Here is a 57,671-nt window from a genome sequence, read left to right as displayed (position 1 = left end):
CACTAGCATGAGGGCCCATTATATGAACTCCAATTATTTTATGGCTGTCTTTTTCTGCCATGACTTTTACAAATCCCTCACCTTCGCCCATTGCCAGAGCCTTACCATTAGCTCCAAACATTGACTTACCGATAACATATTCTATATTTGCTTCTTTTGCCTCGTCTTCTGTCATTCCAACTGAGGCAGCCTCAGGAAATGTAAAAACACATGAAGGAACTGCATTGTAGTTTAATTGTGGCAAAGTATGCTCGTATATGCCTTCAACACATGATTTTCCCTCTTCCGATGCAATGTGCGCAAGCATTGTGCCTCCAATTACATCACCTATTGCATATACTCCTTCCGCTGAAGTCATATATTTTTCGTCAACCTTTATTCCTTTTTTATCATATTTTATTCCTGCAGCTTCAAGGTTTAATCCATCTATATTAGGTTTCCTTCCGGCAGCTGACAGCAAGTAATCACACTGAACTTCAAAGATTCCCTTTCCGCTATCAACCGTCAACTTAAGTCCTTCTTCTGCTTTATGTACTTCTTTCAGTGCAGAGCCTGTCAAAATTTTTATGCCTTGTTTTTTCATATAAACAGCCAATTTTTTAGACAGTTCATCATCAAGTCTGTACAATATTTTAGGCAGGAATTCTATTATCGTTACTTGAGACCCCAGAGCAGCAAATATTCCGGCAAATTCGGCTCCTACAACGCCTCCGCCTAATATGGCCAAACTTTTAGGAACTTCTTCAAAGTTTAATATCTCATCACTTGTTATAACGCCTGGCAAATCAATTCCGGTGACAGGAACTGATGATGAAACCGAGCCTGTAGCTATAATAATATTTGATAATGTTATTTCTTCGACACTGTTTTCACTTATTACTTCTAATACATTTTTTCCTTTAAATGAAGCTCTTCCTTTTATTACTTCTATTGAGTTTGCTTTTAACAGTTTATCAATACCTGATACAAGTTTGCTGACAACTTCATCTTTTCTCTTTTTAGCTTTTGGCATATCAAATGAGTAATTTCCCATTGCTATTCCATACTCTTCAATACTCTTTAATGATTTAACTGTTTCTGCATTCTTATAAAAGGATTTTGTTGGTATACACCCACTGTTCAGGCATGTTCCACCAAGTCCGGTCTCTTCTATAACCGTCACCTTAGCTCCAAGCTGTGCGGCCTTTATAGCCGCTTCATAGCCTCCTGGGCCCGCACCGATAATAACCAAATCTCTATTCATTCTACACCTGCTTATTATAGCGAAGTACAGGCTTCCTTGCGGCTTGAGCTTCATTAAGCCTGGAAACTACTGTTGTATGCGGAGCATTTTTTACTACGTCCGGATCATTTTCTACTTCATCAGCAATCTGTATCATAGCCCCTATGAACTGATCCAATGTTTCCTTTGTTTCACATTCTGTTGGCTCTATCATCATTGCCTCAGAAACAATTAACGGAAAATAAACTGTAGGAGGATGGTATCCGAAATCCAGAAGCCTCTTAGCTATATCCAGAGTGGTTACACCGCGTTCTTTCTGTAAATCGCCTGACAACACACATTCATGCATACATTCTCTGTCAACAGGCAGGTAGTATCTTCCTTTGAGTTTTGATGCAATATAGTTTGCATTGAGCACTGCATTTTCAGCTACAGCCCTTAATCCTTCCGGACCTTGTCCCCTGATATAAGCATAGGCTTTCACATAAACTCCAAAATTTCCATAGAATGATCTTACCTTTCCTATAGACAGCGGTCTGTCATAATCGAAGACGTACTCATTTTCTTTCTTAGCAACAACTGGAACAGGCAGGAAAGCGCTAAGATGCTCCTTAACCCCTACCGGTCCAGATCCAGGTCCTCCTCCGCCATGAGGTGTACTGAATGTTTTGTGAATGTTGAAATGAACTACATCAAATCCCATATCTCCAGGTCTGGTAACGCCAAGAATTGCATTTGCATTCGCTCCGTCATAGTACATAAGCCCGCCTGCTTCATGCACTATCTCAGATATCTTCAATATATTTTCATCAAACAAACCAAGCGTATTAGGATTTGTCAGCATAAGCCCTGCCACTTTATCACTCATAACAGTTTTTAGGGATTCTAAATCAACTAAACCCTTATCATTTGACTTAACTTCAACTGTCTCAAACCCTGCAACTACTGCTGAAGCAGGATTTGTTCCATGGGCTGAATCAGGAATAATTATTATATTTCTTTTTTCGTCGCCTCTACTTCTGTGATATGCCTTTATTATCATAAGGCCCGTCAGCTCTCCGTGAGCTCCTGCCGCAGGCTGAAGAGTACATTTGTCCATTCCCGAAATTTCTGAAAGCATGCCATCAAGCTCGTATATCACCTGCATAGCTCCTTGTGAAATTTCTTCCGGCTGATATGGATGAATTTTTGAAAATCCGTCAAATCTTGCTACTACTTCGTCTACCTTTGGGTTATACTTCATTGTACAGCTTCCCAGAGGGTAGAACCCTGTATCTACACCGTGGTTTCTCTGCGAAAGTTGTGTGAAATGACGTACCGCATCAAGTTCACTTACCTCAGGCAGTTCAGGAGATTTTTCTCTTAAATATTCATTACCAATAAGTTCTTCCATTTCTAAAGAAGGAACATCACATTCAGGCAGAGAATATGCTTTTCGCCCTTCTCTGCTTAATTCAAATATCAAGGGTTGATGTTTTAGCATATTATTCTGCCGCCTTTCTAATAAAATTATCTATTTCACTTTTTGTACGTTTTTCTGTTACAGCCAAAAGCCAGCCGTCTTTTAGTTCTGGATAATCTTTTGCCAGTTCATAGCCTCCGATAATGTTGTATTTCAGTAGGTCTTTGTTAAGGCTTGCTACATCTTTCTCGCTCTTTACCGTAAATTCCTTAAAGAATGGCTTAGAAAATACGGAACTGAATTTTCCCGTTCCAATTAATTCATTATATGTATAATGCGCTTTCTGTACGCAAAGGTTGGCAACTTCCTTTAATCCTTCTTTTCCCATAAGCGTTAGGTAAATAGCGGCAGTCAAAGCATTTAATGATTGATTTGAGCAAATGTTAGAAGTCGCTTTTTCCCTTCTTATGTGCTGTTCTCTCGTCTGTAGTGTAAGAACGAAGCCTCTGTTCCCATCCTTATCAACAGTCTCTCCTACAATTCTGCCAGGCAATTTTCTCATAAGTTTTTTTGTAACTGCTATGAATCCTAGGTAAGGTCCGCCGAAGCTTAGTGGATTTCCCAGTGACTGTCCATCGCCTACAGCTATGTCAGCTCCCAATTCCCCAGGGCTTTTCAGCAATGCCAACGATATTGGATCAGCACTGGCTATTAGCAGGCTCTTATTTTCATGAGCTATATCTGCTATATCTTTTATATTTTCAATAATTCCAAAGAAGTTAGGGCTCTGAATAATTACAGCGGCCGTGTTTTCATTAATTTTATTTTTTAAATCATCCAAATCAATTTGTCCGTCTTTATATCCGACAGCAGTTACCGTAATATCTCTAAACTGCGCGTATGTCTTAAGCACTTTTATACTTTCAGGATGAGCATTTGATGCAATTATAACCTCGGATCTCTTCGTAGCTTCGCATGCCATGATTGCTGCCTCTGTCAATGCAGTAGCACCATCATACAACGAAGCATTTGCAACAGGAAGGCCTGTCAATTCGCTTATCAACGTCTGATATTCAAAAATGGCCTGCAGTGTCCCCTGACTTATTTCTGGCTGATATGGAGTATACGCTGTATAAAACTCCTGGCGTGAAATTAAGTGATCTATAACCGCCGGAATATAATGGTCGTAGGCACCTGCACCTAAAAAGCATGTATAGTCATCAAGATTACAGTTTTTATTTGCTAATAACTTCATCTTCTCTACAAGCTCCATTTCAGATACCGCCTCTGGAATATCCAAATTTGTTTTTAGCATTACCGACTGAGGAACTGACTTGAATAGAGACTCGATACTATCATATCCCATTTCTTTAAGCATCTGCTCTTGGTCATTATTAGTATTTCCTATATATCTTGTCATTCGTTCCTCCTTACTCGCATATTTTTTCGTAGTCTTCTGACGTAAGCAGAGATTGTGTTTCATCTGGATTGGACATTTCTATAACAGCAAACCATGCATCGTACGGTGATTCATTTATCTTTTCTGGGCTGTCTGCAAGCTCTTCATTGACTTCAACTATAGTGCCTGAAAGCGGAGCATAAACATCTGATGCAGCCTTTACTGATTCAAGAACTACAAATTGGTCTCCCTTTTCAACAGTTGCACCCACTTCAGGAAGTTCAGCGTACACCACTTCACCCAAATGATCCTGAGCATAATCTGTTATACCTATATAAGCCTTGCTTCCTTCTACTTTCACCCATTCATGTGATTCTACATATTTTAATTCCTTTAATAATTTCATAATGCCCTCCATTATTTTTATATTTTCATTATTTTTTATATTTTTTTGTATAAAATGGCTTTTTAATAACTTCAGCTTTTACATTTTTATTTCTTATGACAATCTCAATAGGTGTTTTTTCCTTTGCATATTCTGCATCTACTAATGCAAGACCTATATTTTTCTTCAAAGTAGGCGAATAGCTCCCTGTAGTTACATAGCCTATTTTTTTACCGTCTGAGTGCACTTCGTATCGATTCCTTGGAATTCCCCTTCCAAGCATTTCAAATCCCACAAGTTTCCTTTTTAATCCTGATGCCTTTTGCTCTGATAAGGTATTCCTTCCTATAAAATTATTCTTTGATAATTTTACGCAAAAACCCAGGCCAGCCTCCAGAGGCGTTACATCTTTATCTATTTCGTGACCGTATAAAGGAAGAGCCGCTTCAAATCTCAATGTATCTCTTGCTCCCAGTCCCACCGGAACTATTCCGTTTTCCTTTCCTGCCTCAAGAAGCATATCCCACATCTTAGGCCCTTCGGAAGAAGCGAAGTAAAGTTCAAACCCATCTTCTCCGGTATATCCTGTTCGTGATAACAAAGCACTTATTCCACCAACATTCACGTCGCTTTTAAAATGATAAAATTCTATTTCGTCTAAATTTTCATTTACAAGCTTCTGTAAAATCGCTTGTGCTTCAGGCCCTTGAAGAGCAAGCTGAGCATAATCAAGCGATACGTTTTTAATTTTTATATTCCCTAACGCATTATTATTCAACCACTCATAATCCTTTTCAGTGTTCGAAGCGTTAACAACAAGCAAATAATCAGTACTGCTGTATTTGTACACCAGCAAATCATCTACTACTCCACCATCTTCATAGCACATTGTTGTATATGCTATCTGATTATCCGCAAGAACAGAAATATCATTAGTAACAATCATTTGCAGATATTTTTCCGCATCTTCACCTTTGACTGTTATCTCTCCCATATGAGACACATCAAACAATCCCGCCTTACTTCTAACTGCCTCATGCTCCAAAATTATCCCCGAATATTCCACAGGAAGATTCCAACCGCCAAAGTCAATTATTTTACCCTTTAATTCTAAATGCTTTTCATATAATGGTGTCGTTTTCACTAAATCACTCCTTTTCAATTATTCATTTGACATATAATAATGCCTAAAATAAAAGACAGCGATAATAACCAATGTCATTACCTCTGTCTTAATCTTTGTTATTCAGAGAATTGTCCAAGCTTCATCCTTTTGCCTGAAAGTTTCATCGCACTCGACACGTGCGACTTGCTTCTTCGGCTCCCCCTTCGGGGTCTCTCCAAAGCTTTTCATACAATTATACTTGCGTATTTTTATTCTTACTGATAAACCTTTATTTGTTACTTTTAACCATATTATAAAACTTTAATTCCAAAGAGTCAACAGTTTTTGTATCGTGAAAAAAACTACTTTTAAGAGAGCTATTGTCCGCATATTTATGATAACTTTATATCAATATATACTTCTTGACTTTTATCTGCTAAACTATTATTATTTTATATATATCAATATATGGAGTGGAAAATGAATATTTTAATAACATATGCAGGCAATAACAGCACTACTTCAGAATGCGCGAAGTTACTGTCTGAAAAACTTCCTGGTTCTCATGTAGTAAATTTAACTAAAGAAAGCCCGGACATATCTGGCTATGATACCATTATAATAGGAAGTTGTATAAGATTTAACAACATACATTCTTCAGTAGTAAATTTTATCAGACATAACTTAGAAGTACTTATGAAAAAAAACACTGCCATATATTTGTGTTGCGGTTTCCCAGAAAAAGCTAATCAATACCTACTTCATAATTTCCCAAAGAAACTATTGAACAAATCCATATCAATCCAATGCTTCGGAGGAAAATTAAAAGTTAAGCCCCATAAATTGTTTGATCGATTAATTATTAAAACCGTTCAAAAAAATTTCAAATTAGAAAGCCGAAAATTTACAGAAATAGATTACGAAAGTATACAGACAATGGCAAGTGATATATTACAATCAAAAAAATAAGAATGGCATTTTTAAGTTGCCATTCTTATTTTTAGTGTTATCTAAAGTCATTATTGTTGTTATTGTTTCTGTTGTTATTGTTTCTGTTGTTATTGTTTTGATTATTATTATTTTGATTATTGTTTTGATTGTTATTTTCGCGGTTATCAAATCTATTGTTCTCACGATTGTTTAACCTGTTGTTGTTTTTGTTTTCAAATCTGTTGTTATTGTTTTTGTTATTATTTTTGTTTTCGAAATTATTGTTATTCTTGTTTTCAAATCTGTTGGTTTCATTCTTATTTTGGAAATTATTATTCATTCGCTTCATCTGCTCCCTTAAGTTTTGTTGGCTGTCTAATTTTGACTGTTCTTCCCAATTCAATAACAATGAATCGTTATTTGAATTTTTGCTATTATTGTTCGTAATGATCGATCACCTTCAATCAACATATTAAAGACAGTTATTACAATTTGCTGCCTCAAATATATTATTAACATTTGGCGATGAATTATTTATCCTTTTTATTGAATTCAAAGTATTTTTTTACAATAAATCTAACTGCAAAAATGATACATTGCAATTCCGGCAGCTATGGTTAAGTTTAGGGAGTCTATCCTGTCGGTATGCTTTATAAACACACTTGTACCTGCAGAAGAAAAGCTTGAATCCAGTCCTGTGGATTCATTTCCAAAAACAAGAGAAAACAGCTCGTTTTCATCATGCCTAACATCCTTTAGTGTCTTTGCTCCGTCCAACATAAATGTATAAATTCTTCTATTATTATACGCATCTTTATATTCATCAAAACTATCAAAATATTTAAAATTTATTCTGAACAGAGAACCCATCGAAGCTCTGACCACTTTTGGATCAAATATATCGACGCCGGGACTTATAACTGCCAGGTTGCTCAACCCAAAACCTGTCAGCGTTCGTATAATTGTTCCCATATTTCCCATATTTCCCGGATTAACCAGAACTAGATGCGAAGCTTCTGCATTCAACCGGCATTGGTATTTGGAAAACACACCAACAACAAAATTATTTTCCTTGTCACTTATTCGTCTTATCGCTTTATCGGCAACTTCTGTCTTCACGCCGTACCTTCTGCAAATTTCAAAAATATCGGCATCCGATTCCGATTTATAATTAGAGCTAACCAGCACCTTTACAACTGCTTCAGGCCGGAATTTTATCAGTTCAACGGTTGGAAACATACCAAATGTATATGAATGCTCAAAGCCCTTTTTATACGCTTTTATATCCATTTAATTCTCCTTAAATTAGAGCAAAAGTCTTCAATAAATATATAAACATGAATATAGTCAAAGGACATATCATAGTAGTAACAAATACAAGCTGTCCGGCCAATTCATAGTTACAATCATATTGCTGCGCCATTGTATAGCTTGAAACAGCACATGACGGAGCAGACATGCTTAGTAGCGCTCCAAGTTCAACATCCCTAAAGCCAAGCAATACTGCGGCAATAAGTATAATTGCCGGAAATAGTATAAGTCTGCCAAATGCGGCAAAATATATATGCCTTATATTTTTTGATAAATTTTTGATTTCAATCTCACCGCCAAGCACCATCAAAGCAAGCGGCGTAGCCATTCCTGCTACATCAGACACCACATTTTCCACAAAACCCGGAAGCCTTATGCCAAAAATAGAAAATACGATGCCAAGAACAGAACCTATTATTAACGGATTCTTAACTATATTTACGGCAGTATCTAATAAATTACTCTTTACTTCTGAATACCAGTCCAATATTACTACGGCCAGAAAATTAAACAACGGTATTATTACTGCAGTAAGGCTTGTAACAACTTCCAGGTTAGCATCTCCAAAAATATTCTTGCTGAGCGTAACACCGAAAAGCACAAAGTTGCTTCTATATATGGCCTGTATTATTACGCCGCGGTTTCTTTTTTCCTTTTCAAATTTGGGAACCACTATAAACATTATGCCTACCAGAATCAAAACTATACTTATAGCAAACAGAATCAAACGTATGTTAACCGAATCTGAAATATGACTCTTATATATATTATTAAATAAAAGCACCGGAAGAAGCGCTTTAAATGCAAAATTGTTTGCCTTCACAAGAAAATCTTTGTCAAATATTTTTATCTGTCTCAGAAAATATCCTATCATCATCAGAGAGAATATTGGCAATACAACATTGATTGAGAATAATAAATTTTCCACATCAAGTCCTTTCTATCTTATTGCTCTGTCAAATATGCATAAATTAGTTTAATAGTATTTTCTATACCTTCAATATGAGTTCTTTCCATTCCGTGCGAAGCGTGAACCCCCGGACCGATAAGAGCTCCTCTTATATCATTTCCGCCCTTTAAAGAAGCGGATACGTCCGAGCCATACATCGGGTATATATCTACTGCATAATTTAATTTATGCTTTTTAGCCATCCCCATTAATTTATTGGTAATATCATAATCATACGGACCTGAACTATCCTTGGCACAAATTGATACGTCATGCTCTGTACAAGATAAATCAAGACCTATACACCCCATATCAATTGCTACAAGCTCATCTACATCATCTGGTATGTTAGAGCATCCATGACCGACTTCTTCATAAGATGAAACTATAATTTTGACATTAGTATTCGGTTTTGTTCCAAGTCTTTTAAACATTTCCATCAAGCTTAATGCACACGCCGTTCCTGCCTTGTCATCAAGATATCTTGATTTAATAAAACCTGAAGGCGTTATTATAAACTTCGGATCTATGGAAATAAAATCACCCGAGCCTATTTCCAGCTTCTGTACATCTTCTTTATTTTTTACTTTTTCATCAAGCCTTATCATCATATTTTCTTCGGTTCTTTCTTTGCTTCTTGCATCAGTATATACATGTACCGAAGGAGACGTCGAAATCATAGTTCCAGTATATATTTTCCCAGTTCTTGTATGAATTTTGCAATATTCACCGTCAAGGGTTGTAAACATATTTCCGCCTATTGATGTAATTTTTAATGTACCGTCTGAATTTATTGATCTTACCATTGCGCCCAAAGTATCCACATGAACCGGAATTCCTATGCAATAGCTGTTGTCAATTCCTTCTATTTCAATTATTCTGTTACCTTTTTTATTTCTTGAAATGCTGTATTCACTTTCATCTGCTTTTTTTTCAATATATTGCATAACCTCCTTACAAAATCCGGTAGGACTAGGTATGCTAATTATTGCCTCCAACAATTCAAGAGTGTATTTAATGTTAGTTTCCAAGTACTTGTCCCTCCAAAAAATATTATGATAGAATTATACTACTAATCCTTTCACATTTACAATACTTTAATTGATAATTGCACGCATATGGTTTAAAATATATAATATCATTAGAATTATATACGCTAAAGGGAGGTTTATTATGGAAAACATAAAGCTTAGAGATTTCTTGGATTATAAGTTTTTATCGGGGATTGAGCTGTCACCGGATAAAAATCATGCAGCGTTTGTGGTTCACACCTCTGATTACGACGATAATAAATACGATTCAACTATTTGGACTTACAACTGCCTGACCGGAGAATCCAAAAAACTTACCAATATGAACAAGGAAAAGTCTTTTATATGGCTTGACAACACCACACTGATTTTTCAATCCATGCGTGATGAAAAATTAAAGAAAAAAACAGAAGACGGAGAACATTGGACTGTATTTTACGCAATTGACATTAACGGAGGAGAAGCTTATGAATACATGAGAATACCCCTCAAAGTCAATGAAATAAAAAAGATAGCCCATGAAAAGTTCCTCATTACAGCAGAATATGACCACTATGGCATAAATCTTCATTCACACAAGTCAGATGAAAAGGATAAAGCAATTGACAAAATAAAAGAAAACAAAGATTATGAAATTTTGGATGAAATACCGTTTTGGTCAAACGGAGAGGGATTTATAAACAAAAAACGAAACAGGCTGTACTTATTCGATAAAGGCACTAAAGATATAGTTCCGATTTCAGGACAGTTTGAAAATGTTACAGTAACAGGTATTAAAGATGGAAAAGTTCTTTATACGTCCCAAAATTACACCAACAAGCTTGAGCTGACAAACGAACTGTATTTGTACGATCTATACTCTGAAAAAGCAATGCTATTAATTGAGGAAGATGAATTTAATATAGATTTTGCGGAATTTGTAGGTAACGAAATTTTATTCGCAGCCTCTGCAATGGATAAGTACGGCTTGAACCAAAATCCTTACTTCTATAAATTGAGAAACGGCGAGGCGGAACTCATATGCGAACATGACTTCGGAATGCACAATTCGGTTGGGTCAGACTGCCGTTACGGAGGCGGTGCCGATTACAGAGTGTTTGATAACTGCCTGTACTTTGTATCAACCGAAAATAAAAGCTCCTTTATCAAAAAGCTCTCACTAGACGGAACCATTGAAAAAATAACATCCGATAACGGGTCAATAGACTGTTTTGACATATGTAGCGAGGGAATAGTCTTTATAGGCCTCCGGGGAAATAGACTTCAGGAAATATATACATATGCAAGCAACAGGTCAACTCAGAAAACAAAATTTAATGAAAAGATATCAGAAACTAAAAACATAATAAAACCTGAAAGAATGGAATTTATAAATGACGGAACAAAAATAGAAGGTTATATCTTGAAACCTGTCAACTATGATGAAAACAAGAGCTATCCTGCAATTCTCGACATACACGGCGGTCCAAAAACCGTATTCGGCGAAATTTTCTATCACGAAATGCAGGTTTGGGCAAACGAAGGATATTTTGTATTTTTCTGCAACCCGAGAGGCAGCGAAGGCAGAGGCGATGAATTTGCTGACATAAGAGGAAAATACGGAACCATAGATTACGAAGATTTAATGAAATTTACCGACTTGGTGCTTAAAAAATATCCACAGATAGACAGATCTAACATAGGAGTAACAGGAGGCTCTTACGGCGGATTTATGACAAACTGGATTATAGGCCACACAGACAGATTCAAATGTGCCGTATCACAAAGAAGTATCTCAAATTGGATTTCAAAATTTGGAACTACAGACATAGGATATTACTTCAATTCCGATCAGAACCAATCAACTCCTTGGGATAACCCGGAAAAAATGTGGTTTCATTCGCCGCTTAAATATGCCAATCAAGCTGTAACACCAACACTATTTATTCATTCGGAGAAGGATTATCGCTGCTGGCTGGCAGAAGGGCTTCAAATGTTTACCGCCTTAAAATATCACGGAGTTGATGCACGGCTGTGCATGTTCAGAGAGGAAAATCATGAACTGAGCAGAAGTGGAAAGCCACGACACAGAGTTAAAAGACTTGAGGAAATGACAAACTGGTTTGAAAAATATTTGAGGTAGAATTTATATATTTATAGTGTTAAAGGCTCTCTGTTTATTGAGAGCTTTTAACAATAAACAAAAATCTTCCCAAAATAATCGGGAAGACTTTTTAAAAATGTACTATGTTAAATGATTAGCAGCAATCTCCTGCTCCGCCTACTCTATCACAGTTGCAGAACAATACAACCAATAACAGGAAGAAGAATAATAAGCTGTCATTATCGCCTATTCCGCCTATTCCGCCCAGCAATCCGTCATCTCCGCACATGCATCCGATAACTACCAAAAGCAGGAAGAAGAATAATAAGCTGTTCCCATTGTCTCCTAATATATTGTTAAACATATAGAACCTCCTAAAATTAATTTTTATATATATTATTCATAAGACAATTAAAGTGTTACTTTATTGTTCATTATTTAATGATTTTAAAAACAAAATTATTTTATCACCCAAACTGCTCTGCCCTTTATAGTTGTACCCACTGTATCCACTACTGTGAATCTGAGTGTTGCCAGGATCGTAATCCTTATATCTATATCTGTCAAAATTACTTTTTACAGATTCCATATTGTTCAGCATACCTATAAGATACTGCTTTGAGCTGTCTTCCACATACGGCTTCTCTGATAATCTGTTTAAAATATATATCAGCTCTATTATGTCATACATTTTGCTGTACATATCTCTATCATAATTTCTTCTGCCCACCTTCATCACTCCTGCCGTTTTTATTTATTATATGAAACCAACTATACATATGCCATTAATTACATATTTTTTTCATTTTAATAACTAAATTTTATTAAAATGTTTATTTTTTTTATGATATATTATATAATGGTTTTATAAAACGACAAACGAGGTACTGTATGAAAATATTAAGCAATATTATTGTATTAGCCCTAATAGGTCTGTTTTCATCCACTTATTTATTTAATCTTTCTCCGATAGATTATAGAGGAACAATTGAAATAGAAACTCCACAGGAAGAAAGGACTTTGAGCCTGGAATCAGATGAAAAGGATTTACTGAATCCGGAATCAATTACTATAAGTCATGTTTCTTTAAATGACGAAATAATTAAAAGCGTTTCTGATAATATTTTTACCCTTGATATTTACAAAAATGATAAAATCGTTAAAAATGGTATAAGCGGACTCGAACTTGTTTCTCCTTCTGTAAACATGTCAATATCAGTCAATAAGGATAACCCTATACTGACGACATTAGATATCAATCAGAAAAAACTTGGACTCGAAGACGGGATTTATAAATTTGTTTTCAATTCAAATCTAATATCGGATTCTGACAAATCAACATTATCAATAAATGTTACCTATGATACCAGCGGAGCGTACTACCATGCAACTAGCCAGTCCCCCGTTAACACTAAAGGTCTAACATTATATTTTGTTGCCGAATATACCGATGAATTAATTCCAGTTACCCGTTTTGTTGTAGAGGACAAATCAATCACCAGAATGGCGATTGAACAGCTTCAAAACGGGCCCGTAAACAACGGTATGGAATCGGTTATAAAAAATGTTACAAACACAACATATAATAACGGCAACGTTGTAATTGACATTCCTAGTTCATACGCAGGATACAACGATGGAAGCAAAGATGCTTCCCTTGCATACAGCGCATTTGTAAAAACAATTTTTGATGTTGATAGATATTGGCCAATATACAGTGTAACCTTTACAGTTGACAGATTAAAAACAGATACTTATTTCAATGGACTTTCAAGCGAAAGTTTGAATTTACTACCCAATGCAGAAATGAACTACCTGCTTTACATGGCATACAAAATAGATGGCAGGTACTACCTATATGATTATGAAACTGATATGAGTAAAACCGGAATATCGGCAGAAGATTCCATTGAACTTAAAGCGCAAAAATTATTTGATGCATACAAAGATTCAGATGTACCATACGGAATAAGTCCGATTCCTGAAAGCATTACATTGCAAGAAGCAAAAACTGAGAATTCAACATTAGTTTTAGACTTTGGATCTGAATTTTTAAATGCTTACAAAGATAAACCCGATTTAAGACAAATGATGATTGAATCTATGGTATATACTTTTACAACAATACCTGGAATTGACAGCGTAAAAATAACAGTTAACGGTGAACCCCTGAAAAATTTCGTAGAGTTTGATGATGGTAGAGATATAGCTGCGGCTATGTATCCTCCTTATTTCATAAACCCAGAAATTGTTCAGGAAAATCAGTAAAAGTAAAGGAGAAATAAATGAACGGTTTTAGAAATTTTATGACAGGAAGATATGGCACAGACCAGCTCACTGTAGCACTTATTATATTAGGCATGGTTCTAACATTTACAGGTGATGTTTTTAGACTGGATCTTCTAACATTAATATCCTACGCAGCATTTTTAATGAGCATCTATAGAACACTGTCAAAAAACATTATTGCAAGACGAAAAGAAAACGCAAAATTCCTGCACTATTGGAATCCCGCAAAAGATTGGCTAAGTACAAAGTACAGCATTTTAAAGTCAAATAAATCATATAAATACTTTAAGTGCCCTAATTGTAAACAGGAACTGAGAGTTCCAAGGGGAAGAGGAAAAATAGCAGTTACATGCCAAAAATGTCATACAAAATTCATTCAAAAATCATAAAAAATGAACCTGATAAATTAACAGGTTCATTTTTTTAACCTAACATTCCAACATATCTCTGCCTATTGGTGTATGTTTAAACACCGCCATAAATAACGTAGCAGAAATAATTCCGGCTGCCGATTGGATAGAGTTGCCTGGAATTTCGCTTATTGTTGAAATAAAGCTTCCAACCATCACAGAACCTACAACATAGTAGGCAAATATCTGCCATACACTTCCCGCTAAAGCTCCTGCAACCCATTTATGCTTCATTCCTCCAGGCAGTTTTTCAGCAACTGTACCCATGATCAATGCCATTATTCCTTTAATTATAAATGTTGGTACTGCATAAAAACTATAGCCGCCGATAATATCTGCCAAAGAAGCTCCTATTGCTCCTGCCCACGCTCCATTTTTCTTGCCTAGCAACAGTACAGCAATAAATATGAATCCATCTCCTAAATGAGTATACCCATTTGTTACAGGCGAAGGTACCTTTATAATAAATGTTGCAACGCAAACCAATGCCGCAAGCAGAGATGTGTATACTAATTCTTTTATTTTCTTATCTTCCATACTTTACCTCCCTTTTTAATATTATTTATATCTTAATTATAATCTTATCTGTACCCTTGAAAAGATACAGTTTATTGTTTTATATAGTGTACAGATGTATTTTATTTTATATGTATAAAAATCTATCTACTTTACCTGCCCAATGGAAAATTAAAGCAAAAATGCTTCCAAATAAAAAAAGACTATTAAAATTTATAAATGTTTTTGACTTTTTATAGATAATGCTTTATAATAAGTGCTAATTATCAGACAAACTAAGGGGTGATACAATGAAAAATGTTTTAGATGAAGCTAAAACACTGCAGGAAGTAATAGTAAAGGACAGAAGGTATTTGCATCAGAATGCTGAACTGGGGCATGACTTGCCGATTACTTCCGAATATTTAGTAAACAGACTGAAAGAAATGGGCTATGAACCTCAGGTTATTACCGATTCAGCAATTGTAGCTCTAGCCGGCGGAAAAAAGAAAGGCCCCACTATTTTATTGAGAGCAGATATGGATGCTCTGCCCATACTTGAAGAAAATGGGCTTGAATATAAATCAACAACAAAAAATATGCATGCCTGCGGCCATGACGTCCACGCTTCAATGCTGCTTGGAGCTGCTCAAATTTTAAAGAGCCACGAAGATGAGCTTGAAGGAACAGTTAAGCTCATGTTTCAACCAGCTGAAGAACAGCTGTCTGGAGCAAAATCAATGATTGAAGCAGGTGTGCTTGAGAACCCAAAGGTGGATGCTGCAATTATGATCCATATCTTTTCCGGCATGCCGGTACCTGCTGGATCTCTGCTTGTACCTAATGGAGGATATGTAACTTCATCAGGAGACATGTTCCATATAGATATTAAAGGTAAGGGCGGTCATGGGGCAATGCCTAACAATTCTGTGGATCCACTGAATGTAGCTGCTCATATACATATTTCACTTCAGGAAATTATTTCAAGAGAAGTACCTCCTTCAAGCACAACTGTTATTACTATCGGACAGATGCACGGAGGAAATGCGTCAAATATAATTCCAGATACTGCATTTATTCAGGGAAGTATCAGGGCATTTGACGAAAAAGAAAGAGAACATATGAAAAATAGAGTTGTTGAAATTTCAAAAGGAACAGCCTCAACTTTCAGAGCAGAAGCAAATGTTGAATATAGAATGGAATGCCCTTCTGTTTATAACAACCCAGAGCTCTATGAACAAGTGCATAAAATCAATGTAGATTTATTGGGAAAAGAAGCTGTCAAAGCATTTGATACAGCATTCCCAGGAGGGAAAATGACCGGTTCCGAAGACTTCGGTTATATCAGCGAAAGAGTTCCTTCAGTTATGATGGCTTTAGGCGGAGGCTCTCCTGAGCAAGGATACCCGTACCCTCAACACCATCCAAAGGTAAATTTTGATGAGGATGTTTTCTACATAGGTTCTGCAGTCTATGCCAATACCGCTATTGAATGGCTGAGACTAAGCAAATAAATATCTAAAATAAATATCGCCGGAAAATATTATCCGGCGATATTTTGTATTAAATTTAATTTCAAGCTTTACTTTTCAACTTCATTAAGATAGTCAGTTGCATACTGTGTATACAGCGCAGATCCGTAATGCAGCATATCTTCATCAACATCAAAGTTAGGATGATGGTTTGCAAAGCATGTGTTTTTAGCTTCATTAGCTGTCCCAACCAGTACAAAAGTTCCCGGAACCTTTTCAAGATACTCTGAAAAATCCTCTGCGCCGGGCATCTTTTGCATCTCTATTACTGCATCCTCAGACATTATTTTTTTAATCGACTTTTCTACTCTTTCCGTAGACTTTTCATCATTTATAGTTGGTGCTGTTAATAGTTTATATTCCAGTTCAGCTTTAGCTCTGTAAGTTGCGGCAGTAGATTCTGCTATTCTTTTTATCATTTCCGGAAGCTTATCTCTAACTTCATAGCTGAAGCACCTTGTTGTTCCTTCCATAACGGCTTCATCGGCAATTATGTTAAACCTTGTACCAGAAATCAGTTTTCCAACACTTACAACAACAGTATCCATCGGCGATACTTCTCTGCTTGCTATTGACTGCAAGTTCATTACTATTGCAGAAGCTGCAAGCAGCGCATCAACTGCAAGGTTAGGCATAGACCCGTGACCACCAGTTCCCTTTACGGTAATTTTGAAAGAATCTGCGGATGCCATTCTTGCTCCTGCTCCTATAGCAATTTTTCCTGCAGGGAGATGGCCCATTACATGCATTCCGAATACTTCGTCGACTCCGTCTAAAGCCCCTTCTTCTATCATTTTTTTAGCTCCCTGAGCAACTTCTTCGCCAGGCTGGAACATCAATTTTACAGTTCCTTTTATTTCATCTTTAATCTCATTAAGTATGGCTGCCGCACCCAGAAGCATAGCCGCATGGCAGTCATGGCCGCATGCATGCATCACGCCGTCAGTTTGGGATTTATATTCGACATTGTTCTTTTCAGTAATTTCTAGAGCATCGATATCAGCTCTCAAAGCTATTGTTTTTCCTTCATGATTGCCCTTTATTATACCCAGCACACCTGTCCCTGCAATTGGTTTGCATGGTATGCCCATCTTTGTCAGCTCCTCTGCTATCCTTCGTGCTGTTCTTTCCTCATGCATGCTTATTTCAGGATTCATATGAAATTCTCTTCTCATATTAACTACATACTGCGCATATTTTTTTGAAAGTTCCTGTATATTCATTTCATACTCCTTTTATTCAAATGTTGTTTATATTAATTTTGACATTACTCCGGCAAGGCCAACAGAAGCTATAGATACTGTGACAAAGCCTGCAATTATCATTTTTGGAAGTATTTCCTCCAGAATAATATTCTTCTCTTCCTCATTTTTACCAACCACCGAAGCAACCTCATTAGGAATTATAAATGTTCCTGGGAATCCAAATAAAGCAGATGCCCCAATAGCAATAGACATATATATGTCCATGCCCAGTATCTTACCAACAACTCCTGCAAATATGCTGAATCCTATAACACCCAGCAACAGGCATCCAAGTATCGGACCAATCAATGACATCAGCATTTGCGGAGTTGCTGATGAAAGATTGTTAAATATGACAGTCAGCAGAGCTATCATAACAAATCCCTGTGAATTTGCCATGGTCATAGGATCCTTTTCAAGGAATCCAATTTCGCTTGCAATAACACCAAATATTAAGCAAACTATAAGTGCATTGATCGTACCGTTTGTCAACTCCGATACCTTTGTAGCCAAAAATGCTACTAAAGCAAGTTTTGCAAGCAGCAGTGAATTTGTGCGAAGTTCTTTTTTTAATTCAGGAATTAATTTCTTCTTTCCTTCTTCTATAGAGTCTTCTTTTTTTTCTGATTCCGCATTAACACTGTGGTTGTCAAGAACTATTCTCGCTTCTTTTTTTAAGCAATATGATGCAACCGGCGTTCCAAAGAAAGTTTGTGTAACTAGTAAAAGTGTAGCAAACACGGCAACACTTTCAAGTGCTTTAGCCTTTGCCACTTCACTTACAATCAATGCAGCTACAACACCGCCTGAAATTGGCGGAGCTGCTGCCGCTGCCATTTGCTTCCCAAAAACAATTCCGCCTACCATATATACAAAAACTCCAATTCCTACAACTGCTGATATTGCTATCAACACTGTTTTCCACTGTTTAGCCAATTCATTCAGACTTATTAATGTACCCATGTTAACAAGCAACAGTGACATAGTAAGTATTCCTACTGTTAAAAGACCAGAATCACTAAAAACTGTAGCCGGAAGTCCTAACCAAAACGCCACAAGAAAAATTATCGCTGTTGTAAACAGCATTGAAAATGTTGCTTTTGTCTTATATGATACAAAATCCCCAACAGCAAATGCAACAAAAACTACTAAAAGTGCTACTAAACCATTCATAATATTCCTCCTTTTGTGTTTCTTCTTGTATGTGCATCAATAAATATCACTTTATTTTGTTCGCATATATAATGCATAATATTACGAGCACCTTTAATAAAATTGTACTCAATTTTAGTGCAGATAACATTTCCATGACTTTATTAAGCGTACACAAGCATTGAAATCACATGATTTAATTTAAAATATATTGAGTCACATTATATCACCACTTGTATAAAAACATCAATAGAAAAATTATATTTTTTAAAGTTTTTGTATTGTTATTTGATTTTAACTCAACCATATGTACATATTACAATCACAAACCTACCCAATGTCGCTATAAAATAAAAAAACCATATGCATTTCTGCCTTATGGTCATAAAATTACTTATTTTATTAATAAAGTGCTGTGCACCCTCTTTCGACATTATATCACAAGCGTACTCTTACAGTTAACTCTAACCCGGCGCCCTCGCGTCACACGAGACGATCCGCTTACTGCTGCTTCCTTCCGGACCTGACAGGGTTCACGGGGTCTCATTGCACGAGACCGGGTTATCAACGCCACTTAAAAAAGTCAGCCCTCACAATATAAGCCTAGAGAGGGAATTCCACCTTGCTACAGCGGATTGCAAGTACAGGGCACCGCTACCTCCCCATGTAGCACAGCATAAGAATAATAACATAAATAAATTTTTATGTCAATGTAAATAATTTGTAAGTGAATAGTTTACCTTAAGATTCAAAAAACCTTTTTGTTTGTACAAAAACTAAAGCTTCGATGTTAAACATCGAAGCTTTAATAATGTCTATTTATTTTGCGTTGGCTGCAGATTTAGCAATTACTTCAAGAAATCCTTCAATTCCAATTGTTACTGATGATACCAAATCTGCATCAGTTGCGGTTCCCTCTTCATCCACTTCAGTCCCTGCCACTTCTTCAGCAGTTTTTCCTATGGTATATTCTGAAAAGGCCTCTGCCTGTTCAAACCATTCTTTTTTAATTTGAGATGCGCCTTTCATTCCGTATTCATCTCCCAACTCAACCTTAGTCTTTACAGGTGCAGTTATATCAGAAGTTATTTTTCCTTCAGAATCAAACTTAACAGTAGCCTGTGATGAATCAATAATTGAGCTTGTAATCTTTCCTTCTGCATCAAATGTAGTTGCAGCATATGTTGAATAAGCCTGAGTCTGTCCCTCAGCATCTGCAGCTGCATCTTTTGATTTTGCTACAGTTGTCAAAACACCTAATCCTAAGGTATCTTCATCCGTTGCTCCTAAATCTTGAGCACTAGCTATAGCCTTTTCAGCCGCTGCTTTGTAATCATTAATTTTAATCGTTACTGAAGAAACCAAATCAGCATCAGTTGTAACACCTGCATCATCAGTCGGTATCGCTTTTATTTCTTCTGTGGTCTTTCCGACAAAATAATCAGCAAGGGCATTTGCTTGCTCGTACCATTCCTTTTCTAAAGAAGACGCGCCTTTCATTCCGTATTCTTCTTTAAGTTCCTGTTTAGATTTATACACAGCAGTCAGGTCAGAAGTAATCTTTCCATCTGCTGAAAAATTTATCTTAGTTTGTGCAGTATCAATAGCAGCCTTAACAACTTTTCCATCTTTATCAACTGTAACAGCAACTACCACAGAGTCAGATTGTCCTAAGCCCTCTGCATCAGCTGTTGCATCTTTTGATTTTGCTACTGAAGTTACAACTGCTAAGCCGGTTTTAACAGCATTTTCCGCCAAAACCTCTTTGTCTCCTGATTCCTCGTTAGTCGGTTCCTCAATAATTGGATTTTCCTCTTTTGGTTCTTCTTTAGTGCATCCTGCAAATGCAAATAATGACATCAGCAGAACTAATAATATCGCTATTAATTTTTTCATTTTTCCCTCCATATATTAAAAAAGTTTCATATATAAACAGTTGTTTATATCTTTTTATTATGTACGATTTTAACAAAATGTTTTTATGTAGTCAACGGCTATTTATTTCCATTATTAGTTTGACCTAACTTCATATATACATAGCTTAAAATTTTCCTGTATTTCTAATAAATAAGCTATATGCAGAAATATAATATATAACCTTATAAAAATTATGGACATATTTTGTATGATAAGTTAAAATTAAATTTATATAATTAATAATTAAGGAGGAACTAAAATGATTACAAAAGAAGAAGCCTGGAAATTACTTAAGGAATATAATAAGGAAGAATTTCATTTACAGCATGCCGAAACCGTAGGTTTTGTAATGGAGTATTTTGCCAAGAATTTAGGTTATGAAGATGAAGCAGAATTTTGGGGAATAGTAGGACTTCTGCATGACTTGGACTTTGAAATGTATCCTGAGGAACATTGCGTAAAGGTTCAGGAAATAATGGCCGAAAAAGGAATTGATGAAAAAATCATACATGCCGTAGCAAGCCACGGTTACGGACTGACTGAAACAACCGCAAAACCTGAACACCAAATGGAAAAAGTTCTGTTTGCCATTGATGAACTTACAGGTTTAATAGGGGCTGTAGCATTAATGAGGCCTTCAAAAAGCGTATCAGATCTGGGATTAAAATCATTAAAGAAAAAATTCAAAACCTCAAGCTTTGCTGCCGGATGTTCAAGAGATGCAATTAAACAGGGAGCCGAAATGCTTGGATGGGAGCTGGATAATTTATTTCAGCAAACAATTTTAGCAATGAGAGAGTACGAAAAAGCCTCAAATAATTAAAAAAGAGCGTTGAAGTTTCAACACCCTTTCATGCTAGCTAAGCGGCTAATGCCGCTTTTTTGCTTTTCTTTATTTTGTTTTTTGCTGCGGTAAAAACCAGACAAAATATAATTGTTATTGGAATCACTGTCAGTGAATAGATAATAAGCCTTGATGTAATTGACAGTATTCCATGGCTATCGGCATACATTATTGCCATTGTAAGCACCAGCGGATGCATTAGATAAATATAGTACGAGCTTTGACCGAACAACTTGATAAAACTATATATTTTTGCCATGTATTTTTTCATAACAAGTCCTACAACATATACAAAGAAAACTGAAAATACTGAAAAAACAAACCACGCATAAATATATGTGGACATATCGTTGAACGAAACATATGTGTATACTGCAGAAGCAGCTACATATCCCGCTGTAATTATTAATTTGTACTTATTTATCCATGCCATGTACCTGTCATACTCCAATGTCACAAATATTCCAAGCATATAGAAAAACATATATTTCAAAAAGATTCTATCCGCATATTTAAATCTGATAAATTCAGCACAAAGCATCGTCACCAGTGCCGATACAATTAATATGACAACCTTTTTATCAGAATTTTTAAGCAATTTATAAAAAATCGGGCCAACAATGTACATCTGCGCTATTATTATTACAAAATAAAGGTGGTATGACATTGTTCCTAAAATCACGTTTTTCGAAAAAAACTTAATATCAAACGTGTAAAACCCTAACTTAATATACGCCAAATAATATACCACACACCAAAAAAAATATGCTACAAGAACCTTCTTCAGCCTTTTTTTTATAAACTGAAAAAGTTTAAATTCTTTTTTTCGATAACTGTAGAAGCTGGTAACACCGCTCAAAAAAATAAAGATAGGTGTTGTAAACTTTAAACTTCTATTTAGTATCAATACCATTATATGTGGAAAGCTTCCGTGAATGTATCCGGTCACTCCCGTTGCAGTTATATGAACAATAATTACCGCAAGACATGCAATAAACCTCATGTAATCAAGTTCATAAAGCTTGTCTTCTTTCATTTTACTAATTTCCGCCTTACTTAAGGACGATATCATTTAATCACATACTTTCTAATTCTTTTTTCGTTTAGTTTAACATGAGCCCGGTGCATTTGCAAATGGTAATATTTTTTTATGTAAACAATTGCCAAATTAAGCTATATCAATACTCCAACAAAATAACTTCATCCTTTAAATTAGCAAAAATAACGGCGCAAACAAAAAGTTTACACCTTTTTACACCTTTAAGTTTAATTAGCAGCTGATTCTTCGTTTTTTATCTGTCTCAACAAATAGATATATTTCTTTTCAGCTGCTTCTACATTATAAATAGCATAATCAACTAAATCAGGCTCTGATACGTTTTCAAAAATATTTTTTGCTTCTTCCCACTCTTTCCTTGCACTTTCTAAATTTGCATATAAGTCATTTTTATCATTGCTGCTTCTTACTTTAGAGTTGTAAAAAATATTTTTGATATTCATTAATTTTATTTTTTTATCATTTTTAGAAATACTGCTCATAGTAAAAACCTCCTATATTACATTATAAACAGGAGATTCCTTTTTATTCATAATATTCCATAATGTTAAAATATATTATTCATTGCTGTCTTTTTCTTCTTTAGACAACCTCTCATATCTTGTTATTAAGTCTTTGGATTCTTCATGATACGGCATAACCAGCCCTTTTTTATAATGCTTTCTGCACAAGGCTGTGTAGCTTTCATTTCCACCGACAAAAATTTGTTCTCCCTCATAAACAACCTTTCCGTCAATGAGGCGCGCATTGGCGATAGCCTTTTTGCCGCACCAACATACCGTTTTAATTTCTTCTATTTTATCAGACATTGCCAAAAGCCAGTATGATCCTTCAAACAATTCATTTTTAAAATCTGATTTCAAGCCATAACACATGACCGGTATATTTAAATCGTCGACAACGTCAGTAAGTTCCATTATATGATGTTTCTTTAAAAATTGACATTCGTCAATTATAACAGCATCCACTCTGAACAGGTCATTGTATTTCTTTACAATATCAAAAATATTCATTTCATCATTTACCGATATCGCTTTTCGTTGCAACCCTATGCGCGAAGCAACAATTCCTGATTCCGCATATCTGTCATCCAAACCAGATGTAAATATCAACGGATTTTGTCCCTTTTCTTCATAATTGAATGCAACTTTTTGAACCTCTATGCTTTTTCCCGCACCCATGGTACTATATCTATAGTAAAGCTGTGCCATATTGTCCTCCCTATCTTCCTAGTTCTGAATTTCCTTAGAACAGATGAACTTCTCAGTCATCTGATAATAAATTCCATCAATCAAAACAAGACATTATAACACAAATAGTCCATTTATACAATATTTTCAAATATATCCATTAACGGATAATAATAGATAACTATAATTTTATATTAATTTAATTCTTAATTTAATATTGCAATACCTGCTATATTTGTTTATAATATAGCAAACTTGTTTTTGAGGTTTAAAAATGATAGATCCAATTCAAAATATATTTATAGAAACTAAAAGACTTATAATAAAAAATCCCAGTATGGATGATTTCCCTGAAGTTATAAAGATGAAATGCAACAGAGATGTTATGAAATATACGGGAGGTATAACAAAGCAGTCATATGAAAATGAATTGAGCAGTTATTTTAAAAAAATCAATACTTTCGGAATTAATAGCAATTATGTATTTTCTGTAATAGAAAAAAACACAAATAAATATATTGGCTACTGCGGTTTTAAACATAGTGATGCGATCAGAGGTATTGAGATGGTCTTCGGATTCGCAAAGCCTTATTGGAAAAAAGGCTATGCTAAAGAAGCCACTAAAAAAATACTTTCATATGGATTTAATAATTTAGATTTTGATGAAATATCCGCGGCGGTTGATTCATTGAACACCGCGTCTGAACACATTCTGAATTATATCGGGCTAAGGTATAAAAACAAGGTTGATTGGCCTGATAATAGAACTATGAATCTCTACTCAATAAAGAGGGAAGAATTTCTGAAAGAATAATCCTTATAATTGCTAAACCGTTGACATTTGTAATCCCCTGTACCACATAAACATTTTGTCTGACACATTGTCCGTGCCTGCTTCGTTGTGAAATGACGCAGCATAATTTAATTTGCCTGATTTAAAATTGTACATTGGGTCGTAATATTTTTCCATAAGTTCTCTTGCTACATTGTCAAAGTTACCCTTTATTACTTCCTGCTTAAGCATTTCAATCTTTTCTCTTGCTATATATCTTTTTAGATAATCCATAGCCTTAATAGATTCACTAATCCACGAATCATCTAAAGTGTAATCTTTTTTAAGGCTTTTTATTCTGTGTTCCATGTCTGCATCAACAAACACTTGTATGCCTTGTTTCATTTTTTCTGATATGCATTTAGGTAGTGTAACTTTTCCTATCTTCTGGCTTTCAGCTTCAACAAATACATATTTGCCTTCAGCTTCAACCAACTGGTCGTAAATATTTGTTTCAAATTTCTTTTGCGTATTGCATTCACCTATACCTATGCTTCCAAAAATAGAGCCTCTGTGGTTTGCAGCTCCTTCCAAGTCAAGTATGGAGCATCCAAGCTTTTTTAATCCGTACAGTATATCGGTTTTACCCACTCCGGTATTTCCATTTAATACAATGTATGTTGTCTTCTCATTCAGTTTTGGAATAGAACTTATCACCTCTTTGCGGTAGCTTTTATATCCTCCTTCCAACTGAAACAGCGGAATTCCTACTGAACTGAATGAAGCACATATAAATGAGCTCCTATAGCCTCCCCTTGCACAGAATGCCGCTAAATTATTATGCTTAAACTTTAATTCCAGCACCTGCTCAAATATGTCAGGCAGTCTCGATGATATAAGTTTTACGCCAAGCCTTTTGGCTTCCGTTTTTCCTACCTGCACATATGTGGTACCAACCTCTTTTCTTTCTTCATCGTTCAGCAAAGGTATGTTTACAGAACCTGTTATGGTATCGGCTTTATATTCTGCTGGACTTCTTACATCAATAAAAAAATATTTATTTTTTGCATCTTTATAACTTACTGTGTTCAATTTAAGTTCCTTTCCTTAATGTATAATGTATGTCTAATTAAGATTATATTATAACATAATTTTATACTATTTAAAGAAATTTATCATATTTTTTATGCGAAGCCAAATATTCTTTATGGATTATTTACTTAAAGTGCAGTTGCTCTTTGCGCAAATATTCATAAAAAAAGGAGAAAATGCCTTTAAAAACCATTGTTCTCCTAACTTTTCATTATTCATTTAAAAATTTTTCTTCAATTAAATCTACCAGTTCCTTTATATCATCGTGTGAAAACCTTGGAATGTTACTTTTAACATAAAAATCCGTTACAACTGCAAACAGTTCTGTTTCTTTTGAAATTATCTTCTGAGAAAAGCACTTTCTCGCTACTTCAATTTTATGCTTATGACAGGTTTTATATCCTTCCGTTATAATAATATCAACGTTACTTATTCCGCTTATAATTTCATCCAGCTTATATTCTTCAGACCTGCGCTCTATTCGTGCTAATTTTACAGGCGAAGAAATAATAACCGTATCAGCGCCTGAATCATAATGTTTCCATGTATCCTTTTCAGGATAGTCTATATCAAAATCGCCTTTGTGATGCTTTATAGTTGCGACTTTATAATTTCTTAATTTAAGCTCCCTTATTATCTTGCAAATAACCGTTGTTTTTCCCACATTTGATTCAGCTCCCACAACAGAAATTACAGGTATCATACTACTACCTCTGGCTTACTTAGCAGTTCTACCTCTATTATGTCTCCCGATTTGTAAGGGCCTTCCCCTGCCTTTATTAAAAGCAAAGAATTTATACCAGACAATGATGATAAAACTCCGGAGCTGTGCTTATCAGGCAACAATGTAAAAAATCCTCCGTCTTTATAGTAAGTAACTGCCCTTACATACCGGCTGTGATTTCTAATTTTATTAAAATTACTCTTTAAAACAGACTTCACTTTAATAAGATCCACATTTTCTCTTCCCATTAAGCTTAGAACCGCTGGTCGGACAAACTGTTCAAATGTTATGCTGGCAGCAGCCGGATTTCCCGACAAACCAAAGAGAAATTTATTATTGTACTTGGCTACCGTAATAGGTGAACCTGGTTTTACTTGCACTTTCCAAAATAATATTTCTGCCCCTATCTTCTTAAAAGCTTCTTTTACCAAATCTGCATCTCCAACAGATACTCCACCTGTTGTTATAATCATGTCATATTTTTCTAAAGCACTTTTTAATTTTTCAGATATTTCGCCGATATCATCCTTGCATATTCCTAATATTTCAGGATCTCCACCGCTTCTAATTATTTGAGCCGCAAGAGTATATGAATTGCTGTTCCTTATTTTCCCTTCATCAAGTTTTTTATCAACTTCAACAAGTTCATCCCCAGTCGCAAGAATCCCAATTTTTAATTTTGCGTACACCTGCACTTTGCTCATTCCCAGCGTAGCTAATATCCCTATATCTGCCGGTTGAATAACCTTTCCTTTTGCCAATACAGTTTCTCCGCACTTTATATCTTCCCCTCTTCTTACAATATTGGCTCCGGATTTTGTATAACTAAATATTTTCACATCTTCTTTCGTAAATTCTGTATCTTCGTATTTTATTACTATATCTGCTCCTTCTGGAATTTTTGCCCCGGTCATAATCCTTATTGCCTGACCATTTTTTACCTTCTTTGAGCTTACATATCCTGCCGGAACATAATCTATTACATCTAATACCACCGGCCTTTCTATACTTGCATCTTTTGTATCTTCAGACATCAATGCGTATCCATCTAAAGGAGACCTGTCAAAAGGCGGCATATCCATGTGTGATTTCACATCATTTGCCAGCACATGCCCCAATGATTCCAAAATAGGGATTTCAATAATGTCCGTTTTTTCCCTACCGTCTAAAATAATTGATTTTGCTTGTTCCACAGATATATTCTGCTGCATATAAACCTCCATTTATGACTGCCGTCACCTATGTATTTCATACTTATCAATTTTTCTGTACAATGTTCTAAGTCCAATTTTTAATATTTTAGCTGCCTTTGGCTTATCCCAGTTTGTTGAATTCAGCACCTCTATAATATGCTGTTTTTCTATATCACCCAAAGTCATTTTATCGCCGGATTGCTGCTCTGGCATCAGCGCTTTCGTATATAAGTCACCAGAATGTATTTTATTATCCTTTGAAAGCAAGATCCCTCTGTCGATAAAATTAATCAGTTCTCTTACATTTCCAGGGAAGCTATAGCTAAGCAGAAAATCTTTTGCTTCTTCTGTCAGTTCTTTTAAATCCGGTGATTTTTTCAAATAATACTCCGCTAAAAGTAATACATCTCCACCTCTTTCCCTTAATGGTGGAACATGTATGGTAATAACACTTAACCTGTATAACAAGTCTTGTCTAAACTTGCCCTTTTCAATAGCTTCCTCCAAATTTTTATTTGTAGCCGTCACAACCCTTACAGAGGTTCTTTTAACCATTGTGCCCCCCACAGGTCTGAATTCACCTGTATCCAAAAATCTTAGAAGCTTTTTCTGCAGGCCAAGTTCCATATCACCTATTTCGTCCAAAAAAAGAGTTCCTTCGTCGGCTATTTCAACAAGACCTTTTTTATTTGTGTGTGCTCCTGTGAAAGCACCCTTAACATGTCCGAACAATTCAGACTCCAGAAGATCATTGGGGATAGCCCCAGCGTTTATTGGAATAAACGGCTTGTCCTTTCTCATGCTTTTACAGTGCAATTCATTTGCCACCAAATCTTTGCCAGTGCCACTTTCACCCAATATAAGCACCGGAAGATTGCTATCAGCAACTTTATCTATCATGTATCTAAGGTTTGCTATCAACCTAGATTCTCCTATTATCTCTCTTTTGTTATTAATAATTTTTATGTTTTCGACGAGATTATTATTGTATCCCTTGAGCTTCTTTTTTTCCGAAGCTCTTTCCAATACCAAATCAAGTTTGGTGGGGTTTATCGGTTTTGAAAGATAATCATAAGCTCCGTTCTTCATAGCTCTTATAGCGGTCTCCACAGTACCATAGCCCGTAAGCATAATTACTTCCATGTCAGGTTGAATTCTTTTAGCTTCTTCCAGAAGCCTAAGTCCGTCCATTTTATCCATCATAATATCAAACAGCCCAACATCAAATTCTTCCTGTTGTATCAGTTCTACCGCATCTATTCCGGATGTTGCTGCCTGAACATACAAGCCCTTCCTTCTCAATCTGTCTCTCAACAGCTCTACGAATTTCTCCTCATCATCTACTATCAGCAATCTGAAGCTGTTCATTTTAATCCACCTCTTTTGCAACAGGAAGCTTTATATATATTACCGTACCGATATTTTCTTCGCTGTGTATTTCTATAGTGCCCCTCATTCTTTCAATAATTACCTGGCTTATTGAAAGTCCCAATCCTGTTCCTTTTCCTACAGGCTTAGTTGTATAGAAAGGATCAAATATTTTATCTTTATCTTCATCCTTGATTCCATATCCCGTATCCCTTACTTTTATAAGCAAGGTATCATCATTATGAAAATTTTCTATGCTGATTCTTAGAGTTCCTTTTTTCTCCATTGCATCCAATGCATTTGTAATTATGTTCAAAAGCATTTGCTGTATTTGCGACTCATCTGACATAACAACAGGCCTTGGTGCATGCAAGTCAATCTTCACAGATATGTTTTGTTTCTTAATTCTGTGCTCCATGAGTTTCAATATATCCTTAATTGTTGCATATATATTTACTGGTTTGATATTGACAGCAGATTCCCTTGAAATTTTCAGCAAATTATGAGTAATTGAAGAACACCTTTCAATTTGTTCTTTCATTATTTCAAGATAGTTCTGTATAGTTTTACCTTCATATAATTCATTGATATCTTCCGTTTCAAGTCTTTCAAGCAAATCTGAAGTGTAAAATCCAAGGTTGTTCATGGGATTATTTATCTCATGGGCCACACCGGCAGCTAAAGTACCTATCGCCGCCCTTTTTTCAGCTGAAATAATAAGCTTTTCATTTTCTTTCTTTCTTTTTATCTCATCCGTCATATTGTTAAATGCATCAATTATTGCACCTATCTCATCATTGCTTTGCTTTGGAATTTTATAGTCAAAATTTCCACTTTTAACTGAATTAACTCCTTTTTCAATTTCATTTATGGATTTCATAAAAATATTAATTAAACACACCACTGCCATTCCGGTAAAAATCAACGTCAACAACAATGTTACCAATATCTTGGCAATCATTTGCCTTATTGTCATATAAACTTTATCCAACGGATGTTCCACAACAATTCCCCAATTAACTATGGGGATTAACCCATATACCCCCAGTACCTTTTGGCCTGAATAAGATTCATATACTTTGCTGTCAAAGTTAATATCTTTAATGCCACTTTTAAATTCTTTTTTATTTTCAAGAAGTTTCTTTACCCCTTCGCTTTTTGTAACATCCTGACCTCTCATTACCTGGTTATAATCTGAGTGCCCTATTAAAGCTCCGTTTTCATCTATTAGAAATATATAGCTTCCTTCTTCACCTTTTGTGGAATTAATTTTATTCATTATCTGGCGAAGGCTTATTTTAGCTGTAATAGCACCTGACAAATACTCGTCTCCTCCGCCTATGGGTACGCCAAGTTCAAAAACCACTTGTTTGTCCGCATCCATTTTTGGCTCGCCTATGTACAAACTGCCTTTTTCCAGCACTTTAAACTTGTCCTCATTAGAAATATCATTTAACTCATCTAGAGAAATAACATGCCTTTTTGAAATTTTTGCAAGTTCCAGTCCATTTTTAGAAATCATGGACATTTCCTCTAAATGTTCATATCTCTTAAACATTCTATATATAATATCTTCTCTGTTTACCCCGTTGTCAGGCTTGAACAATTCAGGATTAGTCAAAGCCACCGCTTGCATCGATTCTTGTGTGGTCTTCACCATCTCCACAATAGTCTGAGATATTCTTGATGCCGCCAGCTCGTGTCCCTTGTGTATAGATACCTTTACCTCATTTTTCAGAGTCTTAATATTGATGTATGATAAAAAAACTAAAGGAATTACAGATACCGACACAATCATTAACACAAGCTTTAACTTTATACTCACTAAAATTTTTTTATTCATAATCACCACTATCTGCTATCATCTGAATTTCGTACAAACTTATCAACAAACGTCATTCCTGAGTAATCAATATCTATTCCGAGGGCTTCTGCCGTATCAACATTTATGTGAAACTCCAAGTGCTCCGGTTTTTCAATAGGAATTATTTTTATATCATGACCGTCAAATACATTTGCAACCAGCCTTGCAGCCTGAATTCCTTCATTATAATTTGTACTTCCATAAAAAGCTAATATCCCCTTTTCCACCTGAACATTGTCGACTCCCATAACAGGTATTTTATATTTTAACGAAGTATCAGCAATATCCTTAATTGTAGATTCGTACAGCAAGCTGCACATAAGTATTACTCCGTCACACTTTTGGCTGTTTTCTATTATAGCCTCAACCATTTCGTCCCTGTTTTTAGCCGATATCATATCAAGCTGTATGTCAAGCTTATCAGCAGCTTCATGAAATAGCTTTGAACTTGGCCCGAAAGGTATGGCGTCCGGATTATACAATATAAGAACCCGTTTTGTATCAGGTACAATTCTTTTTAAAAATTCCAGTCTTTTCCCTGTCAGGCGAACATAGTCGCTATCGACACCGGTTATGTTACATCCCGGAGTTATTTTGTCATTTATAAGACCTAGTTCCACCGTACAGCTTACTCCGATAAAAATTATCGGGATATTTTTGCTCTCCGCAAATTTTTGCGCCGAAGAAGTTTCAAAAACACCTGTTGTTACTATAATATCAACATCTTCATCTACCAGCTCTCGTGCTAACTCATTCAATCTGCTTTTATCGCCTTCGGCGTTTTTTACTACAATATCCAGCGTATCTTTACTATATCCGTAATTATCAAGTTCTGTAATCATAGCATTTACTTTAAGCAACCTTATGTCAGATGCCGACAGAACGCCTATTTTATGCCTGCTTTCTACGCCAGTGTCTCCAAAACCGTTACTCTTGCCGCAATAAATAAAACAGGCTAATCCAATGATGCAGGCGAAAAAAATAATAATCTTTTTCATTTATATCACCTGATTTTCTTGCCCATCTTTAAGCATGACTGACAAATTTCTTCTTTCTTCCCAGAATAAATTTCTTTTCCACAAAAAATACATTTTTGAACAACTCCTCTTGCAATGGTATATGGAGAATCACCCATAAAATCTTCCGCTTTCTTTGTTTCCAAATCCAATGCATTGTGGTAGCACACCTCAACACATAAATTGCATCCACAACAAGCATTCGGAGACAATACTATCTCTATAGTATCATGTGTTTTTGTACACTTCAATGCTCCCGTTGGACATAATATGGAACACGCCTTGCAGAATCTGCATTCTCCAGCCAAAAATGGCTTGAAATATTCATTAACTTCACCATTAATTATATTACATTTCTCAATTCTTTCAAATGATTTTACAAACATGGGATATTTTTCAATTTTATCAGCGGAGGAAACAGAGCCTTTTTCTTCTTCCTCGCCAAGTAAATATTCCACCGCCATATCAGGAATGTTCTTTATGGTTTCTTCAAATAATCTAAATGCAGAAAAGATAAATTCTCTTCTTTCTTCATTCATTTTATCCGAATGAATATCTTTATATTTAAGCTCAGGTGGATGTTCCGCATCAGTTAAAGCTCCTCCACACAAGCCAAGATTACTTTTTATTTTATCTACTTCTTTAATTCTGCTGTAATAGTGCCTGATGCCATGATTTACCGCACACTTTTCGCATTCATTTTCGCAAAACACCATGTACACCTTATTTGGTAGCAAATCCAAGCTAAATAGAAGCTCTATAGTTAAACTTCCCAAGCATGGAACCTTAAAAATATCATTTGATACAGTATCATTACGCTTGCAACTTATTACACAATCTTTGCCGTCTTTTCCCAAGGCAGAAGCATACTCATACAAGCTCAGTTCTGTCGGCTCCTGAATAGACAATGCTCCTGTCGGACAAACTGCTGCGCATAATCCACACTGTATACAACTGTAATTTAATTGAATACCTGACTTATTTATATCTATCCCCATCTCAGGGCAGATATCCGTACACTTTGTGCATTTTGATAAAGACGAACGCAATCTTGAGCATCTTTCCGCATTCACAGAAACGGCGTCAAGTCTTGCCGTAGCTTTTTCTATAATTTTATCAGCTCTAAACATAAACATCTCCGCATATAATTACTAGCTTCTCACTGTCTAAAGTAATTTAATAAACTTTGAAAGCAAGGCAAAATAAGCCTTGCTTTCATATGGTTATTCCTTGTCCTCTGATTTTTCTATCGTAGCATCATAGGATTTATTGGCATGAGTTTTAAATTCAGTTATAGATTTTCCCAATGCTTTTCCAATTTCCGGCAGCTTTCCTGGTCCAAATACTATCAACGCAATGCCAAGTATTAAAATTAATTCTGTTGCACCCATTTTAAACATGTTTTTCTCCTTGCGAAAACCCCTTCTTTATTTTCCGCCTCTGTAACGTTCCTCCGGCTCTCCGTTCTTCAACGCATCCTTTAGTCCGATATATTTAACATTAAGCTCAAGACCCAGTTCTTCCTTTAAGCCTTCTGTTTTGTTTTCAGCCATAAGCTTGCTTACCTCTGAGTCTGGATCATTGAGATCTCCGAAGAATCTTGCATGGGATATGCACGTGCTTACACATGCCGGCATCATTCCGGCTTCTGCCCTTTGTATGCAAAATGTACATTTTCCTGCTTTGTTTGTTGCACTGTTCATATATCTTGCATCATAAGGACATGCAGAAACACACGCTCCGCAACCGATGCATTTCTCTTCATCTACAACTACTATACCGCCTTCAACGGCAAATGTTGCATCTACGGGACAAGCTTCGATACACGGCGCATCCACGCAGTGATTACACATCTTAGGTAATTTTACTCTTGATACATTCGGATATTTGCCAGTATCCCATTCTTCAACCCAAGTGTTAAAGCAGCCTTCCGGAATCTCATTTTCCATTTTGCAGCTTATGGTACACGCATGGCATCCCACACAGCGCTTTAAATCTATAATCATTCCATACTTTTTCATACTATATCACCTCTCTGTCTTTAATGAATTCTTCATTCAAATGCTCTAAATCCATAACCGTCCAAGCGGCGGAAATACAGCTTAAATAAGAATACATGCCATTTCCTTTTTCCTCGGTTAATTCTGCATAATCACCAATCCACTTACTCAAGTGCTCGTCCAGAAAATCATTCTGGAGCTTTTTCCATTTCACAGAATTTTCTTCATCACCGCATTTTAATGCTGACAGTTCAAGTTTCACCATGTATGCCATAAATGCAAGTTCAAAAGCTACATGATCCGGATAGTGGTTATCCTTAAGAGGACTGAATCCATTTAGCTCACGAATTTTGAAATCAACCATTTCATAACATGCTTTTACATGAAATGTTTCATTGCTGTCAATTTTACCGTAAATTGTTTTACCCTTTTTTATTTTTCTGTTCCTTATGGAAGATTCATGAGAAGGAACAAACAATTTCGAAGTAGGCACAAAAAACCTGTCATAATATTCCTGAACGAAATCATCCGTACTTTTTTCATATAAAAAATCTGTATTTACTGGACAAAGCTCCTTAAAAAATTCAGCATTTTTTCTCAAGGAATTTAAAATATCTTCAGATGGAGTATTTAAAAAGGCAAATGACAAGAATTCATATATTTCAAGTCTCTTACTTACTACAAAAATAGTCTCTTCTGCTATTGATTTGTTCATATTTTATACCTTCTCTATTCTGTATGCGCCACCATTTCTTCCAGGACCGCCTGTGGATGATTCTGAAATTCCGAACAATCCATTAACTTTAGGGTCTAATATATTCATCAAATGAACTCCCGCACCTAAATCCTTGTTCCCTCCATTAGGCTTTCCGTCTATGCTGTATTCCTTGCTTCCGTATTCCCAATGTCCATATCCGTATGCTATTCCTATAGTTCCTTTTGCTATTCCTTCTCTGACCAAAGCATATCCTGTAAAATCGCCTCCAGTTGCAGGTACTACCTTTACAAGATCCATAGTTCTAATTCCAAGACTAGCTGCATCCTCAGAGTTCAGCTCCACATAGTTATGTTTGCTCAAATCCCTCATAATGGAACTGTTAGAAAGCATGCTTATACTTCTGAATTTAGGCTTGTAATTCGCAGCTTTAAACGGCCACTGTGATTCAGGGAACGTGTCGGCAATTAACGTTCCATCGGAGAATGATTCAGGATTCCATGCGGCAACTCCTCTATAGTGCTCGCCTGTCATTGAGTTTATACCATTAGCAAAGCTTTCAACATAGAAGTTTACAGCACCTTTATATGGATATTTATGATTATCTCCGTCAAATCCGGCACCGTGATCCTCAAACCTGCCACCTCTTGAAATTACCTTTAACACTTTAGGCCATTCTTCCTCCGTAACGGAATTTTTCCAGTCTTTCATTGCATTTTCTAAATCTTGCATGTCCATTTCATCTTTTGAAATATCTGATACCGGTTCTCCGTCATATGCCATATTGGCAATACCTCTTACAAAATAATCTTCTCTGCTATTAAGAGGAAGTAAATTATCATTTGCGTCAAACATTGCCCTGTCTCCAAATCCCGGAAGATTTATTTTCTTTGCAACATCTATTATAAATGTCTCAAAAGAAGTATGTCTCCCGTCAGGAAGCTTAGGTGTTGCAGGCTCAACTATAGGCCATCTCAATGTAAGACCCTTTCCTGAAAAGTTCCCTTCGATATTTGCAAGTCCCCAGCTCTCATAAGGAGTTGTATCCGGTATTATATAATCTGCAAGAGCAGTCATTTCACCCATATAAGGATCGCATGAAATAAACAGCGGTACGTTATCAGTGCTTTTAAGAGCTTCCAACACTTCTTTTTTTGCCGCTGCCGGAACAGCCAACAAAGGATTTGCCATCCAGTTAAATACTATTTTTGCCTGATAAGGGTATTTATTAACAATAGAAAAAACAGCCTGATTATCAGACGCGCTTCCCACAGGATGCCAAGGCATCTTGGATGGATATGGATTCTCACCATTTGCAACCTTATTTTTATATTCAGAAGTACTTTCGTAGCTTACCCCAGTACGACTTATTCTTATTCCTGATTTTTTTGGTGCATCAGGTATGACACTTACTCTATATCTAGGTCCGTCACTTGCCGATTTATACGAATTTCTTCTAATAATAGCTCCGCCCTTTTTATTTAGGCTTCCAGCCATAGACATTAAAATATAACTAATCATAGTTATATCTGCACCGTTAGCTGTAGCAGTGCTTCCCATACCATCCATGGCTACCTTTGTTCCGTGAGAAGTAAACTCATTTGCAATCTCTTTTATTTTTTCCTCAGGCACTCCGCATGCGTTTGAATATTCTTTTATAGTATGTGAAAAGGCGCTATCCTTCAAATGTAAAAATGAAGTTTTAACTTGTATTTCTTTTCCGTCTGCAGCAGCAACCTTTCCCTCAAAAAATAAATCTGCTTCGCTTACTTTATCAAACCTGTCATGTTGTTTTGTTAAATTATCGATTACAATAAATATGTCCTTTTCATCTTTGCCTGTCTCCATACCTAAATCTTCTGCCCTAAGCATTTTTCTGTAATTAGGATGCTCAGGATCATCTATAACTAGGTGCGCAGCATTGGTCCAACTGTTAAACCCTTTGGATACTGCAGCATCGTAATTTGGAGAACACAAAAATTTCTTATTATATCTTTCATTTTCAATAATCCATCTTATAAGTGCCATCCCGAATGCATTGTCAGTGGCAGGCTTTATGGGAACCCATTCACCTTTTTTATATAATGGAGTTACTGCGCCTCCAACAAGCACAGGGTCCACTACAGAATATTTCAGGCTGCCTTCATTTACCCCAAATTTTATTTGTCTTGCTATAGTTTGCATAGGCTTTCCGCTGTGCCCAGGAAAAGCTCCTTCATACAATATGTACTCTGCATTGTTTATATCAGGTCTCATATTTTGACCACCGGCTGTAACCCGTCCCACGGGTGTTTTTGAGCCGCCTCAGGAATAGCCGTGACTATAACTGTTTAATGTTCCAAAAGCGTTTATAAACCTGTTTCCAAAAGATGTTCTTCCATCTCCTCTTCCTCCGAAGAAAACCAATTGATTGGCTTTTGATCCGAGCTCAGGAGCTTTTTCATCAATAAGAGTATCTAAATCCCTTACTTGCCTAAATCCTTCCACATAAGTACTTTCACCGGCGTCTTTAAACAGCTCTCCGCCTTCCACTGTTTCTTCAACAGCTTCTTCCCAGGTTATAGGCATCCATTTTCCTTCTCCTCGCCCACTTGTTCTTTTTAAAGGAACCAATGTTCTCATAGGATCGTAATGACTTTCCAATGTAGCATTTCCTCTGCCGCATAAAGTTCCTCTGTTTATGCTTCCTTTATCTTTATACCCGCTAAATGCAAGATATGATTCTGCCAGCGGTTCTTCAAAAGAAAGATGCGGTTCCGCATTGTTTGGATTATATGGATTTCCATACACCCTTAATATTTTTCCAGTATTTTTGTCAATTTTAACACGGTTACCACATGAGCTGTAGCATCCCAAGCAGGCGCTGTGCCTCATCAATATTGACCCATCAACTTGTACTTTTCCTGTTTTGACATCCACAACCGCTTCTGGCTTTTGTCCCGAAAGTTTGGAAAGCTTTGGGAATTGATCCGGAGCGTCTGCATCAACAGAATCCTTTTTGTCACAACCTATGGTTAAGCCGGTAAAGCTTAGTGCTCCGACTCCTCCCAAAAGTTTTAAAAATGAACGTCTTTTCAAGTTCTTCACCTCTCTGAATATTTTTATCAAGTTCGCCTGAAGATGAAATGCAATATTTATGCCAACCACCTAATAATAAAGTCAGATTAGTAACTCATCCGTTGATATTGCTGTATAATTTTTTGTTTATTTTGTTAATTTTTTGTTAAATGCATTTTTAAAATTCCAATAACGATTACAATATTTGTCAAATAGACAAAACAGAATGTCATTATGACAAAATTGACAGATAAAAAAATCCCCTTGGGCAAAATATTTTACCCAAGAGGACCTTTAATCTATACTGTCAGTAACCTCTAAATAATTGTTTAAGTCATCTTTAGTATTTAAATTTAAAAACATATCCCACGTAGGGCTAAACTCCCTAGCTTTCTTTTCATTTATATAATATATGTCCAGTTCCTTAAGCAGTTTATTAATAGATCTCATATTTGATTTCAGCTGTTTCTCTATATTTACTAAAATATCCTTTGAATAAAACCCGCTGAAGGGTTCTATCCAGTTTTCATACTTAGTTACACATCCCTGCACATCATTGCTTTCTATTATACTCTTCATATACTTAATATAATCAATGTTAATGTTGGGCATGTCACAAGCCACCACAAATGCATATTTTGACGTGCAAATACTAAGTCCGGCATGTATTCCTGATAATGGTCCTTTACCTTTTATAACATCCTCGGCAATCCTATATTTTGATTCTTTATATTCATCAGCCTTATTGGTTATTATAATTATTTCGTCAAATTCTTTTTCTAATTTTGCCGCTATTATATTTACAATTCTTTTTTCATTGATTTTTATGAATTGTTTGTCAAAGCCCATTCTTGAGCTTTTACCTCCTGCCAAAATCATCGCTGTTCCAAATTTATTCATAACATCACCTTTTACTGTACGCCCTTGTCCTATATTGTATTATTATATATGCTGTCAAATTCATCATTTAGTTTTTCATAAAAATATATGACTAAAGTACTTGATACCATATGTATCTTACATTTTCACAAGAAGAGTAACATTTTGTCAAAATGACATTTTCACAAATCCGATTGCCCAAATAGAGCTACGCTCGGATGGTACAACTACTATTGCTATTATATTTCTCTTCTACCCTCCATTGCTCTTATAAGAGTTACTTCATCAGCGTATTCTATGTCTCCGCCCACAGGTATTCCATGAGCTATGCGCGTTGTCTTTATCCCCATCGGCTTTATAAGCCTTGATATATATACTGCTGTAGCCTCTCCTTCAATTGTTGGATTTGTTGCCAGAATAACTTCTGACACCTCTGAATCAAGTCTTGTTATAAGACCTTTAATATTTATGTCCTCCGGACCTATTCCTTCCAAAGGTGATATGGTACCATGCAGAACGTGGTAGACGCCTTTGTATTCCTTTGTCCTCTCCATTGCTGATATATCGCGAACATCTTCTACAACACAAATTACCGAATGGTCTCTTTTAACATTTCCGCAGATGCCGCAAACATCTCCTTCTGTTAAATTCCCACAAGTTTTGCAGTGTTTAGTAAGTTTTTTTGCATTAACTATCGCTTTCGCAAGTTCTAACACATCGCTGCCTTTCATATCTAAAATGTGAAAAGCAAGGCGTTGAGCCGATTTCCTTCCTATGCCGGGAAGCTTTGCAAGCTCTTCTATCAGCTTAGTTATAGGTGGTGTATATTGCTCCATTAAAATAACCCGGGAATATTTAATCCACCCGTAACTTTATTCATTTCATTTTCCTTCTTTTCATCAACTTTTCTAAATGCTTCATTAACTGCAGCCACTATCATATCTTCGAGCATTTCAACATCATCCTTATCTACTACCTCGGGATCTATTTTAACTTCAAGAAGATCTTTCTTTCCAGTTACTCTAACTGTAATCGCTCCTCCACCTGCAGTTGCTTCCATTTCAGCCTGCTCAAGCTCTTTTTGCATGTCTTCCATTTGCTTTTGCATTTTTTGAACCTGCTTCATCATATTATTCATATTTCCGCCTCCGGGCATTCCCATAGGCATTCTTCTACCCTTGCTCATTTTTAATCCTCCTGCTTAAATTCCACTATTTCTTCTCCAAACTCTCTTACAACATCTTCATATATATCTTCTATTGTATGTTTGGGTTTAATTGGTTTTTCATCTTTTTTTATCGTAAATTCTACTTCACACTCTTCATTTAAAATTCCGCTCAAAACTTCCTTGAATTTCACTTTATTTTTTGGTTGATTTGCAGCATTTATATGAAAAGTAAATTTGGGGTCAAATTCAAATACAGCTTTTTTATTTTTAACCTCATGCAATCTAGACTCTCGTATTATTGCTTGAAGTCCTGCATTTTCACTTCTTACCTTTTTAAGTATTGCCTGCCAATTATTTATAATGGCATTGTATATTGCTTCATCACTTTTATTTTCAAATTGTTCTTCTTTAACAATTTTTTCTGAAGTATCTTGTTTTTTAATTTCAAAGTTCTCCGGGTTCAAAGCATTTCCTGCTGGAGCAGATTTTTTCCTAGTCTCAGCCGCAACGTGTCTGCCGGCAGGCGGTTTTGTTTTAATAACAGTTGCCGTATTTCCGTTTTTAATACTATTTTCAAGTTCTTCTATTCTATTAATCAATGAACCGATGTTTAGATCTTCAACCTTGTTGAGCATTTTTATCAGCTTAGCTTCCAATAAGACCCTAGGATTTAAGGCACGTTTACATTCTAATTGAGCAGACGAAAGCTCCTCGATAAATTCAACGATTTCATCAATGGAAACCCTGTTGCTTAATTTTTTCAGATCTCCTGCTTCTTCTTCCGACATTCTGATTATGTTATCAGTTAAACCGGTTGACTTTATAATCATCATATTTCTGAAGCAAACTATCAGTTCGTCAAGGAAAGATAAAATTTCCTTACCCCTATTCAATATGTCGTCTACCAAAACCATGGTGCTTTTTATATCTTTATCTACCATGTAATTAGCAGCTTCTAACACGACCTGATAATTTACCGTCCCAAGAAGATTTATCACAGTTTCATAATCGATTTTATCCTCATTAAATGATATACACCTGTCCAGTATGCTCTGTGCGTCTCTCATTGCACCTTCCGAGTTTGCTGCAATAAGACTTAACGCTTTTTCATCGTATTCTATACCAATTTCTTCACATATGCTTTTCATATTCTCTACAATTACATCAGATTTAATTCTTTTTAAATCAAACCTTTGACATCTCGACAGAATTGTAGCCGGAATTTTTTGAGGTTCTGTCGTTGCAAGTATGAACAATAAATGCTCCGGAGGCTCTTCAAGCGTCTTGAGCAGAGCATTAAATGCTCCTTTTGAAAGCATATGAACTTCATCTATTATGTATACCTTGTATCGGCTCTTTACGGGAAGAAACTTAACCTTGTCGCGTAATTCTCTTATATCTTCAACGCCGTTATTTGAAGCAGCATCCATTTCTATAACATCCATATTGGTTTCATTCAGGATGCTTTTACATATTTCACATTCGTTGCACGGATTGCCGTCATGGTTATTAAGGCAATTTACAGCTCTTGAAAATATTTTTGCCGTGGAAGTCTTGCCTGTTCCCCTTATACCGCTGAAAAGATAAGCATGAGCGATATTATCCGTCATTATTTGATTTTTTAGCGTCCTTGTAACATGCTCCTGTCCAAGAACATCATCAAATGTTTTGGGCCGAAATTTCCTGTATATTGCTTGATGTGACAATTTAACCACCTGACCTCGCTCTGGTTATTTTTAAAAATTATATCATAATTATTTTTATAAAGCAATAAAAAGCAAAAATCCCGAAAAGAATTGAAATATAAGAAATACCAGCACTCAGCCAACTATTTGTAAGGTAATATGATTCCGTTAAAAAACAAGTAACCCATAAGCCGTACAAGCATATTATAAGGTAAAAGCCACTCGTGAATAACGCTGGCTGTATAAATATATTGAACGGGGCAGAACCTGCACTTTGGTGCATGGCTGCCCTAAATTATATAACAGTGTTTATTTTTTAAACAAATACCATACTCTTGAATCGATTTCATATTTCAGCTCATATATATCCTTGCCCTTGTGCTGACACACAAAAACAATTCGTCTGTTTCCAACTATTTTTTCTTCGTATATTTTTAGAACTTTTTCTATGTTAACAACAATATCATCAAATCTGAATTTAATGGGTTGTATACTTCCATCCGAGTTAAATATAGCCATCATTTTTATTGGCTGATTAAGAAGCTTCATATTTTCACCTTCCTACAAAGTACTGCTCATATCCGGATATTCATCATCCGGATAACCGCCCAAAATCGGTGTTAATTCATTATTTGCAAAAACTCCTCTGATCACAGAAGTATCACCGTATTTTTTACGAATAACATCTATTACCTTATCCAATTTTTCATTGTTCAACTCATTGCGGTCTTTGAATATACTTAATTGCTGAAAATTTGCTAATTCTAAATCTGAGACAGAAACTCCCAATTGACGGACAGGCCTCTTATTCCAACACCTGTCAAACAATATGCAAATATTTTTATAAATTTCATTAGTACAACTTGTAAAGTATAATAATTTTTTTTGCCGTAAAGTATAATTAAAATCTTTGTCTTTAATTCCGATACTTACAACCCTGCACATCATATCAGCCTCTCTCAGCCTACACGCAGTCATCTCCACAAGACTGAGAATTATTGCATGAGCTGTCTCAGTGTCCGTAACATCAAACTTTAAAGTACTGCTGTTTCCTATACTTTTAATTGCATCCCTGCCTTTAAAAGTTGAATCGTCTCTTCCCCAGGCATAATTATAAATTAAGCGTCCATGAGATTTAAACAATGACGATATCATATTATAATCCGATTTTGCAAGATCACCTATTGTATAAATGCCCAATTTATTTAGCTTTGGCTTGGTTTTTCGTCCCACCATAAATAAATCCTCAATAGGCAGCGGCCAAAGCTTTTCTTCTACTTCCTCCGGAAATATAGTATGACATTTATCAGGTTTCTCCAAATCTCCAGCCTGCTTGGCAAGAAGTTTATTTTCTGAAACTCCCACATTAACAGTATAACCAAAATTATCGTAGACACCTCTTCTTATTACGTGAGCCAGACTTAATGCTTTATTTTTGCCCAAATCGGTAAATCTTAAAAAACACTCATCTATGCTGAAAACCTGTACGTCGGGTGTAAAAGTATTAAGATATTCACGCAAAGACTTGCTCGCCCTAACATATACTTGATAGTTCGGAGGCACCACAAATAAATTAGGGCAAAGCTTCCTGGCTTCCATAAGCGACATGCCTGTCTGTATCTTATATTTTTTGGCAGGTATAGATTTTGCTAAAACTATGCCATGTCTGTTTTTTTCATTTCCTCCTACCACAGACGGGATTTTAAGTATATCTCTTTCTATTCCGGTCTGCATTTCATATGCAGCAGTCCAAGACAAGAATGCAGAATTCACATCTATATGCATAACAATCATAAAAACACCCTTTTATCGAACTTATGTTCGTTTAGCATTATTATAACACAAGTTAAGGATTTTAAAAGAGCAAATTTTTCTGTAAATATATTTTTTAATGTAATATATGGCAAAATAATGTAAAACATCCTGAATATAAACATAGGATTTGTTAATATTTTAGAAAATAGAAAAAGAATGGCTACTACTATATTTCAAGTATAACCATTCTTTTTCATATATTTTATATCACATATAATGAAATCATGCTCTATTGTATGTAAATGTAAATATTTAAAATTAACTTATCCATGCATTTCCTTGTTTTTCTATTTCCCATTTTCCATTTTTATACTTTACAACTGTACCATCGTAACCAATTGCACCAAGCCCAGAGCGCCATTTAGATATATCCATAATTATAGAATTTCTTTTTATAGGCTCATCTTCAATTTCAAATAATATGCCTTCTTCAAAGTATAAATCCTTAACATACCCTTTTTCTTTAAGTTCCTCAATCGTCATATCTAAAACTGTAAAACCATAATTCTCAAGTTCTTTTAATAGTTCTGCTTTTTCTTCATCATTTAAATTAACTATTAAAGATGTATCTATAGCAATATATTTTATATTGCTGTTAAGAGCGCTGTCTTCTTCATACAATTTATCAATAACTGTTGTATATGCTCCCACTTTATCAACTTCTCCACTTTGCGTACACGCTGCTGTAAATACAGTAATAGATAAAATAAGTAGTATAAACATTTTTCTTACAATAAATTTATTCTTCATTATATCGCCTTCCATGTTATACCCTCCATATTATTTATATAAATAGACGAAGATTATTTAGTTTTGTTCCATTTTACTGTTGACAATCCATAATATAAAAATCAACGATAGAATTTAACATATTTGCAGAAAAAAACAATGCCAATCAGCATTGTATCCTGTTTCACGGATTCATTTTCTGTCTATATAGTACCTAACTGTGCTGTAAAGCATATAAAATGTTGAAGCTACAATTGTCCCCATACTAATCAATAATAAAAATTTATCCATTAACGACCCTCCGCCATATATCTATTTAATTAGACGCATCACATTTAAAAAATGTTTCATAAATTACTTAAATTTTTATTTTTACGTGCACTTTTTTCCTTTTTTCAATGTATTTTCGTCTAATTGTTAAATTATTTTAATAAAAGCAAAGCATTACATGCTGCGGATTATATGGTAAAATTAATATTATACTTTTAGGAGAATGCAATGAATATTAGGCAAATAAGAGATTTAACTGTAATAGATTTTGATGAGAATAGATTTTTAGGTATTGCATGTGACTCATGCGGAGGAATAGGATTAAAGGAGCATGATGTTGTAAAGGTAGAACCTAAGGTTTCAGCATATCATACAGGCAAGGTTGTTCTTGCAGAGCTTATGAGCATGGGCTTCGTTCCTCTCATTATGGCTGACGGGCTTGCCGTTGAAATGAACGACACAGGTAAACAGCTTATCGAAGGTTTCAATGAAGTTATATCAAAGGTTAAATCGACAAAAATACACCTGACAGGCAGCACAGAGGAAAACATACCCACAGTTCAGACTTCAATGGGTATTACCTGCATAGGCATGTGTGAAAAAAGCAAATTAAAATATAAAAAAACCTCAAAAAATGATATTTGCATGCTTATAGGACTTCCCTTAGTAGGAAATGACGTTGTTAATAACCCGGACAAAATATTAGATATTGATGATTTTGAAAAGTTATATCTATGTAAACATATAAAAGAAATGCTTCCAATAGGATCAAGAGGAACCGGTGCTGAACTGGCAGATTTATGCGAATACAACAATCTCAAAATTAAGTACTCCGATAATATCTGCATAAACCTAAAACAATCCGGGGGACCTTCGTGCAGCTGTATTGTAACTGCAGACAAGCAACATGCCGACGAAATAAAAAATCTTATTAATAAGCCGTTTAATTTAATAGGAACATTTTATTAATGCAACTTGATTATTAAAGAATTAAGTCAAAATTAAAAATCCCGGATACAAAAACCGGGATTTTTAATTTACTTCATTTGTCCTATAATTCTTTCTGCCATTATCAATATTCTTATTGCCGTTAGCGGCAGGTTCAGCCCCGTATTGTCACCAACAACAATTTTTTCGTCAACCCATCTCTGCACATGTTGGCGAGCCCATTCGGGCAAGTATTGCCTGCGCAGCTGTCAGGCAAAAATTTTCATTTTTAGTCATTATCATTACTACCTTCCGGGCTGCAAAACAAATCAATGCGATAAATTACTTTTTGTCCTCTATCGCACAATATGCAATATAAAAGCCATATATAGAGCTATTCAAATTAATTATACCAAAAAAAGATCTCTCAGCGAGATCTTCAGATTAATTTATAGTGCGGCTTTTCTTCGTTAAACAGCTTCCATCTAAGCCAGTCATCCAGAATTATGGCAGGCAGAGCCAGAATAACCCATATTATACTGTATTGGAGACTTATCTGCCCCAATAAATTGTGCGGTAGATCGCTGTAGTCCCAGACATTCAGCTTCAGCCATACATTCAATATTAAGCCCGCTATGAATTCTATGCCTGTTACAATGGCAGCTGCTATAATTTGCTGTTTCCACAGAGGCATTTGAAATGTAAAGTATTCATTAATAAGCCCTATCAGCACAAAGCATATGCCTCCAACAACAAACATGCTTATATGGCTGTAACCCCGCCATAATATTTCCAGCATATAGTATATAACTCCTCCTATTACAAACAACGTCAAATTTTTACATATACGTTTCACATTATCACCCCATATATTACTATGCCGGTGAATTGTTCTTAAGTAATACTATTTGGAACTTTGTATTTTATAGTTCTTTCCTGGAACTTAACTATTCTCAATCGTATCACAGGAGTCTATATTACTGGATTTGTTATATATATACACAGCAAATAAAATAACAGCTGTTCCTATAATTTGAAGCCATGTTAATTTAGTTTTTAGTATAATATATGACAGCACAATTGTGAATATAGGCTCTAATAGGGATATGACAGAAACCCGCCCGACAGAAAGCAAAGATACTGCCTTCATAAACGCAAAGAAGCCAACAACCGTAGACCAAAATGCAAGAATACTTAAATAAAAAATAATCTTTGGTTCAAGTATAATCGTAAATTCATTATTTATCATGCTGTACACAAAATAGACACTTGAACATACAAAACATAAATACATTGTCAGCACCGCCGAATCAATGCCGGCAATATATTTTTTTGTATAAATCATGTATACAGCGCTGATAAAAGCAGCTGTTATTACATACACAATCCCCTTGACTTCAAGTGACTCCCAAGGAGCATACAAGACGATTGCCGTTCCCATAAAGGAAAGTGTAATTCCTACAATTTTTTGCTTTGTAATTTTTTCATTTAAAAATAACCTTGCAAGCAGCAATACAAATAATGGATAACAGTAATAAATAATTTCTCCGATTGATGGAGAAACATATCTGAACGCTGAAAAAAATGAAATACACTGTATACTGTAAATAGTGCCTGCAACACATATGTACCAAAATTCCTTTTTAGTTCTGAGAATATCTTCCCTCTTTGAAATTATACAATATACAAAAAATATCATTCCTGCTATAAAAAACCTATAAAACAGCATAGTCGATGGAGAAACCCCACCAGAGATTCCTATGCCGGCAAGTATAGGTATTATACTGAAGCCAAGAGTTGCAATAATTGCATATATAATACCATTGCTTCTTAATTTCATTTTATAACCCTCCGATATAAACTTCCCATTCAGTTGTAATCGTTTTCAAGTATGTTATTCCCAAATGCAATCTACTTTTTCCGACAGAAATCAAAATAAACTAAAAAGCAAATCCGGAAACATTGCTCCAAATTTGCCCCAAAGTGCATTCATTAAATTAATCCATGCCGTATTTCTTTTTAAATCTGTCAACTCTACCGCCTTTGTCAACAAACTTTTGTTTGCCGGTAAAGAACGGATGACATTCTGAGCATATTTCAACTTTGATTTCGTCAAGTACTGAACCTGTTTCAAATGTATTTCCACATGCGCATTTAACAGTAACTGTTTTATAATCCGGATGTATTCCTTTCTTCATCCTGTTCACCTCTTTCTCGCTCTATATTAATTAATTAAATAGTATTATCAATTTACCTTCAGTATTATAACATACAAAAAAATATATTACAATATTTTTTTGTATGTTATTTTTTAATAGTTCCTGTCATCAAAATCATTCTTCATCTTATCAATATTTAGCAGCTGGGAAGATGCCTGCCTAATAAATTCATCGTTGGTCTTGGTTTTTACCAAACCATCTATTAATCTTTCTGTAACGTCAGCAACAGAAAAATTGCTCATTGCCTTTCTAAGCTGCCAAATTGTCTGAAGTTCTTCTGTATTTAGCAAAAGTTCTTCTCTTCGTGTACCAGATTTGTTAATATCTAAAGCAGGGAATATTCTTTTTTCTGACAGCTTTCTATCAAGATGAATTTCCATATTTCCCGTACCTTTAAATTCTTCAAATATCATGTCGTCCATTCGGCTTCCGGTTTCAATAAGGGCACTTGCTAAAATTGTCAGACTGCCGCCTTCTTCAATATTTCTGGCTGCTCCGAAAAACCTTTTTGGTCCGTACAATGCACCTGGGTCAAGCCCTCCTGATAATGTCCTTCCTGTTGGAGTTATAGTAAGGTTATATGCTCTCGAAAGTCTTGTAATACTGTCTAAAAGTATCAATACATCCTTACCTTGCTCAACAAGCCTTTTTGCTCTTTCGAGAACCATTTCTGCAACTTTTATATGGTTTTTTGGAAGCTCGTCAAACGTAGAATACACAACATCACCCTTGACACTTCTCTTCATATCAGTGACTTCTTCCGGGCGTTCATCTATTAAAAGCATTATAATTTCTATATCCGGGTAATTTTCCGAAATGCTGTTTGCAATATTCTTCAGAATTGTTGTCTTACCTGCCTTTGGAGGGGCTACAATCATACCTCTTTGTCCTTTTCCTATAGGCGCAATTAAGTCTATCAATCTCATGGTTATATTAAAGGAAGAGCTTTCAAGCCTAATTCTTTCATCGGGATATATAGGAACAAGTGAGTCAAAATCTTTTCTGTTTCTTGCTAATTCAGGATTTTCGTCGTTTACCTGCTTAACGTATAACAGGGCTTTAAATTTTTCGCCTTGTTTTGGCGGTCTTGTTATTCCCGTTATTTTATCTCCGGTCTTCATATGAAATCTTCTTATTTGAGAAGGGGATATATAAACATCTTCATCGCTGGTAAGATAATTATTTGTTCTTAAAAAACCGTAACCGTCCGGATGTGTTTCCAGAATGCCCATTACTTTGACGGCATCATCTCCGCTGGATTCAATTTCTTCAACAATCTTATCGGGAAGGTTTGATATATTTACCTCCGCATTAGATGTATTGTTTTCATTTTCAAAATTTTCTAAATTCTTGGCACGTTCCGTAAAATTGCTCGCACTGTTTTTTTCTTTTTCTACTAACTTCTTGTCGTCGTCTTTATGTGAATGATTTGATTTATTTGAACTGTTATAATATTCATTTAATTTTTTTAGCAATTCATCTTTTTTATATTTATAAGCATCACGCATTCCTTTTGACTTTGCCAGCTCCTTCAATTCCGAAAGCTTTAAACCGGCTAAATTGTCTTTATCCATAAAATCCTCCGTTCTATTCAATTCAATTTTAATAATCTATGGAATATATAAGATAAGTGCTCGATAAGTGTTACAATAATATCATTTAATTTTTCAATAGTCAAGAGATTTAATTCAAAAATAATTACTTTTTGTTAATTTTTTAACTAATGTATTGCTTTTTATTTTTTTAGTAATATAATAATGTTATAGAACTATTGTGAGGTTTAATATGGTTGATTTGAAAATATGCGTTGGAAGTGCATGTCACCTAAAAGGTTCATATGATGTAATAGATGCGTTTAAAAACTGTGTGCGAACAAGAAACGTATCAGGTAAAGTTGAAATCAAGGCTGCGTTTTGTCTTGGACATTGTACTGAAGCAGTTTCTGTTATGTTTATGGACAAAATTTTTTCAGTAAACAAAGAAACTGCAGATAAGTTTTTTGACGAAGTTGTTATGGAAAGTCTGAGGAGTTAATATGAGAATTTTAGATTTTTATCCGGCTAATTGCAAAAATTGTTATAAATGTGTCAGAAACTGTTCTGTAAAAGCAATCAAAATGATTGACGATCAGGCGCAAATCGTAGAAGACAAATGTATTGCATGCGGAACCTGTTTTTTGGTTTGCCCACAAAATGCCAGAAATATTCACAGCGATTTGGAAAATGTGTTTAACGCTGTTAAGGACGGTCGAAAAGTAATTGTATCTATTGCCCCATCATACCTTGGAGTTTATGAAGAACCGTATAAATTAATATCTGTGCTTAAGCATCTTGGTGCAGCATTAGTTGAGGAAACTTCAATAGGAGCAGCAAAGGTCACCGAACTCTACAAAAAATATGTATCTGATACAAGTTTAAATAATGTAATTACAACATGCTGCCCTACTGTAAACATGATGGTGCAGACGTATTATCCTGACCTGATAAAATATTTAATTCCTTTGGATTCTCCCATGATTGCTCATTGTAAAATGATAAGAAAGCGCCACGGCAGCGAAGCCTATATTGTATTTCTCGGCCCTTGTATTTCAAAAAAATGCGAAGCCTACGGCTACCAGCTTTCAGGCGTTATTGACGGAGTTATTTCTTTTGAAGAACTTGACAAGCTGTTAGAATCGAAAAATATAGATATATCTTCTTTTAATGAAACCTATCCTGATTTAGAGGGAAATTTTACAGGAAAAAAATATCCGTTGGAAAATGGTATTCTTTCAGGTATGAAGGATGTAATTTCAGAAAGCCCCTTTACTCCCCTAACTATATCGGGAACAGATAATTTAATCGGAGCTTTTGACGCTTTGTCCAAGGGTGATCTGTCAAATGTAATCATTGAAGCAAACAGCTGCATAGGAAGCTGCCTTGGCGGCCCTGCCGTGCCGAAAAAGAGCAAAAACGTCTTTGTCAGAAAAACAAAGACCAAGTCAAGGATACACCCTCTGAGGAGTAAAAACTTTGAAAATTATAGCGATGAAGAAGCCACACTTGATTTCAGCCGTCATTTCAGGAACAAACAATATATTCACCCGTCATACACAGAAGATGATATAAGGGCTGTTCTTGAAAAGACAGGCAAGCACACAAAATCAGACGAGCTTAACTGCGGAGCATGCGGCTATGATACCTGCAGAGAAAAGGCAGTGTCTGTTCTTGAAGGATTGTCATACCCTCAGATGTGCATGCCTTACATGAGGATCGAGGCGGAAAAAATTTCGAATATCTACTTTGAATATTCACCTAGTATCATTGTTATTGTTGATTTTAATTTAAATATACTTGACCTGAATCCGGTAGGAGAAAAAGCATTTCATATTTCTGCTTCTAAAATTAGGAATAAGCCTGTTTCATCAATTATTTCTCCGGAAAATTTTGCTGATGCCATAAATTCAGGAACAAATATGGTGGCAAAAAAGATTTTCCTTGAAAACTATGGTATAACCGTCCATGAACGAATTATTTGCCTTCCCAAAAATAAAATTTTGTTTGGAATATTAAATGATATAACGGCAGAAGAAATGAAAAAAGAACAGATTATAAACTTAAAACTTAACACCCTTGAAACAGCTGACAGAGTAATTGAAAAGCAAATGCGAGTAGCTCAAGAAATTGCTGGATTAATGGGTGAAATAACAGCTGAGACAAAAGCTGCTCTTATTAAATTAAAAAAGGTCGTTTTAGAGGAAAGTGAAAAGTAATGGAGAACTTCATAGATATAAATTATAAAAGCATTAATAAGTACACAGAGGAACTGTGCGGCGACAGAGTTGAATACAGCTGCGATGACGGAGAATACATCATTGTCTTATCTGACGGACTGGGGAGCGGTGTCAAGGCAAACATACTTGCAACAATGACTACCAAGATTACCGTGACAATGCTTAAAAACGGAGCATCCATCGAGGATACTATTGATACCATAATAAATACTCTCCCTGAATGCAAGGTCAGAAAGCTTGCATATTCAACATTCACTATTATTAAAATAGATAAAAACAACAACGTATACATTGCTGAGTATGACAATCCGCCCTACTTTTATTTTTCACAAAAAAAGATTATTCCTGTTGAAAAAGCAGAAAGAAAAATAGGTAATAAGAAAATATATGAATCCAATATTAAGCTGGAAGAAAACGACACTCTCTGTGTCGTCAGCGACGGTGCAATTCACGCGGGAATAGGCCAGATGCTTAATCTCGGATGGTCATGGGATGAAGTCAACGAGTACCTGAAAAATCTAAACAACTTAAACAGCTCATCACAGATTATCAATAACAACTTCATCGGAGTCTGCAGAAATTTGTACAACAATAGGCCCGGTGATGATACTACAATACTGACAATAAAATCTAGAAGACCTGAAATTGTAGATTTATTTGTAGGTCCTCCGGCCAACAAATCAAAGGATTCGGCATTGGCAGAAATTATGAATGAAAGCAAAAATATAAAAATAATATGCGGCGGAACCACCGCTCTCATAGCTGAACGAGAACTCGGAAAAACTCTTAGTGTGGATCTTGATTCCATGAAGCAGGATGTTCCTCCAATAGCCTACATGGATGGATTTGATCTTGTTACGGAAGGGGTTCTAACTCTTGGCAGAACTCTTGATAATATTAAAAAAATCAATATATCTGACTGTGATAATGTAATAGATTACAGCAGCTACGACGGATGCTCCATATTGACACGAATGCTCTCCGATATGGCAACTCATATTAACTTTTATATAGGAAGAGCCGTAAACCCTGCTCACCAGAATACAGGATTCCCAATGGGATACAGCATTAAGCAAAATATTCTTGACGCTTTGATTGAAGAATTAAAAAAGGCAGGCAAAAAAATAAATATTATGTACTTATAAGGTACAGCCAATCGAAAATAGTAATGTTTCGATTGGCTGTTTTTATTTATTCTTTATTTAACATATGCGTAATCAGGCTTTTTATCCAATACATGAGTTGTGTCTATAAAGCGGATTGTCCCGGATTTTGAACGTGTAACTACTGATGATGTCCTTGCTCTGTTGTTCGCCATATATCTCACACCCTTCAGAAGCTCTCCGTCGGATACCCCTGTAGCTGCAAAAATAATGTCATCACCTTTAGCCAAATCTTCCATTACAAGAACTCTGCTCCAATCATCTCCAGCCATTTCTCTGCATCTTCTTTCTTCTTCCTCATTGTCAGGTCTTAAAATTCCCTGGAATTCTCCTCCGAGGCACTTAATGGCCGCCGCTGAAATCACTCCTTCAGGAGCGCCTCCCTTGCCAACAAACATATCCACCCCGGATTCACTGAAGCATGTTGCTATGGCAGCCGCAACGTCTCCGTCTCCGAACAGCTTTATCCTTGCTCCGACACTTCTTGCACCTTCTATTAAGTGCTGGTGTCTTTCTCTATCCTGCATTATTACTGTTAATTCTGTAATATCTTTCTTCAATGCTTTAGCCACATTGTAAAGATTTTTCTCGATAGAAGCAGTTATATCAATACAATTTTTTGCTTTCGGTCCAACGGCAATTTTATCCATATACATATCAGGGGCGTGGAGCAGACAGCCTTTAGGGGCAACAGCAACAACAGCCAATGCTCCTGGAAGTCCCTTTGCAACTAGCTTTGTTCCGTCAAGAGGATCAACAGCAATATCAATTTCTGGTGCTCCTTCCTCCCAAGTTCCTATCTTTTCGCCGATATATAGCATCGGCGCCTCATCAAGCTCTCCTTCTCCTATAACCACAGTACCTGAAATATCCAAAACCTGAAACATGCTTCTCATACCGTCAACTGCCGCTTGATCGGCTATTTCCTTGTTTCCCCTGCCCATATACTTGCCACATCCTAAGGCTGCAGCTTCTGTTACTCTCACTATATTCAAAGCTAATTCTCTATCCATTTTTCTCTCCCGTAAATTTTATTGTATACTTTTTATTTTAAATTAGTATATAAGTTACAATATTTCATATAAAGTTATACTATAAATAGCTCAATTTTTCCACCCAATTTAGTGTTTTTTTTAAATTGTTTCAGATAATTAATATATTTAGGATATTTTGGAGAAAAAATATTTATATAGCCTTTCTAGCAAAAGTAAATACGTTTGCAATAACAATGTAACTGTGGCATAATATTAAAAAGTGCGAAAGGAATGGTGATATAATGAAAATGTTAATAGGCGGACAACAAAAAGACTCTTTTAGCGGCAAATCCATAAACATATTTAACCCTGCAACTCAAAAGTTAATTGATACAGTTCCTGACTCATCAAAAGAAGATTTGGACCTGGCATTGAAGCATTCACTAAACGGTAAAAAAATATGGGGAGAAACGCCTCTGCATGAACGTTCAAGAATTTTATTGAAATTTATTGATAATGTAAGCGAACATGTTGATGAACTTGCTGAACTTTTATGCAAGGAGACCGGAAAACCAATAAAAGAGGCAAAGGCCGAGGTAAGCCTTGTTCCCGTTATATTCAGACGTTTTCTGGAGGGAGCAAATCATCTTTATGGAATAACCCTTCCTGACAGTCAGCCGGGAGGAGAAAATGACATAATATATACACGCAGAGAGCCTTTGGGAACTGTCGTATGCATTATTCCATTCAATTTTCCTGCTTCAACATATGCATACAAGGTTGCACCGGCTCTGACAACAGGAAATTCAGTTATTGTTAAACCACCCTCTGACAATCCCTTGACTCTTATTAAAATAACAGAACTTCTTGTAGAATGTGGCATTCCGGGAGATGTCCTGCAAATTGTAACAGGCAGCGGTTCGGTTGTTGGAAAATACCTTGTAGGAAGCACCGAAATTGATGCTGTAAGTCTTACGGGAAGCACAGCGGTAGGTATCGAAACGGCAAAGCAGGCTGCAGCAAATCTTCACCGCGTATTTCTGGAACTTGGCGGAAATGACGCAATGATTATTTATGAAGATGCTGATATGGATTTAGCTCTACAGAATGCAATAATGGCCAGAACAACAAACTCAGGGCAGATATGCATTGCAACGAAAAGATTCATTGTTCAGAACTCAATTAAGGAAGAGTTTGCTAAGCAGCTTGTTAATAGGCTAAGTAAAATAAAAATCGGAGACCCTATGGATCCTACATCTGAAATGGGGTGCCTGATTAACGAAAAAGCCGCCCTTGAAGTTAAAAAGCAAGTAGATTATACTATCAGTCAGGGTGCGAAATGCTCATGCGGAGGAAATATAATAAATAAAACATTTTTTGAGCCAACTGTACTGACAAATGTAACTCCTAACATGGATATCTCTAAAGATATGGAGGTTTTTGGGCCTGTCTTCCCTATAATAGGCTTTAATACAATGGAGGAAGCCGTTGAAATACATAATTCCTCTGTATATGGCCTTAACGGCGGCATTATGACCTGTGATACCAGCAAAGCCTTGAAAACAGCATATAGAATAGAATGTGGCAGTGTTGTACTGAATGGAACAGGAAGGTACAGACACCCGGATATTGCTTTCGGAGGATATAAGATGAGCGGTATAGGAAGAGAGGGTGTCAGCGCAACATTGGAAGAATTGACTCAGGTTAAGACAATAATTATAAAAGGAATACTCGGCTGATTCCGACAATATTAGTACATTCGCAGAGAATTTCTAATTTAATAATTATTTCAGTACCAATTGACTATATGAGGCAGATATTGTAAAATAATATAAGGCAAAGAATTATAATTATGGAGGGTATAATGGAAAAATTAATTATTACTGCATGCTTAACAGGAGCAGAAGTAACAAGAGAACAACAACCCAATCTTCCTCTTACACCGGATGAAATTGCCGAAGCAGCCTATGAATGCTATAAGGCAGGCGCATCAATGGTGCATGTCCATGCCAGAGACAAGGAAGGCAATCCGACACAGGATTATGAAGTTTATAAGGAAATAAAGGAAAAAATCGAAGCCAAATGCAACATTATATTCCAGCCTTCAACTGGTGGAGCAGTATGGCATACTCCTCAGCAAAGAATGCAGCCCATAGAACTTAAGCCTGAAATGGCAACATTGAGTATGGGAACATGCAATTTTGGTGATGATGTGTTTATGAACACAGAGGAAAACATAAGATTATTTGCAAAAAGAATGAATGAACTTGGAGTTAAGCCTGAGCTTGAATGCTTTGAAAAAGGAATGGTTGATACGGCAGTCCGCTTTGGTAAAAAAGGATTGATAAATACTCCGATGCACTTTGACTTTGTGTTGGGAGTCCCCGGAGCAATGGGTGGAGAATTGAGAGATTTGTTGTACATGATAGATTCTGTTCCTACAGGATCAACATGGACCGTTGCAGGCGTTGGGAGATACCAGCTTCCATTGAATATGGCCGCCATAATGCTTGGCGGACACGCAAGAACAGGCTTTGAAGACAATATATATTATTCAAAAGGTGTGCTGGCAAAATCAAATGCCCAACTGGTAGAAAGACTTGCACGTCTTTCAAAAGAATTCGGAAGAGAAGTAGCTACTCCGGATGAAGCAAGAGTTATACTAGGACTGCGCTAGCAGAATTATAAATAAAGGAGATTTTCAACAGTCCGCAGTTCAGTGCGGTAACCTGTTAAAAATCTCCTTTTTCATATTTTTTGTTATTGTTCCATTGCAAGTTCCACCAGTTTTACAATCAGGTCTTTATATTCTATACCTATTTTCTTAAGCATTGACGGATACCTGCTCAGGTCAGTTAAACCCGGTATCGTATTGATTTCGTTAAGATAAATTTGATTTTCCGGCGTAACAAACATATCAACTCTTGACATTCCTTTACAGCCCAGTGCAATGTACGTTTTTTCTGCAATCTGTTTAGCTTGTATTTTAAGTTCGTCGCTGATTCTTGCGGGACAATATATTTTTGAATTATGCTGACTATACTTTTCAACATAATCAAAAAAGTCATTCTTTGTTTCTATTTCATCAACTTCACCAATTATCAAATCCTCATTCCCTACTACAGCACAACCTATTTCAAATCCATCGATCATTTTTTCTATTATAAGCTTATTATCATATTCAAATGCTTCCATAACACCCTTTTCAAATTCATCATAATTCCTAACTTTGCTTATTCCAAGAGATGAGCCATTGTTTGCAGGTTTTATGAACATAGGAACAGAAAGTTTTTCATATGCCTCTTCATAAAGCTTCTTTATATTAAGTTTGCTTGAATTTACGGCCGATATATACGGCGCTGTTGCAATTCCAGCGTTTTCACAAACAATATGAGTAAATTCCTTATCCATGCACACAGCGGACGAAGTCATATTGCACCCTACAAAAGGAATTCCCGTCATTTGACAAAGTCCCTGAATTGTTCCGTCTTCGCCGTTTCTTCCGTGAAGAACTGGGAAGATGCAGTCTATCTCTATTTTTTCAAATGTATTGTTGGAATTAAGCTTTATCAGTCCTCTAAATTCATTGCCCATGCTGAGAAGTACAGGTCTTAAATCACCCTTGTGCCATGAGTCATCGTTTATTCTGTCAGAAGAACCCTCATACAAAAGCCATCGACCCTCCTGTGTTATCCCAACAAGGGTGACATCAAACATCTCGTCAGGGACATTGTTGATTATTGCAGCAGCAGAGTGCAATGAAACCGAGTATTCATCGGATTTACCTCCAAACAATATTGCTAATTTAGTTTTCATTTGTTTCCCTCCAATTCTTTAGTGTGCTTGCTATATACTCAAGTTTTAAAAATCTGGATCCCTTAACCAAAATTGAACAGTCTTCATTCAAATATTTTTTTAAGTGTTCAGAAGCTTCTTCCTTGGTATCAAACTCGACTATACTTTGTATATTAGTATTTTCTCTTGCTCCTTTTGCTATAAACTTTGCTTCACGCCCTATTGTAATGAGTTCGTCAATGTGATGTGAAACCAAATCCCTGCCAACTGTATAGTGCATGTCATGACTCATTTCTCTATATCCCAGCATGTCCCCCAGCACAGCTATTTTCTTATGAGATTCTATAAGCTCAAATATATCAAGAGCCGCTGAAATACTTACCGGGTTCGATTTGTAGCAGTCATTAAGTATTGTGCAGCTGTTTATTTTAATAATTTCATTTCTAAGCCCTGTTTTTTCTATTTTTAAAAGCCCCTGGCGTATTTCCTCAGGTGTCATTCCAAATTCTTTTGCGGCAAGTATTGCA

At 35.8% G+C, this 57,671-nt stretch carries 57 protein-coding genes, 1 other RNA gene and 1 riboswitch (2 of these 59 cut by a window edge); of the genes, 13 read left to right on the top strand and 45 right to left on the bottom strand.

The genetic code is table 11. The features are described 5' to 3' along the window. The 5 genes in view from lpdA to gcvT are tightly spaced (at most 28 nt apart) and all read right to left on the bottom strand, a layout consistent with a single transcriptional unit that may run on beyond the window. Positions 1–1,243 carry the 5' portion of a dihydrolipoyl dehydrogenase gene (lpdA, locus tag RBQ61_RS05020; RefSeq protein WP_308139418.1) on the bottom strand. It extends 158 nt beyond the left edge of the window, so 1,243 of the gene's 1,401 nt are visible here — the first part of the coding sequence; the start codon lies at positions 1,241–1,243; its stop codon lies off the left edge, out of view. Position 1,244: 1 nt separating this feature from the next. Continuing rightward, the gene (gene gcvPB, locus RBQ61_RS05015; protein WP_308139417.1) at positions 1,245–2,705 is read right to left on the bottom strand and encodes an aminomethyl-transferring glycine dehydrogenase subunit GcvPB; all 1,461 of its coding nucleotides are present in this window, start codon (positions 2,703–2,705) and stop codon (positions 1,245–1,247) included. 1 nt (position 2,706) lies between these two features. Next, positions 2,707–4,044 carry an aminomethyl-transferring glycine dehydrogenase subunit GcvPA gene (gcvPA, locus tag RBQ61_RS05010; protein ID WP_308139416.1) on the bottom strand — a complete coding sequence of 446 codons (1,338 nt, stop codon included), beginning with the start codon at positions 4,042–4,044 and terminating at the stop codon, positions 2,707–2,709. Between the two features lie 10 nt (positions 4,045–4,054). Beyond that, the gene (gene gcvH, locus RBQ61_RS05005) at positions 4,055–4,429 is read right to left on the bottom strand and encodes a glycine cleavage system protein GcvH (protein ID WP_308139415.1); all 375 of its coding nucleotides are present in this window, start codon (positions 4,427–4,429) and stop codon (positions 4,055–4,057) included. Between the two features lie 28 nt (positions 4,430–4,457). Then, complete coding sequence (gene gcvT / locus RBQ61_RS05000) at positions 4,458–5,552, bottom strand: glycine cleavage system aminomethyltransferase GcvT (RefSeq protein WP_308139414.1); 1,095 nt, start codon at positions 5,550–5,552, stop codon at positions 4,458–4,460. A 111-nt stretch (positions 5,553–5,663) separates the two neighbouring features. Next, positions 5,664–5,762: riboswitch (glycine riboswitch) on the bottom strand. A 231-nt stretch (positions 5,763–5,993) separates the two neighbouring features. Between gcvT and RBQ61_RS04995 the strand changes: the two genes are divergently transcribed. After that, complete coding sequence (locus RBQ61_RS04995; protein ID WP_308139413.1) at positions 5,994–6,482, top strand: flavodoxin domain-containing protein; 489 nt, start codon at positions 5,994–5,996, stop codon at positions 6,480–6,482. A 37-nt stretch (positions 6,483–6,519) separates the two neighbouring features. Here RBQ61_RS04995 and RBQ61_RS04990 read toward each other — a convergent pair whose 3' ends face one another. The 4 genes from RBQ61_RS04990 to RBQ61_RS04975 all read right to left on the bottom strand — a co-directional run bounded on the left by RBQ61_RS04990 (position 6,520) and on the right by RBQ61_RS04975 (position 9,734). After that, positions 6,520–6,783, bottom strand: coding sequence for a hypothetical protein (locus RBQ61_RS04990; RefSeq protein ID WP_308139412.1), 264 nt, complete (start codon positions 6,781–6,783; stop codon positions 6,520–6,522). 236 nt (positions 6,784–7,019) lie between these two features. After that, positions 7,020–7,733: a TrmH family RNA methyltransferase gene (locus RBQ61_RS04985; RefSeq protein ID WP_308139411.1), complete on the bottom strand. Its 714-nt coding sequence runs from the start codon at positions 7,731–7,733 to the stop codon at positions 7,020–7,022. 10 nt (positions 7,734–7,743) lie between these two features. Continuing rightward, positions 7,744–8,682: an AEC family transporter gene (locus tag RBQ61_RS04980; RefSeq protein WP_308139410.1), complete on the bottom strand. Its 939-nt coding sequence runs from the start codon at positions 8,680–8,682 to the stop codon at positions 7,744–7,746. 17 nt (positions 8,683–8,699) lie between these two features. After that, the gene (locus RBQ61_RS04975; RefSeq protein WP_308139409.1) at positions 8,700–9,734 is read right to left on the bottom strand and encodes a M42 family metallopeptidase; all 1,035 of its coding nucleotides are present in this window, start codon (positions 9,732–9,734) and stop codon (positions 8,700–8,702) included. Positions 9,735–9,876: 142 nt separating this feature from the next. Here RBQ61_RS04975 and RBQ61_RS04970 point away from each other — a divergent pair, with 142 nt between their 5' ends. Next, the gene (locus tag RBQ61_RS04970) at positions 9,877–11,856 is read left to right on the top strand and encodes a S9 family peptidase (protein WP_308139408.1); all 1,980 of its coding nucleotides are present in this window, start codon (positions 9,877–9,879) and stop codon (positions 11,854–11,856) included. A gap of 115 nt (positions 11,857–11,971) precedes the next feature. Here RBQ61_RS04970 and RBQ61_RS04965 read toward each other — a convergent pair whose 3' ends face one another. Both RBQ61_RS04965 and RBQ61_RS04960 read right to left on the bottom strand, forming a co-directional pair. Further along, entirely contained in the window at positions 11,972–12,181 is a 210-nt protein-coding gene (locus tag RBQ61_RS04965) for a hypothetical protein (RefSeq protein ID WP_308139407.1), read from the bottom strand. A gap of 60 nt (positions 12,182–12,241) precedes the next feature. Then, positions 12,242–12,547, bottom strand: coding sequence for a hypothetical protein (locus RBQ61_RS04960; RefSeq protein ID WP_308139406.1), 306 nt, complete (start codon positions 12,545–12,547; stop codon positions 12,242–12,244). A 161-nt stretch (positions 12,548–12,708) separates the two neighbouring features. Here RBQ61_RS04960 and RBQ61_RS04955 point away from each other — a divergent pair, with 161 nt between their 5' ends. Together RBQ61_RS04955 and RBQ61_RS04950 are read left to right on the top strand one after the other, a co-directional pair. Next, positions 12,709–14,085, top strand: a complete 1,377-nt coding sequence (locus RBQ61_RS04955; RefSeq protein WP_308139405.1) for a GerMN domain-containing protein — start codon at positions 12,709–12,711, stop codon at positions 14,083–14,085. 17 nt (positions 14,086–14,102) lie between these two features. Continuing rightward, positions 14,103–14,495: a hypothetical protein gene (locus RBQ61_RS04950; RefSeq protein ID WP_308139404.1), complete on the top strand. Its 393-nt coding sequence runs from the start codon at positions 14,103–14,105 to the stop codon at positions 14,493–14,495. A 39-nt stretch (positions 14,496–14,534) separates the two neighbouring features. On the opposite strand, the gene RBQ61_RS04945 is transcribed toward RBQ61_RS04950, so the two are convergent. Beyond that, entirely contained in the window at positions 14,535–15,053 is a 519-nt protein-coding gene (locus RBQ61_RS04945) for an ECF transporter S component (protein WP_308139403.1), read from the bottom strand. A 269-nt stretch (positions 15,054–15,322) separates the two neighbouring features. On the opposite strand from RBQ61_RS04945, the gene RBQ61_RS04940 reads away from it, so the two are divergent. Next, the gene (locus RBQ61_RS04940) at positions 15,323–16,525 is read left to right on the top strand and encodes a M20 family metallopeptidase (protein WP_308139402.1); all 1,203 of its coding nucleotides are present in this window, start codon (positions 15,323–15,325) and stop codon (positions 16,523–16,525) included. A 68-nt stretch (positions 16,526–16,593) separates the two neighbouring features. Here the strand turns inward: RBQ61_RS04940 and RBQ61_RS04935 are convergent, their stop codons facing one another. From RBQ61_RS04935 to RBQ61_RS04920, 4 genes are all read right to left on the bottom strand, one after another. Further along, entirely contained in the window at positions 16,594–17,766 is a 1,173-nt protein-coding gene (locus RBQ61_RS04935; RefSeq protein WP_308139401.1) for a M20 family metallopeptidase, read from the bottom strand. A 27-nt stretch (positions 17,767–17,793) separates the two neighbouring features. Next, positions 17,794–18,960 carry a hypothetical protein gene (locus RBQ61_RS04930; protein ID WP_308139400.1) on the bottom strand — a complete coding sequence of 389 codons (1,167 nt, stop codon included), beginning with the start codon at positions 18,958–18,960 and terminating at the stop codon, positions 17,794–17,796. 392 nt (positions 18,961–19,352) lie between these two features. Then, positions 19,353–19,614: signal recognition particle sRNA large type (gene ffs, locus RBQ61_RS04925), an RNA gene on the bottom strand. A 144-nt stretch (positions 19,615–19,758) separates the two neighbouring features. After that, a complete protein-coding gene (locus tag RBQ61_RS04920; protein WP_308139399.1) occupies positions 19,759–20,835 on the bottom strand; it encodes a hypothetical protein in 1,077 nt (358 codons plus the stop codon). 280 nt (positions 20,836–21,115) lie between these two features. On the opposite strand from RBQ61_RS04920, the gene RBQ61_RS04915 reads away from it, so the two are divergent. Further along, entirely contained in the window at positions 21,116–21,679 is a 564-nt protein-coding gene (locus RBQ61_RS04915; RefSeq protein WP_308139398.1) for a hydrolase, read from the top strand. 37 nt (positions 21,680–21,716) lie between these two features. Here RBQ61_RS04915 and RBQ61_RS04910 read toward each other — a convergent pair whose 3' ends face one another. From RBQ61_RS04910 to RBQ61_RS04900, 3 genes are all read right to left on the bottom strand, one after another. After that, a complete protein-coding gene (locus RBQ61_RS04910; protein WP_308139397.1) occupies positions 21,717–22,736 on the bottom strand; it encodes an acyltransferase in 1,020 nt (339 codons plus the stop codon). A 230-nt stretch (positions 22,737–22,966) separates the two neighbouring features. Further along, positions 22,967–23,239, bottom strand: coding sequence for a YaaL family protein (locus RBQ61_RS04905; RefSeq protein WP_308139396.1), 273 nt, complete (start codon positions 23,237–23,239; stop codon positions 22,967–22,969). A gap of 75 nt (positions 23,240–23,314) precedes the next feature. Beyond that, on the bottom strand, positions 23,315–23,968 hold the full coding sequence (locus tag RBQ61_RS04900) for a thymidine kinase (RefSeq protein WP_308139395.1): 654 nt from the start codon (positions 23,966–23,968) through the stop codon (positions 23,315–23,317). 253 nt (positions 23,969–24,221) lie between these two features. On the opposite strand from RBQ61_RS04900, the gene RBQ61_RS04895 reads away from it, so the two are divergent. Beyond that, entirely contained in the window at positions 24,222–24,761 is a 540-nt protein-coding gene (locus RBQ61_RS04895) for a GNAT family N-acetyltransferase (protein ID WP_308139394.1), read from the top strand. A gap of 12 nt (positions 24,762–24,773) precedes the next feature. On the opposite strand, the gene mnmH is transcribed toward RBQ61_RS04895, so the two are convergent. From mnmH to RBQ61_RS04800, 19 genes are all read right to left on the bottom strand, one after another. Further along, positions 24,774–25,811: a tRNA 2-selenouridine(34) synthase MnmH gene (gene mnmH / locus RBQ61_RS04890; RefSeq protein WP_308139393.1), complete on the bottom strand. Its 1,038-nt coding sequence runs from the start codon at positions 25,809–25,811 to the stop codon at positions 24,774–24,776. 211 nt (positions 25,812–26,022) lie between these two features. Continuing rightward, positions 26,023–26,514, bottom strand: a complete 492-nt coding sequence (mobB, locus tag RBQ61_RS04885; RefSeq protein WP_308139392.1) for a molybdopterin-guanine dinucleotide biosynthesis protein B — start codon at positions 26,512–26,514, stop codon at positions 26,023–26,025. Continuing rightward, positions 26,511–27,746, bottom strand: a complete 1,236-nt coding sequence (gene glp / locus RBQ61_RS04880) for a gephyrin-like molybdotransferase Glp (protein WP_308139391.1) — start codon at positions 27,744–27,746, stop codon at positions 26,511–26,513. Before glp ends, mobB begins: the two co-directional genes overlap by 4 nt. Before the next feature lie 24 nt (positions 27,747–27,770). After that, positions 27,771–29,096 carry a sigma-54 dependent transcriptional regulator gene (locus RBQ61_RS04875; RefSeq protein ID WP_308139390.1) on the bottom strand — a complete coding sequence of 442 codons (1,326 nt, stop codon included), beginning with the start codon at positions 29,094–29,096 and terminating at the stop codon, positions 27,771–27,773. A 1-nt stretch (position 29,097) separates the two neighbouring features. Continuing rightward, positions 29,098–30,939 (bottom strand): sensor histidine kinase, encoded by a 1,842-nt coding sequence (locus RBQ61_RS04870; RefSeq protein ID WP_308139389.1) that lies wholly within the window; start codon positions 30,937–30,939, stop codon positions 29,098–29,100. 8 nt (positions 30,940–30,947) lie between these two features. Then, complete coding sequence (locus tag RBQ61_RS04865) at positions 30,948–31,958, bottom strand: ABC transporter substrate-binding protein (RefSeq protein WP_308139388.1); 1,011 nt, start codon at positions 31,956–31,958, stop codon at positions 30,948–30,950. A 5-nt stretch (positions 31,959–31,963) separates the two neighbouring features. Then, complete coding sequence (locus tag RBQ61_RS04860) at positions 31,964–33,106, bottom strand: 4Fe-4S binding protein (protein ID WP_308139387.1); 1,143 nt, start codon at positions 33,104–33,106, stop codon at positions 31,964–31,966. 93 nt (positions 33,107–33,199) lie between these two features. Continuing rightward, positions 33,200–33,376 (bottom strand): twin-arginine translocase TatA/TatE family subunit, encoded by a 177-nt coding sequence (gene tatA / locus RBQ61_RS04855; RefSeq protein WP_308139386.1) that lies wholly within the window; start codon positions 33,374–33,376, stop codon positions 33,200–33,202. 27 nt (positions 33,377–33,403) lie between these two features. Continuing rightward, complete coding sequence (locus tag RBQ61_RS04850; RefSeq protein WP_308139385.1) at positions 33,404–33,997, bottom strand: 4Fe-4S dicluster domain-containing protein; 594 nt, start codon at positions 33,995–33,997, stop codon at positions 33,404–33,406. Between the two features lies 1 nt (position 33,998). Next, positions 33,999–34,691 (bottom strand): molecular chaperone, encoded by a 693-nt coding sequence (locus RBQ61_RS04845; protein WP_308139384.1) that lies wholly within the window; start codon positions 34,689–34,691, stop codon positions 33,999–34,001. A 3-nt stretch (positions 34,692–34,694) separates the two neighbouring features. After that, on the bottom strand, positions 34,695–36,947 hold the full coding sequence (locus tag RBQ61_RS04840) for a molybdopterin-dependent oxidoreductase (RefSeq protein ID WP_308139383.1): 2,253 nt from the start codon (positions 36,945–36,947) through the stop codon (positions 34,695–34,697). A 48-nt stretch (positions 36,948–36,995) separates the two neighbouring features. Beyond that, positions 36,996–37,769: a hypothetical protein gene (locus tag RBQ61_RS04835; RefSeq protein WP_308139382.1), complete on the bottom strand. Its 774-nt coding sequence runs from the start codon at positions 37,767–37,769 to the stop codon at positions 36,996–36,998. Between the two features lie 273 nt (positions 37,770–38,042). Continuing rightward, positions 38,043–38,648 carry a molybdenum cofactor guanylyltransferase gene (locus RBQ61_RS04830; protein ID WP_308139381.1) on the bottom strand — a complete coding sequence of 202 codons (606 nt, stop codon included), beginning with the start codon at positions 38,646–38,648 and terminating at the stop codon, positions 38,043–38,045. Between the two features lie 218 nt (positions 38,649–38,866). Then, positions 38,867–39,463, bottom strand: a complete 597-nt coding sequence (gene recR / locus RBQ61_RS04825; protein WP_308139380.1) for a recombination mediator RecR — start codon at positions 39,461–39,463, stop codon at positions 38,867–38,869. After that, on the bottom strand, positions 39,463–39,813 hold the full coding sequence (locus RBQ61_RS04820) for a YbaB/EbfC family nucleoid-associated protein (protein WP_308139379.1): 351 nt from the start codon (positions 39,811–39,813) through the stop codon (positions 39,463–39,465). Before RBQ61_RS04820 ends, recR begins: the two co-directional genes overlap by 1 nt. A 2-nt stretch (positions 39,814–39,815) precedes the next feature. Next, positions 39,816–41,501, bottom strand: a complete 1,686-nt coding sequence (dnaX, locus tag RBQ61_RS04815) for a DNA polymerase III subunit gamma/tau (protein WP_308139378.1) — start codon at positions 41,499–41,501, stop codon at positions 39,816–39,818. A gap of 288 nt (positions 41,502–41,789) precedes the next feature. Beyond that, a complete protein-coding gene (locus tag RBQ61_RS04810; protein ID WP_213927113.1) occupies positions 41,790–42,029 on the bottom strand; it encodes a hypothetical protein in 240 nt (79 codons plus the stop codon). 12 nt (positions 42,030–42,041) lie between these two features. Further along, the gene (locus tag RBQ61_RS04805) at positions 42,042–43,274 is read right to left on the bottom strand and encodes a DNA polymerase IV (protein ID WP_308139377.1); all 1,233 of its coding nucleotides are present in this window, start codon (positions 43,272–43,274) and stop codon (positions 42,042–42,044) included. Between the two features lie 279 nt (positions 43,275–43,553). After that, entirely contained in the window at positions 43,554–44,060 is a 507-nt protein-coding gene (locus tag RBQ61_RS04800) for a hypothetical protein (RefSeq protein WP_308139376.1), read from the bottom strand. A gap of 462 nt (positions 44,061–44,522) precedes the next feature. On the opposite strand from RBQ61_RS04800, the gene RBQ61_RS04795 reads away from it, so the two are divergent. Then, on the top strand, positions 44,523–45,263 hold the full coding sequence (locus tag RBQ61_RS04795) for a selenophosphate synthase (protein ID WP_308139375.1): 741 nt from the start codon (positions 44,523–44,525) through the stop codon (positions 45,261–45,263). 397 nt (positions 45,264–45,660) lie between these two features. Here RBQ61_RS04795 and RBQ61_RS04790 read toward each other — a convergent pair whose 3' ends face one another. The 4 genes from RBQ61_RS04790 to rho all read right to left on the bottom strand — a co-directional run bounded on the left by RBQ61_RS04790 (position 45,661) and on the right by rho (position 49,014). Then, positions 45,661–46,077 carry a hypothetical protein gene (locus tag RBQ61_RS04790; protein ID WP_308139374.1) on the bottom strand — a complete coding sequence of 139 codons (417 nt, stop codon included), beginning with the start codon at positions 46,075–46,077 and terminating at the stop codon, positions 45,661–45,663. 87 nt (positions 46,078–46,164) lie between these two features. Continuing rightward, positions 46,165–47,061, bottom strand: coding sequence for a DMT family transporter (locus tag RBQ61_RS04785; RefSeq protein ID WP_308139373.1), 897 nt, complete (start codon positions 47,059–47,061; stop codon positions 46,165–46,167). 157 nt (positions 47,062–47,218) lie between these two features. Beyond that, positions 47,219–47,419 carry a 50S ribosomal protein L31 gene (gene rpmE, locus RBQ61_RS04780; RefSeq protein ID WP_213927120.1) on the bottom strand — a complete coding sequence of 67 codons (201 nt, stop codon included), beginning with the start codon at positions 47,417–47,419 and terminating at the stop codon, positions 47,219–47,221. Between the two features lie 113 nt (positions 47,420–47,532). Further along, positions 47,533–49,014 (bottom strand): transcription termination factor Rho, encoded by a 1,482-nt coding sequence (rho, locus tag RBQ61_RS04775; protein WP_213927121.1) that lies wholly within the window; start codon positions 49,012–49,014, stop codon positions 47,533–47,535. Between the two features lie 211 nt (positions 49,015–49,225). On the opposite strand from rho, the gene RBQ61_RS04770 reads away from it, so the two are divergent. From RBQ61_RS04770 to RBQ61_RS04760, 3 genes are read left to right on the top strand one after another with little or no spacing between them, the layout of a single operon-like run. Next, the gene (locus tag RBQ61_RS04770; protein ID WP_213927122.1) at positions 49,226–49,474 is read left to right on the top strand and encodes a (2Fe-2S) ferredoxin domain-containing protein; all 249 of its coding nucleotides are present in this window, start codon (positions 49,226–49,228) and stop codon (positions 49,472–49,474) included. A 1-nt stretch (position 49,475) separates the two neighbouring features. Then, complete coding sequence (locus RBQ61_RS04765; RefSeq protein WP_308139372.1) at positions 49,476–51,191, top strand: [Fe-Fe] hydrogenase large subunit C-terminal domain-containing protein; 1,716 nt, start codon at positions 49,476–49,478, stop codon at positions 51,189–51,191. Next, complete coding sequence (locus tag RBQ61_RS04760) at positions 51,191–52,357, top strand: SpoIIE family protein phosphatase (protein ID WP_308139371.1); 1,167 nt, start codon at positions 51,191–51,193, stop codon at positions 52,355–52,357. The genes RBQ61_RS04765 and RBQ61_RS04760 overlap by 1 nt, the downstream gene beginning before the upstream one ends. A 53-nt stretch (positions 52,358–52,410) precedes the next feature. On the opposite strand, the gene glpX is transcribed toward RBQ61_RS04760, so the two are convergent. Continuing rightward, positions 52,411–53,388, bottom strand: a complete 978-nt coding sequence (gene glpX, locus RBQ61_RS04755) for a class II fructose-bisphosphatase (RefSeq protein WP_308139370.1) — start codon at positions 53,386–53,388, stop codon at positions 52,411–52,413. A 263-nt stretch (positions 53,389–53,651) separates the two neighbouring features. Between glpX and RBQ61_RS04750 the strand changes: the two genes are divergently transcribed. Then, on the top strand, positions 53,652–55,088 hold the full coding sequence (locus RBQ61_RS04750) for an aldehyde dehydrogenase (RefSeq protein ID WP_308139369.1): 1,437 nt from the start codon (positions 53,652–53,654) through the stop codon (positions 55,086–55,088). Between the two features lie 125 nt (positions 55,089–55,213). Then, complete coding sequence (locus tag RBQ61_RS04745; protein ID WP_308139368.1) at positions 55,214–56,026, top strand: 3-keto-5-aminohexanoate cleavage protein; 813 nt, start codon at positions 55,214–55,216, stop codon at positions 56,024–56,026. Positions 56,027–56,109: 83 nt separating this feature from the next. Here RBQ61_RS04745 and RBQ61_RS04740 read toward each other — a convergent pair whose 3' ends face one another. Continuing rightward, the gene (locus RBQ61_RS04740; protein ID WP_308139367.1) at positions 56,110–57,165 is read right to left on the bottom strand and encodes a D-alanine--D-alanine ligase family protein; all 1,056 of its coding nucleotides are present in this window, start codon (positions 57,163–57,165) and stop codon (positions 56,110–56,112) included. After that, positions 57,155–57,671, bottom strand: the 3' end of a protein-coding gene (gene murF / locus RBQ61_RS04735; RefSeq protein ID WP_308139366.1) for a UDP-N-acetylmuramoyl-tripeptide--D-alanyl-D-alanine ligase. 884 nt of this gene lie beyond the right edge of the window; the window shows 517 of its 1,401 coding nt (coding positions 885–1,401); its start codon lies beyond the right edge, outside the window — the gene reads right to left on this strand; its stop codon occupies positions 57,155–57,157. The genes RBQ61_RS04740 and murF overlap by 11 nt, the downstream gene beginning before the upstream one ends.

Origin of the sequence: Sedimentibacter sp. MB35-C1 (genome assembly GCF_030913635.1) — a bacterium.
In the GTDB taxonomy this organism is placed as follows: Bacteria; Bacillota; Clostridia; order Tissierellales; family Sedimentibacteraceae; genus Sedimentibacter.
Note: the sequence above shows the minus strand (reverse complement) of the source record. Positions and strands in the feature narration are given on the sequence as shown.

Bases quoted from the DNA above. Each gene is read 5' to 3' on its own strand.
- gcvPA (WP_308139416.1), bottom strand. From the start codon at position 4,044: ATGACAAGATATATAGGAAATACTAATAATGACCAAGAGCAGATGCTT.
- RBQ61_RS04860 (WP_308139387.1), bottom strand. From the start codon at position 33,106: ATGTTTAGAGCTGATAAAATTATAGAAAAAGCTACGGCAAGACTTGAC.
- RBQ61_RS04995 (WP_308139413.1), top strand. From the start codon at position 5,994: ATGAATATTTTAATAACATATGCAGGCAATAACAGCACTACTTCAGAA.
- glpX (WP_308139370.1), bottom strand. From the start codon at position 53,388: ATGGATAGAGAATTAGCTTTGAATATAGTGAGAGTAACAGAAGCTGCA.
- RBQ61_RS04865 (WP_308139388.1), bottom strand. From the start codon at position 31,958: ATGAAAAAGATTATTATTTTTTTCGCCTGCATCATTGGATTAGCCTGT.
- RBQ61_RS04845 (WP_308139384.1), bottom strand. From the start codon at position 34,691: ATGAACAAATCAATAGCAGAAGAGACTATTTTTGTAGTAAGTAAGAGA.
- RBQ61_RS04800 (WP_308139376.1), bottom strand. From the start codon at position 44,060: ATGGAAGGCGATATAATGAAGAATAAATTTATTGTAAGAAAAATGTTT.
- RBQ61_RS04910 (WP_308139397.1), bottom strand. From the start codon at position 22,736: ATGAAAGAAGACAAGCTTTATGAACTTGATTACATGAGGTTTATTGCA.
- RBQ61_RS04895 (WP_308139394.1), top strand. From the start codon at position 24,222: ATGATAGATCCAATTCAAAATATATTTATAGAAACTAAAAGACTTATA.
- RBQ61_RS04955 (WP_308139405.1), top strand. From the start codon at position 12,709: ATGAAAATATTAAGCAATATTATTGTATTAGCCCTAATAGGTCTGTTT.
- RBQ61_RS04765 (WP_308139372.1), top strand. From the start codon at position 49,476: ATGAGAATTTTAGATTTTTATCCGGCTAATTGCAAAAATTGTTATAAA.
- RBQ61_RS04950 (WP_308139404.1), top strand. From the start codon at position 14,103: ATGAACGGTTTTAGAAATTTTATGACAGGAAGATATGGCACAGACCAG.
- RBQ61_RS04985 (WP_308139411.1), bottom strand. From the start codon at position 7,733: ATGGATATAAAAGCGTATAAAAAGGGCTTTGAGCATTCATATACATTT.
- RBQ61_RS04940 (WP_308139402.1), top strand. From the start codon at position 15,323: ATGAAAAATGTTTTAGATGAAGCTAAAACACTGCAGGAAGTAATAGTA.
- RBQ61_RS04750 (WP_308139369.1), top strand. From the start codon at position 53,652: ATGAAAATGTTAATAGGCGGACAACAAAAAGACTCTTTTAGCGGCAAA.
- RBQ61_RS04785 (WP_308139373.1), bottom strand. From the start codon at position 47,061: ATGAAATTAAGAAGCAATGGTATTATATATGCAATTATTGCAACTCTT.
- RBQ61_RS04875 (WP_308139390.1), bottom strand. From the start codon at position 29,096: ATGAACAGCTTCAGATTGCTGATAGTAGATGATGAGGAGAAATTCGTA.
- RBQ61_RS04810 (WP_213927113.1), bottom strand. From the start codon at position 42,029: ATGAAGCTTCTTAATCAGCCAATAAAAATGATGGCTATATTTAACTCG.
- RBQ61_RS04900 (WP_308139395.1), bottom strand. From the start codon at position 23,968: ATGGCACAGCTTTACTATAGATATAGTACCATGGGTGCGGGAAAAAGC.
- RBQ61_RS04740 (WP_308139367.1), bottom strand. From the start codon at position 57,165: ATGAAAACTAAATTAGCAATATTGTTTGGAGGTAAATCCGATGAATAC.
- RBQ61_RS04935 (WP_308139401.1), bottom strand. From the start codon at position 17,766: ATGAATATACAGGAACTTTCAAAAAAATATGCGCAGTATGTAGTTAAT.
- rho (WP_213927121.1), bottom strand. From the start codon at position 49,014: ATGGATAAAGACAATTTAGCCGGTTTAAAGCTTTCGGAATTGAAGGAG.
- RBQ61_RS04930 (WP_308139400.1), bottom strand. From the start codon at position 18,960: ATGAATGGTTTAGTAGCACTTTTAGTAGTTTTTGTTGCATTTGCTGTT.
- RBQ61_RS04945 (WP_308139403.1), bottom strand. From the start codon at position 15,053: ATGGAAGATAAGAAAATAAAAGAATTAGTATACACATCTCTGCTTGCG.
- RBQ61_RS04850 (WP_308139385.1), bottom strand. From the start codon at position 33,997: ATGAAAAAGTATGGAATGATTATAGATTTAAAGCGCTGTGTGGGATGC.
- rpmE (WP_213927120.1), bottom strand. From the start codon at position 47,419: ATGAAGAAAGGAATACATCCGGATTATAAAACAGTTACTGTTAAATGC.
- RBQ61_RS04920 (WP_308139399.1), bottom strand. From the start codon at position 20,835: ATGAAAAAATTAATAGCGATATTATTAGTTCTGCTGATGTCATTATTT.
- RBQ61_RS04770 (WP_213927122.1), top strand. From the start codon at position 49,226: ATGGTTGATTTGAAAATATGCGTTGGAAGTGCATGTCACCTAAAAGGT.
- RBQ61_RS04795 (WP_308139375.1), top strand. From the start codon at position 44,523: ATGAATATTAGGCAAATAAGAGATTTAACTGTAATAGATTTTGATGAG.
- glp (WP_308139391.1), bottom strand. From the start codon at position 27,746: ATGCAGCAGAATATATCTGTGGAACAAGCAAAATCAATTATTTTAGAC.
- RBQ61_RS04840 (WP_308139383.1), bottom strand. From the start codon at position 36,947: ATGAGACCTGATATAAACAATGCAGAGTACATATTGTATGAAGGAGCT.
- RBQ61_RS04905 (WP_308139396.1), bottom strand. From the start codon at position 23,239: ATGAGCAGTATTTCTAAAAATGATAAAAAAATAAAATTAATGAATATC.
- RBQ61_RS04915 (WP_308139398.1), top strand. From the start codon at position 21,116: ATGATTACAAAAGAAGAAGCCTGGAAATTACTTAAGGAATATAATAAG.
- gcvPB (WP_308139417.1), bottom strand. From the start codon at position 2,705: ATGCTAAAACATCAACCCTTGATATTTGAATTAAGCAGAGAAGGGCGA.
- RBQ61_RS04990 (WP_308139412.1), bottom strand. From the start codon at position 6,783: ATGAATAATAATTTCCAAAATAAGAATGAAACCAACAGATTTGAAAAC.
- RBQ61_RS04830 (WP_308139381.1), bottom strand. From the start codon at position 38,648: ATGAATAAATTTGGAACAGCGATGATTTTGGCAGGAGGTAAAAGCTCA.
- RBQ61_RS04870 (WP_308139389.1), bottom strand. From the start codon at position 30,939: ATGAATAAAAAAATTTTAGTGAGTATAAAGTTAAAGCTTGTGTTAATG.
- RBQ61_RS04970 (WP_308139408.1), top strand. From the start codon at position 9,877: ATGGAAAACATAAAGCTTAGAGATTTCTTGGATTATAAGTTTTTATCG.
- mobB (WP_308139392.1), bottom strand. From the start codon at position 26,514: ATGATACCTGTAATTTCTGTTGTGGGAGCTGAATCAAATGTGGGAAAA.
- RBQ61_RS04805 (WP_308139377.1), bottom strand. From the start codon at position 43,274: ATGATTGTTATGCATATAGATGTGAATTCTGCATTCTTGTCTTGGACT.
- RBQ61_RS04745 (WP_308139368.1), top strand. From the start codon at position 55,214: ATGGAAAAATTAATTATTACTGCATGCTTAACAGGAGCAGAAGTAACA.
- RBQ61_RS04820 (WP_308139379.1), bottom strand. From the start codon at position 39,813: ATGAGCAAGGGTAGAAGAATGCCTATGGGAATGCCCGGAGGCGGAAAT.
- tatA (WP_308139386.1), bottom strand. From the start codon at position 33,376: ATGTTTAAAATGGGTGCAACAGAATTAATTTTAATACTTGGCATTGCG.
- RBQ61_RS04760 (WP_308139371.1), top strand. From the start codon at position 51,191: ATGGAGAACTTCATAGATATAAATTATAAAAGCATTAATAAGTACACA.
- gcvH (WP_308139415.1), bottom strand. From the start codon at position 4,429: ATGAAATTATTAAAGGAATTAAAATATGTAGAATCACATGAATGGGTG.
- recR (WP_308139380.1), bottom strand. From the start codon at position 39,463: ATGGAGCAATATACACCACCTATAACTAAGCTGATAGAAGAGCTTGCA.
- RBQ61_RS04965 (WP_308139407.1), bottom strand. From the start codon at position 12,181: ATGTTTAACAATATATTAGGAGACAATGGGAACAGCTTATTATTCTTC.